Source organism: Streptomyces sp. SJL17-4, from assembly GCF_036826855.1.
Classification (GTDB): Bacteria; Actinomycetota; Actinomycetes; order Streptomycetales; family Streptomycetaceae; genus Streptomyces.
The window spans coordinates 8,340,914-8,396,865 of record NZ_CP104578.1 but is presented as its reverse complement, the minus strand read 5'-3'; the positions used below and the strand labels follow the sequence as shown (position 1 = coordinate 8,396,865).

The 55,952-nt window shown below is 69.6% G+C and carries 54 protein-coding genes and 8 pseudogenes (1 of these 62 cut by a window edge); 28 read left to right on the top strand and 34 right to left on the bottom strand.

The window, feature by feature from the left end; genetic code table 11:
- Nucleotides 1–198 precede the first annotated feature (198 nt).
- From N5875_RS37805 to N5875_RS37790, 4 genes and pseudogenes are all read left to right on the top strand, one after another.
- A pseudogene (locus N5875_RS37805) lies at nt 199–1,460 on the top strand (IS110 family transposase).
- Nucleotides 1,461–1,822: 362 nt separating this feature from the next.
- On the top strand, nt 1,823–2,392 hold the full coding sequence (locus N5875_RS37800; RefSeq protein ID WP_338498939.1) for a class I SAM-dependent methyltransferase: 570 nt from the start codon (nt 1,823–1,825) through the stop codon (nt 2,390–2,392).
- Between the two features lie 79 nt (nt 2,393–2,471).
- On the top strand, nt 2,472–2,975 hold the full coding sequence (locus N5875_RS37795) for a DUF6624 domain-containing protein (protein ID WP_338498936.1): 504 nt from the start codon (nt 2,472–2,474) through the stop codon (nt 2,973–2,975).
- A gap of 440 nt (nt 2,976–3,415) precedes the next feature.
- Nucleotides 3,416–4,159: a hypothetical protein gene (locus N5875_RS37790; protein WP_338498933.1), complete on the top strand. Its 744-nt coding sequence runs from the start codon at nt 3,416–3,418 to the stop codon at nt 4,157–4,159.
- A 201-nt stretch (nt 4,160–4,360) separates the two neighbouring features.
- Here N5875_RS37790 and N5875_RS37785 read toward each other — a convergent pair whose 3' ends face one another.
- From N5875_RS37785 to N5875_RS37775, 3 genes are read right to left on the bottom strand one after another with little or no spacing between them, the layout of a single operon-like run.
- Entirely contained in the window at nt 4,361–5,035 is a 675-nt protein-coding gene (locus N5875_RS37785) for a helix-turn-helix domain-containing protein (RefSeq protein WP_338498931.1), read from the bottom strand.
- A gap of 9 nt (nt 5,036–5,044) precedes the next feature.
- A complete protein-coding gene (locus tag N5875_RS37780; protein WP_338498929.1) occupies nt 5,045–5,755 on the bottom strand; it encodes an alpha/beta fold hydrolase in 711 nt (236 codons plus the stop codon).
- Nucleotides 5,752–6,720, bottom strand: coding sequence for an LLM class flavin-dependent oxidoreductase (locus N5875_RS37775; protein ID WP_338498927.1), 969 nt, complete (start codon nt 6,718–6,720; stop codon nt 5,752–5,754). Before N5875_RS37775 ends, N5875_RS37780 begins: the two co-directional genes overlap by 4 nt.
- Nucleotides 6,721–7,293: 573 nt before the next feature.
- Here N5875_RS37775 and N5875_RS37770 point away from each other — a divergent pair.
- A complete protein-coding gene (locus tag N5875_RS37770; protein WP_338498924.1) occupies nt 7,294–8,772 on the top strand; it encodes a TerD family protein in 1,479 nt (492 codons plus the stop codon).
- Here N5875_RS37770 and N5875_RS37765 read toward each other — a convergent pair.
- Nucleotides 8,769–8,893 (bottom strand): annotated as a pseudogene (locus N5875_RS37765) (IS5/IS1182 family transposase); the annotation flags it as partial. The gene N5875_RS37770 and the pseudogene N5875_RS37765 overlap by 4 nt on opposite strands.
- A 523-nt stretch (nt 8,894–9,416) precedes the next feature.
- Here N5875_RS37765 and N5875_RS37760 point away from each other — a divergent pair.
- Nucleotides 9,417–9,933 (top strand): annotated as a pseudogene (locus N5875_RS37760) (transposase family protein).
- A 120-nt stretch (nt 9,934–10,053) separates the two neighbouring features.
- A complete protein-coding gene (locus tag N5875_RS37755) occupies nt 10,054–10,752 on the top strand; it encodes an alpha/beta hydrolase (RefSeq protein ID WP_318212256.1) in 699 nt (232 codons plus the stop codon).
- A gap of 52 nt (nt 10,753–10,804) precedes the next feature.
- Here N5875_RS37755 and N5875_RS37750 read toward each other — a convergent pair.
- From N5875_RS37750 to N5875_RS37740, 3 genes and pseudogenes are all read right to left on the bottom strand, one after another.
- A pseudogene (locus N5875_RS37750) lies at nt 10,805–11,397 on the bottom strand (transposase).
- Nucleotides 11,394–11,897, bottom strand: coding sequence for a hypothetical protein (locus N5875_RS37745; RefSeq protein WP_338498921.1), 504 nt, complete (start codon nt 11,895–11,897; stop codon nt 11,394–11,396). Before N5875_RS37745 ends, N5875_RS37750 begins: the two are co-directional and overlap by 4 nt.
- Nucleotides 11,898–12,141: 244 nt before the next feature.
- The gene (locus N5875_RS37740; protein ID WP_338499388.1) at nt 12,142–12,336 is read right to left on the bottom strand and encodes a DUF3253 domain-containing protein; all 195 of its coding nucleotides are present in this window, start codon (nt 12,334–12,336) and stop codon (nt 12,142–12,144) included.
- Nucleotides 12,337–12,690: 354 nt separating this feature from the next.
- On the opposite strand from N5875_RS37740, the gene N5875_RS37735 reads away from it, so the two are divergent.
- Nucleotides 12,691–13,251 carry a hypothetical protein gene (locus N5875_RS37735; protein ID WP_318212254.1) on the top strand — a complete coding sequence of 187 codons (561 nt, stop codon included), beginning with the start codon at nt 12,691–12,693 and terminating at the stop codon, nt 13,249–13,251.
- 15 nt (nt 13,252–13,266) lie between these two features.
- Nucleotides 13,267–13,872 (top strand): hypothetical protein, encoded by a 606-nt coding sequence (locus tag N5875_RS37730; RefSeq protein ID WP_338498918.1) that lies wholly within the window; start codon nt 13,267–13,269, stop codon nt 13,870–13,872.
- A gap of 211 nt (nt 13,873–14,083) precedes the next feature.
- Here the strand turns inward: N5875_RS37730 and N5875_RS37725 are convergent, their stop codons facing one another.
- Complete coding sequence (locus N5875_RS37725; protein WP_338498915.1) at nt 14,084–14,374, bottom strand: hypothetical protein; 291 nt, start codon at nt 14,372–14,374, stop codon at nt 14,084–14,086.
- A gap of 56 nt (nt 14,375–14,430) precedes the next feature.
- Nucleotides 14,431–15,036, bottom strand: coding sequence for a dihydrofolate reductase family protein (locus N5875_RS37720; protein WP_338498912.1), 606 nt, complete (start codon nt 15,034–15,036; stop codon nt 14,431–14,433).
- A gap of 401 nt (nt 15,037–15,437) precedes the next feature.
- Here N5875_RS37720 and N5875_RS37715 point away from each other — a divergent pair, with 401 nt between their 5' ends.
- Nucleotides 15,438–15,971 (top strand): hypothetical protein, encoded by a 534-nt coding sequence (locus tag N5875_RS37715; protein ID WP_338498911.1) that lies wholly within the window; start codon nt 15,438–15,440, stop codon nt 15,969–15,971.
- A gap of 53 nt (nt 15,972–16,024) precedes the next feature.
- Here the strand turns inward: N5875_RS37715 and N5875_RS37710 are convergent.
- From N5875_RS37710 to N5875_RS37690, 5 genes and pseudogenes are all read right to left on the bottom strand, one after another.
- Nucleotides 16,025–16,459 (bottom strand): annotated as a pseudogene (locus N5875_RS37710) (transposase); the annotation flags it as partial.
- A 6-nt stretch (nt 16,460–16,465) separates the two neighbouring features.
- Complete coding sequence (locus N5875_RS37705; RefSeq protein WP_338498910.1) at nt 16,466–16,717, bottom strand: transposase; 252 nt, start codon at nt 16,715–16,717, stop codon at nt 16,466–16,468.
- Between the two features lie 157 nt (nt 16,718–16,874).
- On the bottom strand, nt 16,875–17,330 hold the full coding sequence (locus tag N5875_RS37700) for a DUF2867 domain-containing protein (RefSeq protein ID WP_338498909.1): 456 nt from the start codon (nt 17,328–17,330) through the stop codon (nt 16,875–16,877).
- A 511-nt stretch (nt 17,331–17,841) separates the two neighbouring features.
- On the bottom strand, nt 17,842–17,967 hold the full coding sequence (locus N5875_RS37695) for a hypothetical protein (RefSeq protein WP_338498907.1): 126 nt from the start codon (nt 17,965–17,967) through the stop codon (nt 17,842–17,844).
- Between the two features lie 1,015 nt (nt 17,968–18,982).
- A pseudogene (locus N5875_RS37690) lies at nt 18,983–19,572 on the bottom strand (IS5 family transposase); the annotation flags it as partial.
- Nucleotides 19,573–19,850: 278 nt separating this feature from the next.
- Between N5875_RS37690 and N5875_RS37685 the strand changes: the two are divergent.
- From N5875_RS37685 to N5875_RS37670, 4 genes are all read left to right on the top strand, one after another.
- Nucleotides 19,851–21,167: an aminotransferase class I/II-fold pyridoxal phosphate-dependent enzyme gene (locus N5875_RS37685; protein WP_338498905.1), complete on the top strand. Its 1,317-nt coding sequence runs from the start codon at nt 19,851–19,853 to the stop codon at nt 21,165–21,167.
- 37 nt (nt 21,168–21,204) lie between these two features.
- Nucleotides 21,205–22,098: a dihydrodipicolinate synthase family protein gene (locus N5875_RS37680; RefSeq protein WP_338498902.1), complete on the top strand. Its 894-nt coding sequence runs from the start codon at nt 21,205–21,207 to the stop codon at nt 22,096–22,098.
- Between the two features lie 336 nt (nt 22,099–22,434).
- On the top strand, nt 22,435–22,677 hold the full coding sequence (locus N5875_RS37675; RefSeq protein ID WP_338498900.1) for a DoxX family protein: 243 nt from the start codon (nt 22,435–22,437) through the stop codon (nt 22,675–22,677).
- Between the two features lie 492 nt (nt 22,678–23,169).
- Nucleotides 23,170–23,955 carry a class I SAM-dependent methyltransferase gene (locus N5875_RS37670; protein WP_318212246.1) on the top strand — a complete coding sequence of 262 codons (786 nt, stop codon included), beginning with the start codon at nt 23,170–23,172 and terminating at the stop codon, nt 23,953–23,955.
- Between the two features lie 265 nt (nt 23,956–24,220).
- On the opposite strand, the pseudogene N5875_RS37665 reads toward N5875_RS37670, so the two are convergent.
- Nucleotides 24,221–24,601, bottom strand: a pseudogene (locus N5875_RS37665) (IS5/IS1182 family transposase); the annotation flags it as partial.
- 107 nt (nt 24,602–24,708) lie between these two features.
- Here N5875_RS37665 and N5875_RS37660 point away from each other — a divergent pair.
- From N5875_RS37660 to N5875_RS37640, 5 genes are all read left to right on the top strand, one after another.
- Nucleotides 24,709–25,110 (top strand): hypothetical protein, encoded by a 402-nt coding sequence (locus tag N5875_RS37660; protein WP_318212245.1) that lies wholly within the window; start codon nt 24,709–24,711, stop codon nt 25,108–25,110.
- The gene (locus tag N5875_RS37655) at nt 25,107–25,991 is read left to right on the top strand and encodes a hypothetical protein (protein WP_338498898.1); all 885 of its coding nucleotides are present in this window, start codon (nt 25,107–25,109) and stop codon (nt 25,989–25,991) included. The genes N5875_RS37660 and N5875_RS37655 overlap by 4 nt, the downstream gene beginning before the upstream one ends.
- A 57-nt stretch (nt 25,992–26,048) precedes the next feature.
- Nucleotides 26,049–26,264, top strand: a complete 216-nt coding sequence (locus tag N5875_RS37650; protein WP_338498896.1) for a hypothetical protein — start codon at nt 26,049–26,051, stop codon at nt 26,262–26,264.
- Nucleotides 26,265–26,521: 257 nt separating this feature from the next.
- Complete coding sequence (locus N5875_RS37645; RefSeq protein ID WP_338498895.1) at nt 26,522–27,400, top strand: hypothetical protein; 879 nt, start codon at nt 26,522–26,524, stop codon at nt 27,398–27,400.
- A 256-nt stretch (nt 27,401–27,656) separates the two neighbouring features.
- On the top strand, nt 27,657–30,602 hold the full coding sequence (locus tag N5875_RS37640) for a hypothetical protein (RefSeq protein WP_338498893.1): 2,946 nt from the start codon (nt 27,657–27,659) through the stop codon (nt 30,600–30,602).
- Nucleotides 30,603–30,964: 362 nt separating this feature from the next.
- Here N5875_RS37640 and N5875_RS37635 read toward each other — a convergent pair whose 3' ends face one another.
- Together N5875_RS37635 and N5875_RS37630 are read right to left on the bottom strand one after the other, a co-directional pair.
- Nucleotides 30,965–31,642 carry a hypothetical protein gene (locus N5875_RS37635; RefSeq protein WP_338498891.1) on the bottom strand — a complete coding sequence of 226 codons (678 nt, stop codon included), beginning with the start codon at nt 31,640–31,642 and terminating at the stop codon, nt 30,965–30,967.
- Between the two features lie 169 nt (nt 31,643–31,811).
- Complete coding sequence (locus N5875_RS37630) at nt 31,812–32,084, bottom strand: DUF6296 family protein (protein WP_318212239.1); 273 nt, start codon at nt 32,082–32,084, stop codon at nt 31,812–31,814.
- Between the two features lie 209 nt (nt 32,085–32,293).
- Between N5875_RS37630 and N5875_RS37625 the strand changes: the two genes are divergently transcribed.
- Nucleotides 32,294–32,872, top strand: coding sequence for an HPP family protein (locus tag N5875_RS37625; protein ID WP_318212238.1), 579 nt, complete (start codon nt 32,294–32,296; stop codon nt 32,870–32,872).
- Between the two features lie 177 nt (nt 32,873–33,049).
- Here the strand turns inward: N5875_RS37625 and N5875_RS37620 are convergent, their stop codons facing one another.
- Nucleotides 33,050–33,244: a hypothetical protein gene (locus N5875_RS37620; RefSeq protein ID WP_318212237.1), complete on the bottom strand. Its 195-nt coding sequence runs from the start codon at nt 33,242–33,244 to the stop codon at nt 33,050–33,052.
- 139 nt (nt 33,245–33,383) lie between these two features.
- Complete coding sequence (locus N5875_RS37615) at nt 33,384–34,055, bottom strand: excalibur calcium-binding domain-containing protein (protein WP_338498887.1); 672 nt, start codon at nt 34,053–34,055, stop codon at nt 33,384–33,386.
- 108 nt (nt 34,056–34,163) lie between these two features.
- Here N5875_RS37615 and N5875_RS37610 point away from each other — a divergent pair, with 108 nt between their 5' ends.
- Nucleotides 34,164–35,183 carry a hypothetical protein gene (locus N5875_RS37610; RefSeq protein WP_338498885.1) on the top strand — a complete coding sequence of 340 codons (1,020 nt, stop codon included), beginning with the start codon at nt 34,164–34,166 and terminating at the stop codon, nt 35,181–35,183.
- 92 nt (nt 35,184–35,275) lie between these two features.
- On the opposite strand, the gene N5875_RS37605 is transcribed toward N5875_RS37610, so the two are convergent.
- On the bottom strand, nt 35,276–36,157 hold the full coding sequence (locus N5875_RS37605) for an arginase family protein (protein WP_338498884.1): 882 nt from the start codon (nt 36,155–36,157) through the stop codon (nt 35,276–35,278).
- An 88-nt stretch (nt 36,158–36,245) separates the two neighbouring features.
- On the opposite strand from N5875_RS37605, the gene N5875_RS37600 reads away from it, so the two are divergent.
- Nucleotides 36,246–37,454, top strand: a complete 1,209-nt coding sequence (locus tag N5875_RS37600; protein WP_338498882.1) for a hypothetical protein — start codon at nt 36,246–36,248, stop codon at nt 37,452–37,454.
- Here the strand turns inward: N5875_RS37600 and N5875_RS37595 are convergent.
- The 7 genes from N5875_RS37595 to N5875_RS37565 all read right to left on the bottom strand — a co-directional run bounded on the left by N5875_RS37595 (nt 37,451) and on the right by N5875_RS37565 (nt 43,179).
- A complete protein-coding gene (locus N5875_RS37595) occupies nt 37,451–37,762 on the bottom strand; it encodes a hypothetical protein (RefSeq protein WP_338498880.1) in 312 nt (103 codons plus the stop codon). The two genes, N5875_RS37600 and N5875_RS37595, sit on opposite strands and share 4 nt — an antisense overlap.
- A 39-nt stretch (nt 37,763–37,801) precedes the next feature.
- Nucleotides 37,802–38,314: a GNAT family protein gene (locus tag N5875_RS37590; RefSeq protein WP_318212231.1), complete on the bottom strand. Its 513-nt coding sequence runs from the start codon at nt 38,312–38,314 to the stop codon at nt 37,802–37,804.
- Between the two features lie 100 nt (nt 38,315–38,414).
- On the bottom strand, nt 38,415–38,963 hold the full coding sequence (locus N5875_RS37585; protein ID WP_338498877.1) for a DUF1062 domain-containing protein: 549 nt from the start codon (nt 38,961–38,963) through the stop codon (nt 38,415–38,417).
- Between the two features lie 709 nt (nt 38,964–39,672).
- Nucleotides 39,673–39,912 carry a hypothetical protein gene (locus N5875_RS37580; protein ID WP_338498876.1) on the bottom strand — a complete coding sequence of 80 codons (240 nt, stop codon included), beginning with the start codon at nt 39,910–39,912 and terminating at the stop codon, nt 39,673–39,675.
- 252 nt (nt 39,913–40,164) lie between these two features.
- Nucleotides 40,165–41,670 carry a hypothetical protein gene (locus N5875_RS37575; protein ID WP_338498875.1) on the bottom strand — a complete coding sequence of 502 codons (1,506 nt, stop codon included), beginning with the start codon at nt 41,668–41,670 and terminating at the stop codon, nt 40,165–40,167.
- 796 nt (nt 41,671–42,466) lie between these two features.
- Nucleotides 42,467–42,844 (bottom strand): nuclear transport factor 2 family protein, encoded by a 378-nt coding sequence (locus N5875_RS37570; protein WP_338498873.1) that lies wholly within the window; start codon nt 42,842–42,844, stop codon nt 42,467–42,469.
- Nucleotides 42,841–43,179, bottom strand: coding sequence for a hypothetical protein (locus N5875_RS37565; protein ID WP_318212226.1), 339 nt, complete (start codon nt 43,177–43,179; stop codon nt 42,841–42,843). The genes N5875_RS37570 and N5875_RS37565 overlap by 4 nt, the downstream gene beginning before the upstream one ends.
- A gap of 475 nt (nt 43,180–43,654) precedes the next feature.
- Here N5875_RS37565 and N5875_RS37560 point away from each other — a divergent pair, with 475 nt between their 5' ends.
- Nucleotides 43,655–44,884 carry an aromatic acid exporter family protein gene (locus N5875_RS37560; protein ID WP_338498870.1) on the top strand — a complete coding sequence of 410 codons (1,230 nt, stop codon included), beginning with the start codon at nt 43,655–43,657 and terminating at the stop codon, nt 44,882–44,884.
- 82 nt (nt 44,885–44,966) lie between these two features.
- Here the strand turns inward: N5875_RS37560 and N5875_RS37555 are convergent, their stop codons facing one another.
- On the bottom strand, nt 44,967–45,830 hold the full coding sequence (locus N5875_RS37555) for an RNA polymerase sigma-70 factor (RefSeq protein ID WP_338499386.1): 864 nt from the start codon (nt 45,828–45,830) through the stop codon (nt 44,967–44,969).
- Between the two features lie 293 nt (nt 45,831–46,123).
- Between N5875_RS37555 and N5875_RS37550 the strand changes: the two genes are divergently transcribed.
- The 3 genes and pseudogenes from N5875_RS37550 to N5875_RS37540 all read left to right on the top strand — a co-directional run.
- Nucleotides 46,124–46,603, top strand: a complete 480-nt coding sequence (locus N5875_RS37550; RefSeq protein WP_338498869.1) for a carboxymuconolactone decarboxylase family protein — start codon at nt 46,124–46,126, stop codon at nt 46,601–46,603.
- Between the two features lie 273 nt (nt 46,604–46,876).
- Complete coding sequence (locus N5875_RS37545) at nt 46,877–47,110, top strand: zf-HC2 domain-containing protein (protein ID WP_338498868.1); 234 nt, start codon at nt 46,877–46,879, stop codon at nt 47,108–47,110.
- Nucleotides 47,111–47,454: 344 nt separating this feature from the next.
- A pseudogene (locus tag N5875_RS37540) lies at nt 47,455–47,774 on the top strand (transposase); the annotation flags it as partial.
- Nucleotides 47,775–48,993: 1,219 nt separating this feature from the next.
- Here the strand turns inward: N5875_RS37540 and N5875_RS37535 are convergent.
- Nucleotides 48,994–49,527, bottom strand: coding sequence for a hypothetical protein (locus N5875_RS37535; RefSeq protein ID WP_338498866.1), 534 nt, complete (start codon nt 49,525–49,527; stop codon nt 48,994–48,996).
- Nucleotides 49,528–49,751: 224 nt separating this feature from the next.
- Between N5875_RS37535 and N5875_RS37530 the strand changes: the two genes are divergently transcribed.
- Nucleotides 49,752–50,414 carry a hypothetical protein gene (locus N5875_RS37530; RefSeq protein ID WP_338499384.1) on the top strand — a complete coding sequence of 221 codons (663 nt, stop codon included), beginning with the start codon at nt 49,752–49,754 and terminating at the stop codon, nt 50,412–50,414.
- 277 nt (nt 50,415–50,691) lie between these two features.
- Here N5875_RS37530 and N5875_RS37525 read toward each other — a convergent pair whose 3' ends face one another.
- A complete protein-coding gene (locus N5875_RS37525; protein WP_318212220.1) occupies nt 50,692–51,597 on the bottom strand; it encodes an endonuclease/exonuclease/phosphatase family protein in 906 nt (301 codons plus the stop codon).
- 384 nt (nt 51,598–51,981) lie between these two features.
- On the opposite strand from N5875_RS37525, the gene N5875_RS37520 reads away from it, so the two are divergent.
- Nucleotides 51,982–53,577, top strand: a complete 1,596-nt coding sequence (locus tag N5875_RS37520; RefSeq protein ID WP_338498865.1) for an ISL3 family transposase — start codon at nt 51,982–51,984, stop codon at nt 53,575–53,577.
- A gap of 9 nt (nt 53,578–53,586) precedes the next feature.
- Here N5875_RS37520 and N5875_RS37515 read toward each other — a convergent pair whose 3' ends face one another.
- The 4 genes from N5875_RS37515 to N5875_RS37500 form a co-directional block, all read right to left on the bottom strand.
- A complete protein-coding gene (locus tag N5875_RS37515) occupies nt 53,587–53,937 on the bottom strand; it encodes a hypothetical protein (protein WP_338498864.1) in 351 nt (116 codons plus the stop codon).
- A 194-nt stretch (nt 53,938–54,131) separates the two neighbouring features.
- Nucleotides 54,132–54,257 carry a hypothetical protein gene (locus N5875_RS37510; RefSeq protein WP_338498863.1) on the bottom strand — a complete coding sequence of 42 codons (126 nt, stop codon included), beginning with the start codon at nt 54,255–54,257 and terminating at the stop codon, nt 54,132–54,134.
- 434 nt (nt 54,258–54,691) lie between these two features.
- Entirely contained in the window at nt 54,692–55,537 is an 846-nt protein-coding gene (locus N5875_RS37505; RefSeq protein WP_318212219.1) for an SDR family oxidoreductase, read from the bottom strand.
- A 64-nt stretch (nt 55,538–55,601) separates the two neighbouring features.
- Nucleotides 55,602–55,952, bottom strand: partial view of an SDR family NAD(P)-dependent oxidoreductase gene (locus N5875_RS37500; RefSeq protein WP_338498859.1) — the 3' end only. The gene runs 414 nt beyond the window's last position; only the last 351 of its 765 coding nucleotides appear in the window; its start codon lies off the right edge, out of view — the gene reads right to left on this strand; it ends in the stop codon at nt 55,602–55,604.

The following is a 55,952-nucleotide window of genomic DNA, read 5'->3' as shown; positions in this document are numbered from 1 at the left end:
GTCCGGCATGGCTTCCCCCTCTTGTTGTTCATGATCCGGGGGGGGTGGTGTCACCGGGCCCGGAGGCATCGACGGACCGCTGATGAGGGGCTTGAGCACTGGCTTCACCCGAGCCGGAAGAGCTCTCCGTAACGTGGATGTGGCAGCTCGGTGCCCTGGCAAGGCCGGACGGAAGCGTGATGGAGGGGCCTGCACGTGATCGACACCGGCGACATCGACGTCTTCCTCGGCCTGGACGTCGGCAAGGGCGAACACCATGCCACCGCCGTCACACCGGCCGGCGAGAAGGCGTGCGACGAGCGCCTACCCAACACCGAACCCAAGCTCCGCGATCTCTTCGCGAAACTCCAGGCCAAGCACGGAACGGTGCTGGTCGTGGTCGACCAGCCGGCCTAGACCGGTGCCCTGCCGCTGGCCGTGGCCCGGGACAGGGCTGCCCGGTCGCCTACCTGCCCGGGCTGACGATGCGGCGGATCGCCGACCTCTATCCGGGGGAAGCGAAGACGGACGCGAAGGACACGTTCATCATCGCCGATGCCGCCGCGCGATGCCCACACGCTTCGGACGATCGACGGCGAGGACCAGACGATCGCCGAACTGGAGATGATCGTCGGCTTCGATGACAACCTGGCCGGCGAGGCCACCCGGGTCGCGAACCGCCTGCACGGCCACACCCAGATCCACGCCTCGCTGGAACGGGTCCTGGGGCCGCGGTTGCAGCACCCAGCCGTCCTCACGCTGCTGGAACGGTTCGGATCCCCGGCCCAGATACGCAAGGCGGGCGTCGGCGCCTGGTCACGCTGCTGACGCGGCCGGAGGCGCCGAGGATGGCCGAGCGGCTGGTCGAAGAGATCTGCGACGCCCTGGACGAGCAGGCCGTTCCCGTTCCGGGGACCGATGCGGCCGCGCTGATCGTCCCGAGCCTGGCTGCCTCGCTGACGGCTGTGCTCGATCAACGCAAGCTGTTGGCCGGGCGGATCGAGGAACTGCTGGAGGCTCACCCTCTTTCGAAGGTCCTGACGTCGATGCCGGGAGTCGGCGTCAGGACAGGAGCCCGCATCCTGATCGAGGTCGGCGACGGCAGCCCCTTCCCAACCGTCGGCCACCTCGCCGCCTACGCCGGTTTCGCCCCGGCTACCCGGAGCTCAGGCTCATCGATCTGGGGTGAACAGCCGTCTCGGAGAGGGAACAAGCAGCTCAAACGGGCTTTCCTCCTCTCCGCGTTCGCCGCCCTGGGCGACCCGGCGTCGCGGACCTACTACGACAAGAAGATCGCCCAGGGTAAGCACCACACCCAGGCCCTGCTCTGCCTCGCCAGACAACGAGCCGACGTCCTCTTCGCCATGCTCCGCGACGGAACCTTCTATGAATCCCGGGTCGCCACCTCAGGCTGCCCCTCATCAGTCACGCCGCACACGGGGCAGTCCCATTCGTCGAGCGAGTCGATCACGACAGGGTGATTGCAAAAGACGCACGGCCGCATGCCCTCGTCGAACTGGTGTCCCCCATACACTTCATCGCTCATGGCAGACAGAGTGCCACCTGACCACCTTGACCAAAGACATAGGGGCCCCCGCGTTCGGGCCGAGTTCGACGACGTCTTCGACACTGACGCGGGCCGCACCGGCGAACTCATCGCCCTCGGGCAACTCCTCCAAGTCGCCTCCCGAGGCCCCCCGAACTCGCTGACGCCTGGACCACACACGCCGAGCACCTGACGGGTATCACCCCACCAAGGAGGGAAACGTAGGCCCATCGGGCAGACATCCCCGTCGACCGAAGCCGCTGACGCAACCTCCGCACACGCACGGAAGGGACCGATGTGAGCGCCAGGAACACCGCCGAGTACTGGAACCCCGTCTACGACGACGGCCGCGACTGGCGGCAGGTCTGCGACGCCGAGATATCCATGTTCACCCGCCATGCCGCCCCTCAGCCTGGACAGAAAGCCCTGGACATCGGATGCGGCACCGGCCAGTTGGCCCGCTGCCTGCACTCCCTGGGTTACGACGTGACCGGCGTAGAGATCTCCGCCGCAGCTCTCCTCAAGGCCCGCGCCCGCTCCTCCACCCTCGGCCCCCGCTGGATCCAGCACGACATCGAGACCGGGCCGCCTCCAGGCGTCACGCCGGCGAGCATGGACGTCGTCTCGTTCCGGCTCTCCTTCCAGTTCCTCGACCGCAAACCAGAGCTGCTCGGCATGGCCCGCAGCCTGCTGCGGCCCGGCGGCCTGGTCTACCTCGTCCTCCCCGTCCTGGAACGCGAGACCCTCGCCGCCGGTCGCCGCTCCAGCGCCCTCCCGGCCGCCGAGATCACCGGCCTCTGCCAGGGCTGGGACGTCGACCGGTGGGAACTCGGCTGGCTCGACCACCTCATCCTCCGGTCCCCGTGACCAGCCACCGCCCTACACCGCCCACCGCGCCCCCCATCCACCAGCAGACAAGGACACCCCATCCCACGAAGGGACCCCCATGCACCCCAACCACCCAGACCTCGCCGCCGAGTTACTACGCCGCCGCGAACTCGACCAGGCCCCACGCCTCCGACAGCCCATGGACGCGCGCGAGATGATGGCGGTGGACACCGGCAACACGGCCTTCCTGAAGAGCGTCATCGAGGCACACGGATGGCCCGGGTACCGCCTCGTCGGCGAGGAGGCCTCCTCCGCCGCCTGGCTCATCGCCCAGCATGCCGACCTGGATCCCGCCTTCCAGCACCAGGTGCTCATACTCCTTGCCGCGGCCGTGGAAGCGGGGGATGCCGCCCCGGATCATCTCGCCCTCCTGACCGACCGATGCCGCCTGGCAGACGGCCGCCCACAGGTCTACGGCAGCCAGTTCGCGCGGACACCCGACGGACTCCAGCCCCGGCCGATCGAAGACCCCGACGGAGTCGACGACCGCCGCCGGTCCGTGGGGCTTCAGCCGATCGCCGAGTACGCGGCCCTCCTGGAAGCAACGTGGGCCGAGACCTGACCGACCTGCGCAGGACGCCCCCGCCGGATTGCCGGGACGAGAAGGAAAAGAGCCCGCCCGGGAAGCCGTCGCACGTTGCACCGGGCGGACCATCCGCGGGCAATCACCTGGAGGGACGCCCCGTCAGCTTCGGATTCCCTTGCCCAGGAACGGCTCGTTGACCGGGCGTGGGAAGGTCTCACGTACGCGTACAAGCTCGCTGGCCGAAGGACCGCTCTGGACGTTCCCTGCCCCCTGCGCCGCTGCTCGACCGCGTTGGGACTTCCCCCGCCCGCGCCACGCAGAGTCAAGGAGGCCAGGGGCCAACAGGTGTACCCAAGGGTCGACATTCGCGCTCAGGCCACAGAGACAAATCTAGCGACCCCATCCCGTGGACCGGCGGGGGGCGCTTCACGCCACAGCAACATCGCCGGCGACTGATCGAGTCGCAGATATCTCACATGTACTCGAAGTACCGGTCGTGCCAGTACGCCCTTGTACGAAGGAGGCGAGCACGGTCGGGGCTCGGTGATCGCTCGGAGCACGTCGGCCGGCTCGGGCAACAGTCCTCGGGCCTCTACGCCCACGAGTACGCCCGCCGCGGGTACGCCGCCCTCGCGTTCGCCCCCTCCTTCGCAGGCCAGAGCGACGGCGAGGTCCCCGACGTCGCCTCACCCGACATCTGTACCGAGGACTTCAGCGCTGCTGTTGACTTCCTCGGCCTGCAGGACATCGTCTACCGCGAGCGAATCGGCCTGCACGCCATCTGCGGCCTGAGCGGCATGGCGCTCACCGCCGCGGCCGCCGACAGTCGCATCAGGGCCGTCGCCACCTCCTCGATGAACGACATGTCGCGCAACTACCACGACAGCTACACCCCGAGCGGCGCCAAGGAGTCGTCGGCTACCTCAGCCGGCGGCGATGAACCGACGCCGAGAACGGCACCCACGCGCGCGGCTCCCACGAACTGCCCATCGACACGGACGGCATCCCGGCCCCGGCCGACCGGGTGCGGCCCGGTAGAGCGGGCGAGAGTCGCAGCACGCCCACGCCCGCGTCGTCGGCGGCGAGGCTGGGCCAGCCTCGTACTGGGTCGCCCCCAGAGGACTGGAAGCCGTATCCGCGCAGTACTTGTCCCGTCGCCACCGTCCGTCGCTGTCTTCGACCTCCAGCCAAAACGGAGCGTCACTCAGTACGGAAGTTGAGCCAGAAGCCCACTTCGGGAGGCACTCTGGTCAGTGGCTGTTCGATGTGATTGTGAAGTGTGAGCGGATGGCGGTGTTCCCGTGCGGATGCTTGACAAGAGGCGCTGGGAACCGAAAGAGGCCTTCCACACGATGCGGCCAGGTACGGACGCGGCTGAGCCTCGCCGCCGGTCTCCGGCAGCACCAGCTCTCCGGATCGGTTCAGTCCGTCTCGCGGGAACGCGGGGCGGGCAGCCGGAAGAGGCCCGGCAGTCTGCGCAGGGCCTCTTCGTCGCCCTTCGCTGCCGCGGCGCCCGCCTCGATCGCGCCGGACAAGGTCAGCCTGCGGGCGGTGACGGCGGCGAACGCCTCCTCCGTGATGGTGATCGTCGCGTCCGGGTACTGCGCCGGTCCGTGGATCGTCTCGACGGTACCGTCGTCGACGCGGGCGTGGAGGACCTCGTCGCCGACGTGGAACTCGTACACCGCGCGCAGCCCCACGGCGGCCTCCGGTGCGAAGCAGGCCCTCAGACCCAGCACGGTCCAGCCGGCGTGGAAGGTCTCGCCCGCGCGGCGCTCACCCATGGCCCACGTCAGGCCCCACCGGGCCAACGCCAGGACGGCGGGGCCGAGTTCCTCGCCCGCCTCGGTGAGCGCGTAGGCGGGGGTGCGGGCGGGCGGCGGCAGCGTGACCTTGCGGGCGAGCCCCTCGCGTTCCAGGTGCTTCAGCCGGGATGCGAGCAGTCCGGTGCCGAGTCCCCGCAGACTGGCCTGGAGATCGCCGAACCGCTTGGGGCCGGTGAGCAGTTCGCGGATGAGCAGCAGGGTCCAGCGCTCGCCGACCAGGTCGAGGGTCCGCGCGGTCGCGCAGTATTGGTTGTACGTTCGCTGCTCCACTCCCTCACTCTAGACTTCGCCCTTCCGGTTCTCGAAGCGCACCGGACGTCCTGGCATGTCAAGGAGCAGCCTGGCGAGCGGCTCGGGATCGGTCAGCATCACGTCGTGCGGGCCGTCGAGCGCGAGCGTCCGATAACCGAGGGCGGAGGCGAAGCGGTCGAACGGGTAGGTCGCGGGCCGGCAGTGGATGGCCGTGCCGGGGACCCGGTCGACGGCGCCGTTCAGCCGCGTCGCCTCGGTGAACGTGCGCAGCGCCTGCGGGACGAGGCGGCCGGCGAGCCAGGCCGTGTCGTCGGCGTCGACGACGCCGAAGGCGGCCGGCGGCGGGGCCGGGATCCGTTGCCCGTCCCCGGATGTCGCCGCTGCCGCGCGGATCGCGGTGACGAAGGCATCGGGCGCCAGTCCGAACATGCTCGCCCCGTCGGGTCCGGCCCAGCCGTCCACGAGGACGAGGTGGTCGACGGCGCCGGGCCGCAGGTCCGCCGCCTCCCGGACGACGAGGCCGGCATAACTGTGGCCGACAAGGATGAGCTCCTCCCCTTCCGGGACGGTGTCCAGGGCGGTGGCGACCGTACAGGCGTCGTCGTGGAGTCCGTGGTCGCCGGGCGCGCCGAGGTCGGGGGTGAGCGTACGGGCCCCGGAGGCGTGCAGCAGGGGCACGACCCGGTCCCAGGCCCAGGGTCCGTGCCAGGCGCCGTGGACGAGTACGTACGTGGTCATGGGTGCTCCTCGCGCAGAACGGGCAGGACGTGGTCGGCGAACAGCTCCAGGTCCGCCTCGTGGTCGTCGGTGGCCAGGCGGACCACCAGGTGACGGGCTCCGGCCGCGATGTACCCGGCGAGCCGGTCGAGGGCCTGGCGGGGGGTCCCGGCGAACAGGGCCTGGACCGACGCGACCTTCTCCAGCGGCGCGTCATAGTAGGTCTCGACGCTCGCCCTCAGCCGCACGGCCGCCTTCTCCGGGTCTCGGTCCAGACAGAGCGTCGCGTACAGGGCGGGGGTGACGGGGCCTCGGGGCGGCGAGTCCTCCTCGATGCGGCGGCGTTCGGCCGCGACCGTGCGGAGTTCCTCCGCGTACGTCGCCGTCGTCGGCGGGTACGGCAGCCAGCCGTCCGCTAGGCGGGCCACGCGCCGCAACGCCGGGCCGCCGCTTCCGGCGAGCCAGACGGCCGGGCCGCCGGGCCTGGACGGCGGGGGCGCGATCCGTACGTCCGAGAAGGCGAAGTGCTCTCCTCGGTACGACACCGTCTCTCCCGACCAGAGCAGTCGCATGGCGTCGACGGACTCCTCGAGGCGGCTGATCCGGCTGCCGAACGGGACGCCCACCGCCGTGAACTGGGCCCGGGTGTTCGGGTTCGGGAAGCCTCCGCCCATTCCGGCGATCAGTCGTCCGTCGGACAGCCGGTCGAGTGTGGAGAGTTGGTGCGCGAGCAGGATCGGGTGGCGCAGCGCGGGCAGCAGCACCGCCGTGCCGAGCGCGACCCGTTCGGTGGCCTCGGCCACGGCTGCCAGCAACAGCAGCGGATCCGCCCGCGGCCTGGTCACGGGGCTGTCCCCCGCCCACACCGAGTCGAACCCGAGCCGCTCCGCCCGTCGCGCCTGCGCGACGAGCCGCCCCGGCTCGTGTTCTCCCCGGACCGCCTGGTCGCGCGTCGGCAGTAAGTAGCCGACCTGCAGCCCTGACATCTCCCCTCCCCGAGGTCGTGGGTCGTCGACGTGGGCCGACCCGTCGACTTTAACGTGAACTTCCTGTTTTTGAAGTACCTACTTCCAAATCAAGAAGTTGCGAAGCCGGATGGGCCGTCCTCCGCACGGCAACTCGCCGAGCGACCGCCGGCGGCGAATCTGTCGGACCGGGTGGCGACAGCGCGGTGCCTCTTGAGGCGGCTGATCCCGCACGCGACCTCATAACGCTCGCGGTAGTCGACCGGGTCGAAACGCGGCGGCCGGCCGCCGCGCGAGCCGAGCTTCTGGCGGCTACGCGTCTGGTCGGCCTTGTCCGGGATGGGGCAGCGGCCCCCCGGCGGCGCGGGTAGGCGCGATTCCTGCGGGAGGCGTACGCCTTGTCGGCACGCACTCGATCGGGGGCGACGTGCCGCCGGCCCGGCCCATGCGGGGCACGCGAGCCTCGTCCAGCACCGGTTCGAACTGCGGCGAGTGGCAGGAGCGTTGCGATCCGGCCGGCGTTGACGAAGATCCTTGCTGGAATGGCATGTTCCGCGCCAGAGATCTTCTCCGGGTGCCTGCTCCGCTGTCACCATGTGCCGTATGACGCACATGATCAAGGGGGCGAACGCGCCCGTCCCCGCTGCCCCTCTGCGTGTTGCCGTGGGCCGACAGTCGGTGCCAGGCGCGCCGACCGTGTCAGCCGCGGCCCTTCTGCTCGACGCGGCCGGAGCGGTGCGCGGCGCGACCGACATCGTCTTCCACGACCGGCCCGCCCACCCCTCGGGCGCCGTTCGGCACGTCGGGACGGGACAGGGCGCCGGACAGCTCGCCGAATGGCTTGAGGTGGACCTGCTCCGCGTCGAACCCGACATCCAGCGGGTACTGATAGTCGGATCCTGCGCGGCCGGGACCTTCGGACAGGTCCAGGGCCTCTACACCCAGTTGAGCACGTTCGACGGAACCATCGTCGCGCAGTACGCGGTCACGGACGCCACCGCCGAGACCGCGTTCGTGCTGGGCGAGCTGTACCGGCGCGATGGGAGATGGCGGTTCCGCGCGGTGGGGCAGGGCTACGAGCACGGGCTCGCGGGCCTGGCGCAGGACGTAGGGGGCGCGGGGGCGGTGACGGCGGTGACGGCGGTATCACCAACGGCGCCGGCGGTCCCCTCGGCGTCGCCGGCTGTGCCCTCCGTGTCCGGCCCAGTGCCGCTCGCCGGGGTGGGCAAAACCGGCTCCGGCGTGGTGGCTCCCGGGGCGCCGTCGGGGCCAGGGCCGGATGTGCACAGGGCGGACCGGGTGTCGGCCGGGCCCAGCCCAGTGAGTGATTCCGCGACGTACCCGACCTCACCCCTTTCGCCTGATTCTGCGCCCGCCGGGTTCGTGTCCGCGCACGGCGCCGGGACGCCCGCGGTCGGCACACCCTTCGAGCCCCCGTCCTGGGCATCCGACTTCTTCGCGTTCGAGCCGTGCGTCTACCGCGGCAAGGGCGCGAAGACGGTCACTGTGGACCTGCCGTTTCCGCCCAACGGGGAGCCGGTGATCCTGGAGGCACGGACGGAGGAGTACAACTTCATCTCCGTCAAGATTCCCGGCCGCGAGGACGACGTCTTCCTGTCCGACCTGCCCGATCACTACGGCCGAACCCTGATGGTGCCCAACCGCAAGGGCGGACCGCTCACGCTGAAGGTGCGCAACTCTGGGGCGTGGCAGCTCACCGTCCTGCCCCTGTCGGCGGCCCGGCCGCTGGACTTCGGAACCATCACGGGCAGCGGCCGGGAAGTCTTCGTCCGCACCGGCCCCGCGGCCGAGTTGAAGGTGCGGGCGGAGGACCCGCACAAGGGCTGGTTCCAGATGCACTACCACTGGGGTGACTCCCCCAGTGACCTGAGGCGCCCCGCCAAGCGGCTCGTGTACGAGTGGAACGGCCGCCGGGTCCGGGAGAAGGTCGCCCTGCCCAGCGGGCCCATCCTGGTCACCATCGACAAGAGCAGGCACCAGTGGGAACTCACCCTCGATCCGGCTGACCCGAGCGAGCCGGACCGAGGGGCGCGAAGGGTGTGGCGTCGCTAGGTCTTGTCCGACAAAGGATCTTGGACGGGTTCGCGGAGCAAGAGGGTGAGTACGGCAAGGTGGACTCCGGCCCTGCAACGGGCGGCAAGTTCGTCCAGCGGGTGGCGATCGCGCGGAACTGACCAGGACGCCGCGACCTACCTCGTCGCGGTGACCGCCGGGCCGAAGAGGTCGAAGGCCGATCAGAACCCGCAGGAGTGGATACCACCACTCCCCGACGTGCGCGCCGTATGTGCTCACACCCCCTTCGAGGCACGGACCCGTGGGAGATGTTCCGTGATTCTTCGAAACGACTCAGAGCAGCGGAGACGTACACGAAGACCACAAGTTTGCGGCACCTCAATCTTCCTGACGAAACGTCAGCAGCACGTTTGCACTCCGCCAGGATGCGTCCGCGCACCCCGTTGTGCCTCGTGTCAGTTGCCGTCCACACTGCGGCAAAAACCGGCGACGCCCACGAGGGCGTTCAAGCGTCGCCGGTGTTCCCCACGCCCAAGGCCGTGGCGACAGCCTCCGCACCCAAAGCGGCCCACCACCACTCGCCAGTGACTACGCTCGCCAGCGCCTGCCGCAGGCAGCCCGTTCGCGGGCTGTGGGATACCTAAAGGGTGCTGCAGAAGGCTCAGTCCGGGCATTTCTCCTGCATGGGTGGGGTATTGCGGGCTGAGCCGGTGTGGGTCGTGACGTTCACGGGCTTGCGAATCGACCGGTTCGCGAAGCTGGTGAAAGTGGTGAAGGAGCGGGGCGGGAACGGTCCCGGTGGTGGCCGGCCGTGGTGCCTGCCGCTGACCGACCGGGCCCCGGTGGTGGCTCGCGGCGGCCCGGCCGGTGCCGGGCAACACCGCGGACGCGAAGGCCTGGCGGGACTCCGGCCTGGCCACCGCCTGCGAAGGCGTGACCGTGCCGGCCGACGGCGCCTACATCAACACCGGCCTCGTCGTCCCGCACCGCAAACGCCCCGGACGGGCCCTGCTGCCGGGCGAGGAGGAGGAGGAGGAGGAGGACAACGCCGAGCACCGACGGGTGCGGGCCCGTGTCGAGCACGCCTTCGTCCGCATGAGGCACCACAAGATCCTCCGCGACTGCCGACAGCGCGGCGACGGCCTCCACCACGCGGTCCAGGCCGTCGCCCACATGCACAACCTCGCCCTCGCCGCATGACGAGACCGGCACCGAAACCGGCCCCGACCTGCCCGGACGCAACCTTCTGCAACACGCTTCAGGGCGCGTATCGAGAGTATTTCCGGAGCGGTCGTCGGGCCGCTCCGCTACGGTGCAGCCATGGCGAACTTTGTGCTGATTGCCGGTGCGCGACTCGGATCGTGGGCGTGGGACGATGTGGTGCCGCACCTGCGTGCGGCCGGCCATGGCGTGTACCCGCTGACGCTGTCCGGCCTCGCTGAGAAGCAGGGCGCGCCGGCCGGGCAGCAGACCCACGTCCAAGACATTGTTGATGAGGTCGAACGCCAGGATCTGCACGACGTCGTCCTGGTAGGTCACAGCTACTCGGGTATTCCAAGCGGTCAGGCCGCCGGGCGGATCGGCGACCGGCTGGTGCAAGTGGTCTTCCTTGACTCCAGTGTTCCAGCCGATGGTGAACCGTTCGTCTCCGCTTGGCCGGACGGCGGGGCGATGATGAGGGCATCGATCGCCGCGAACGGCGGATTCTGGCCGGTCGCGCCCGCGGCTCACTTCGAGGGCCACGGTCTCACCGATGACCAGATCGCACGGATCGTGGGCGGTTCGACGCCACACCCGGGCGCCACGCTGACCGAAGCCGCTGTGCTGGAAAGGCCGCTCGGCGACCTCCCGGCGATTTACATCAAGTGCACGCTCGGTGACCCCGAGCCGAGCGACGATGTGGCCAAGCTGCTGACCGACGGGCGCTGGCGGCTGATCGAGATGGACACCGGCCACTGGCCGATGTTCTCCCAGCCACGCGAACTGGCGCGGATCCTCATCGGCATAGCCGAGGCGTGACCGCAGTTCCATGCTTGCGGACTCCTTGCCAGCGTCGTATCAACTGCGCTGCTCACAGCCACTCGTTGATGGCCGCGACCAGGACGGTCGCCTCGTAGCGGACCGCGAGTTTGTCGTACCGCGTTGCCACGGACCGATGCCTCTTGAGGCGGTTGATCCCTCATTCGACCGCGTGACGCTCGCGGTAGTCGGCCAGGTCGAAATGCGGCGGCCGTCCGCCGGGGAGCCAAGCTTTCTGCGGTTGCGCGCCTGATCGGCCTTGTCCGTGATGGTGCAGCGGATCCCGCGCCGGCGCAGGTAGGCGCGGTTCCTGCGGGAGGCGTACGCCTTGTCCGCTCGGCCGATCAGGACGGACGCGTGGGCGGCCCGCCCCGATGCGGGGCACGCGGACCTGAGCCGGGTGAGGAGGCGGTGCCAGGTGCCGTCCCGCTGCCACCGGCGGAACAGGTCGTAGACCCGGCCCCATGGCCCGTACTTGACGGGCACGTCCCGCCACGGCACACCGGTCCGCACCCGGAACCGTATGCCGTCGATCAACTGCCGCCTCGACCAGACGGGCGGCCGACCCGCTCTCGTGCCCGTCGGCAGCAACGACTCCAGCATCGCCCACTCTTCATTAAGGGTTGTCCCGCAATAGCTGCTCATAGCTCCGGGAACGGCGGGATGCAGTCCATCTCCTGCAACAACTTCCGAGCAGGCGTCGCTTCCTCTGGCCGTACGGAGGAGGCGACGCCCTCGATGACTGACCGGCCTGCGTACACAGCTGTCCTTGCTGCCGCCTCCCAGCCGGGTTGCTGCTGGTAGTTCGCGTCGTGCTTGCGGTCCTGCGCTGCCGCAGCGGCAGAATGCCACTGGTCGGCCCGGCAGATGCTTCCCAGCAGGTCTAGCAACTCGGCCTTGCAAGCCACGTGCGGGGACCCGAGCAGTTCTAGAAGGAACGGCACCGTGGGAGCTGTCGCCTCGCCAACGACGAACCCCAGAGCACAGATGGCATCGCCCAGGTCATCGATGGCGATGCGGGCCGTGTCCTCATCCCCGTATGCGATCCGGGACAGCAGAGGGGGGACACCGCCGGCCGCGGCGCCCGTCGCGTCGCGTAGTTCTCCCCAGCGGACCCCGGAAACGCCCTTCAACAGACTTCCCACGCCCTGCTCCTCATCAGATCGTCGTGCCAGCCCTGGCGGTGCTTTGATCATGGTGCAGCTAACGGGGTGGCGTGAGTCCTCTCCCAGGGCAGACGGCGCCAGCGCCGCCGCGAGTTGGCAGGCGTAGGCCGGGCTGGAAGTACGGCGGTGCCGCTGTGACGGGCGCGGGGGGCGCGCCGGGTGGTTCAGGTGGCCGGGGGCGGCTTACGGGCGCTCGGGAGCAGGTCGGTCTGGTGGGGCTGGGTCATCGGGCCCGTCGGATGCGGATCGGGCCCCGAGCCTTGCCCGGTGCGACGGGGTGGCCGCGCTGAGTGATCTCCACCTCGCCCTCGTCGACCAGGTGGCGGGCCGCGACTCGGGCAGGCTCCATCAGAGCGCGCGCCTCGTACCGCTGGACCCCCTGGCCCTTCACGGTATCGAGTGCCGACCGGTGGTTCACCCGGTACCGGGAGACCGTCCAGGCCTGCTCCGGTCGGCTCAGCCGCGTGACGGTGAAGACCAGCGGCGTCACCCAGCGCGCAGGCGACGCGGACGTCGCGCAGGCATCGCACGGCGCGCAGGCATCGCACGGCGTCCGCGTCGCCTTGCTCCCGAAGGGGCGCAACCTCACGAAGCGGCGGAACCCATCAGCTACCCGGCGTCATGTCTGCTGTCGCGTGTGCCCGGCCGGGTGCCCCCGCCTCCCGTCACCTCCCGGATGTCCGGTGCTGGCACGGATGCCCGTCGTGTTTCAGCACCGTCAGCTCGGGAAGCCGCCGTGACAACGGACGACTTCCCGAGGGGAGCGAAGCCGATGTCAACAGGAACGATCCTGGCCATCGTCATACCCGTTGTAGTGGTCATCGCGCTGGTCGCCGTGGCGGTGACGCTCAGCATGCGTCGTCGACGTCGTCTTCGGGAGCAGTTCGGGCCGGAGTACGACCGCACGGTCGAGGACGCCGGGAGCAGACGAGCCGCCGAGCAGGAGCTGGGCGCCCGCGAGGAGCGCCATGAAGCCTTGGACATCAAACCGCTGTCGAGTCGGCAGAGGGAGAGGTACGCCCAGGAGTGGCGCGGAGTCCAGGAGGAGTTCGTGGACCGGCCCGAGGGCGCGGTGCACGACGCGGACCGGCTCGTCACCTCCCTCATGCACGAGCGGGGCTATCCCACCGAGGGCTTCGAGCAGCAGGCGCGGGATCTCTCCGTCGAACACGGGCGCACGCTGGAGCACTACTGGGCGGCCCACGAGATCAACACACTCAGTACTGCTCAGCGGGCCACCACCGAGCAGCTGCGGGGAGCCATGGTGCACTACCGGGCTCTCTTCGACGAACTCCTCACCAACGGAAGCTCGGCCGATCCCGGCCGGAGCTGAGAGGGAAGGTGCGTCATGCGCGAGCGTGAGACACCGTCGCAGGCCGGGAACGGCCTGTCGACCGAGGACATCGCCCAGCAGACCGGTCGCGGCACGGCAGAGGAGACCGGCCGCGGCAGGGAAGACGATCGCCAGAACCAGGACCGGGGGCAGGACCGCGAGCGCGACGGTAACGCGCGCAATGCGCCCGTGTACCCCGGAGAGAGCACTGCGATCGGTGACACCGCCGACGCCGGTGAGAAGCAGGAAAGCAGCGCTCCCGAGGCGGAGACGCGGGCACAGGCGGCTGCGGAGCCGGCCGCAGACAAGGCTGCTGCGGAAGAGACTGCCGCGGAAGAGCAGGCCGACGACTCGGCGCGACTGCTGGACAGTGACGACGAAGCATCGTTCCGTACGCGCTGGAGCGACATCCAGAGCATGTTCGTCGACGACCCCCGCCAGGCCGTCCAGGCGGCCGACGCCTTGGTCGCCGATGTGATGCGACAGCTCGCCACGACCTTCGCCGACCACAAGAGGAACCTCGAAGGACAGTGGGGCGAGGACGACCACGTCAACACAGAGAGCCTGCGGATGGCCCTTCGCCAGTACCGGTCCTTCTTCAACCGGCTCCTCTCCCAATGATGCGGGTTCACCCCTCCGGCGGCGTCCAGGTCGGCATCGTGGCGGTAGACGACGGACAGGCCGCGGACGCTGGTCGCATCAGGCACTCTCGACGACGCGGGTGTCGGTGCCGGGCAGCGCCCGACCGCTCTGCCTGGGGGCCGCCCCGAGGACTCGGCGAACCGTGTTGACAGCGGCCTGCTCCCAGGTGGTGGGTTCGGCGAGGATCTTCTCAGCGGCCGGCGCCGGGGTAGAACGCGTGGGTCACCGGGCGCCGGCCTCGGACAGCTTTCGGCGGAGTTCGGCGGAGTTCGGCGGCGACATCCTCGTTGCTGCGTCCGATGGCGGCTGTGGCGTGAGGGTCGCGAGCAAGCAGGACGCGGTGCCGATAGGACTGGACGATCTCACGGACTTTGGTGAGGTCGTCCAGGCCTACGGCGCCAAGCTCGAGGTCTAACTCCTGCCGGTCGCCCGCGAAACCGTACGCGGTGAGGGCTTCGCGGAGCTCGGCAAGCGTGCGCATGGGCGGCACGGGCCCGGCCGGGCCGTTGTGCTCGGGTTCCGGCGGACGGGGCGACGTCACGCGGGGGCGCCGAGTGGCGGGTGCTCGAGCACGCGGGGCTTGTACTCGACCAGCTGAATGCGGCCGTCGAAGGTGCGGTGCTCGATCATCTCGAGGGCGACGTCCGGGTAGCCGTCGTAGATGCGTTCTTCGCCCGTGGCCCCGGTGATCACCGGGAACATCACGACCCGGAAGCGGTCGACGAGTCCGGCTCGTAGCAGGGACCGACACAGGCTGAGACTGCCGATCGTGCTGAGGAGCCCCGAGCCACTCGCCTTCATGGCGCGGACGGCCTCGACGGCGTCGTCGCGGACGAGCGTGGAGTTGGCCCACGTCAGTGGCTCCTCGAGTGAGGAGGAGAACACCACCTTGGACGCCTGCGTGAGCTCGTCGACGGACGCCTCTTCTTCGGGCCTGAATTCGTCTTGGCCGTTCTGGACCTCGCCGGCGGCGAAGCCCGACATCAGGCGGTAGGTGTTCGCTCCCATCAGGTAGGTGACCTCGGGCTGACCGCCGAGCCATGCAAGGTACTCCGGGCCCTCGAGACCCCAGAATCCGGGCCATCCCTCTCCCGATGCGTAGCCGTCGAGGGAGGTGATGAAGTCGACGAGAAGCTCCGACATTGGCGGTGTCCTTTCCTGGGGTGTCACGAGCTATGACCGGCCGGGAGCCACAAACTCATCGGCCGCGCGCTGTGGGGTAACGAGGAAACCCATCGCCTCGCCAGTACACCCCACGAGACTGCGTTACGGAGCGCTCGACGTGCGCCCAGCATGACTTCGCGCCCGCGCCTTGCAAGTCATCCCACGGATGCCACGCTCGCCAACGCCGATCCCTACCCGCGCGATCCCTGAGCCGTTCCCTTCAGATCATCGGACCGTTCCCCTCGCCGCTCACCAGTTGCAGAGCCGGGAACGGGCCGACGCCCACTCCACTCGGCCCGCTGCTCTACCGCGCGTTCTGACCGCGCGCCAGGAGTCCGACAGCGTCGGCGTTGTCGGTCCCCGGTGTTAGCGTCGCCACCATGGCGAACCGTTCATATCTCTACTCCGCGGACTCGATGCCGAACGAGGCGGAGATCCCCAAGCAGGTCCGATGCATATCCGAGCACAACTGGGACATCCCGCTTGCGCACAAGCTCATGGTGGGGCGCGGAACGACGATCGTCCCGTCCATGATCTGGAACCCTCCGATCGGCATCGCCGCGGACTACGCCGACGGGGCTGCCCTGCTCCGCGACCTCCTGCACGCGGTCGGCAAGGGCCTGGAAGACGACGCCGAGTTCGCCGAATGCCTTGCCAGGACCACCGCCCACCTCGAGAAACAGCAGGCGAAGTACTTCATCCTCGAGACCGGGGAGATCGTCTCGATGTCGGGTGACGATCCTGCAGCGAGCGTGCAGCGTCTGGCGTGCGAGGACATCCCCGACGCCGTCGCCAAGGCCCAAGCGGCAATCGCCGGCCAGAACGACGACTGGCTGGCCTCGGTCCGAGCCGACTGGCAGAGGCACTTCGCGTCGTTCTACAGCGAGGCGCTCTACTTCTCCTTCCCCAGCTGACACCCGCAGCACGGTGCCAGGCGATACCTGCCTGATCTGAAGCACAGGACCTGGTGACCTGAGTCGGAGATCCGCTGGCAGTAGGCGGCGACTTTGTCGAGGGCTCTCGTCGGCGGTTTTCGTCCAGACGAACGGTCGTGGGTGCTTGTTCCAGCCGGCGAGCCAGACTCGGACCTCGTGTTCGAGGCTTGGACGGAGCGGTGGACGCCGCGCTCGAGCTTCTTCTGGGTCAGCTCGGCGAACCACCGCTCGACCAGGTTCAACCAGGACGCGCTGGTCGGTGTGAAGTGCAGATGGAAGGGATGCGGCCAGCAGCCAACGCTTGATGTCGGTTGTCTTGAGGGTCGCGTAGTTGTCCAGGATCAGATGGACCTGCAGGTCATCCGGGACCTCTTTGTCGAGCTTCGCGTGAAACTTCTTGACTCCGCCGCCCGGTGGCGGCGGAGCAGGGAGCCGATCACCTTACCGAAGGCGACCTTGAGGGCGGCGACGCCTTAAACGGTGTCGCTCATGCGTTCGTGGCGGCCGAGGTGCCGGGCCAGGGCCCGCCAGTTCTTCGGGTGAGCGATGCCCGGCTCGACCCGGATACGGCGTGAGGAGTGTGCCTTGCGCTGTCGCTCGTGGATCTCCTCGTGCCAGTCCGGGGCGTTCTTCTTGAACTTGTGGTGTGGTGGTGTCACCACGCGTCCGCCGGACTGGGCGCCGGATTGGGCGCCGAGGCCCTGGTAGCCGGCGTCAGCCCTCACGATCAGCACCTTCCGCCAGAACGGCAAGACCAACTTCGCCGCCGTCCTCCGCCTCACCAGCCGCGACTACCCCGACCGCTGTCCACCCTCGGCCTCACATGATCAACCCGGACAGAACCCGATCGCGCAACGCCCCCTGCCCCACACCCATCCCCCGTCACTTACGGATGCCACCGGCGACAAGGCGGGGGATGATCAGATTGTGGAAGGGCTGGATCGCCTTGAAGTACAGGCGTCCGGCCAGATTGTGGAACCGGATGACCGTGGTGAACACGCCTTCCAGCCCGCCGGATGCAGACGGGCGCACCGCGAAAGAGGCACGGAAGTCGAGGTGCTTGTCGTCCTCTCCGCCCAGAACCTCTTCCTCGCTGACCGACCGCACCAGGATGGGCCCCAGCTTCCGGCCGGACTCGATCCGGATGTCCGGTACGGCGACGCGCTCCTGGGAGTGGAGCCCTAAGGGCGCCGTGATCTTGTCGCGCAGGTCCAGGAGCCGGTGTACCCACTCCGGGGTTGCGGCGAGGACGCTGCGGGCGAACTCGGCGGCGCTGGTGCCCGCGGGGATGTCCACGGCCACCGCGTCCACGTGGTCGTAGCCGCCGAGACTCGCCACAGCCCTCTCCATAACGGGCCTCGCGTTCCTGCGGACTCGCGTATCAGCCACGGCTCTTCAGCCCTTCGGCGAACGCGCCGGCCGACGTACACACGATCACAGACGTCACAACGAACTCCCCCTCATGATCCGTACCGCGCCAGTCATGATCCTAGCCACCCGACGAATATGCCTTCTCGCGGGCAAGCTCGTGGTCCTGGGCGCACGTCCCGCCTGCCGCGTGCCCAATATCCCCGCCGCCTGCCGCAGCACCGCCCCCGACTACCGGTGCTCCGTCGCGGCTGCGGCCGGCGGGGCCGTCATGCACGCCCAGGACTGCGAGGAAGCCCTTGCCAGGGAGCCGGTTGCGGATCTGGAGAGGGCCCTGAGCATGGCGGAGGGGCCGTCGACGCGGCAGCGCACCCCATGCGGCTGCGCCCAGGAACCTTCTCCGCAGCTGGGCTCCAGTCCGGAGCCGAGGTCTGAGCGGGTTCAGGCGGTGTTCATGGGTGCGGCCGCCGCGCCACTCGACTCAGGCGGGGTCGTCGACCACCGTCTCCGGGTCGAGAACGCCCGTGGCCTCAAGGAAAACGATCAGGGCATGGTCGGAGTGGGCCAGGCCGAGGATCTCGTCGTGCCCGGCCGGGTCCACGGTCACCCGCGAGCCCCCGTAGGTAGAGGGACGGTGCATGGTGATCGGCGCGGCGCCCACCTATCCAGGGCCCCCTGGGAAGGTGGACGCAACGTACGGACCACCCCGGAGCGCCTGGCCTGGTCAGGCAGTTGCCTTCCCCCTCCCACCGGCGGGGGTCGCCAGGGCAGGGGCGTACAGAAAGGCGGCCGCCCGGGCCAAGCGGCTGGTCCAGGAGATGAGGACGGCGGCAAGGATGTTCTGCGGGGGCCCGGTCGGTGATGTCGAGGAGGAGACCGTCGAGCGGGCCGCCTGTCGGCTCGGCGTCGATGGAGCCCGGTTCCGGACCGGGCTGGGGTCGTCTGGGTCGTTTCCTTACACGCGGCGTGCCGGCTGTTCGGCATCGCCGCGTCGGGGCCGGGGAGCCCTTCACCACCAGGGACTCGTCGAGGGTCCTCCGGGTGGAAGGCAGTGGCAAGGTCAGGTGAGGAATAGAGGATGTCGCCGTTTCGGTGCAGGTCCCACTGGTAACTCACGGCAGAGGGAGCAGCCAAGCCCGAAAGAGCAACCGCGTGTTACAACAATCCTGCCCGGGATCGGATCGTCCCCATGCGTGAGCCGTTCGGTCCAGTCGAGGCAGGTGCGCACATGCGGTCGCGGAGACGATCCGGGAGGTTCGTCGACGATGCCCAGTCTCTGAGCCAGTGGGCTCCCGAAGTGGTGAGCGTCGGGCCGTAGTCCCAGGACAGGAGCCCTTCGGTCGTCATCGCGTCGGTGATCGCGACAGCCAGGGAGCCGGCCGGGTGGTCGTGGCAGATGCGGGCGAAGGCCGGATCTCGGTGGCCGCGGGCTGCGTTGAGGGAGCGTACCGGCACCGGGCACTCTGGGGCCCGGGCGGCGAGTGCTTCGATCATCTCGGCCACATCCGGGGCCGCGAGCCGGACGTAGCGGTTGCGGCCCTTTCGTTCCTCGGCCAGCAGGCCGTCGGCCTGATTGTGCAAGCGAGCTTGAGCAGGCCATCGTGAAGGTCGGCGCGTCGCTAGCGGGTGCGGAGCCGTTTGAACCGGTGGAGCCAGGCGAAGGTGCGCTCGACCACCCACCGCACCTTGCCCAGTCCGGAACCGTGAGCGACGCCGCGTCGGGCGATCACGGGTTTGATGCCGCGTTTCCACAGCACGCGGCGGTACTTGTCGAAGTCGTAACCACGATCGGCATACGGGCGCCGCGGCTTGCGGCGGGGGCGTCCGCGAAGTCCACTGATCGGCGGTATGGCGTCCAGTAGTGGCAGGAGCTGGGTGACAACGTGCCGGTTGCCACCGGTGAGCATGACGGCGAGCGGAGTTCCGTGGCGGTCGACGATCAGGTGGTGCTGCGAGCCTGGACGGGCCCGGTCCACGGGCGAGGGGCCGACATGATCCCCCCTTCGAGGGCCCGGACGTGCGACCCGTCCACGGAGCAGTCGTCAAGGTCCAGCAGGCCGGCTTGGCGAAGCTCGGTCAACAGGGTGGCGTGCAGGCGAGGCCAGACGCCTGCCTCGGTCCAGTCCCGCAGCCGGCGCCAGGCCGTCACCCCAGAGCAGCCCACTGTCTTGGCCGGAACATCACGCCAGGCCACACCAGTCCGCATTCTGAAACGCCCAGTTGGCGCATTCCGCATGACGACCGACACGCGTCGAGTGATACGTCCGAGCATCCTCTACTTCGGTACCCCGGTGGTCTGCTCATGACCCCGGGCGGAGCAGGCCGATTCTTCGCCGTCGAGTGCCAGGTGCTCCGGGTCCACGCCCACGAACGCATCGTCGTCCCCGGCACGTGAGTCCGGCACGGGGAGGAGCCGGACTCACCTTTGCAATGATGTCACCGATGTTTGGCATAGGACAAAGTGTTAGAGTCGGTCGGGGAGGTGATCACGTGGCGATCGCGGGTACGACCGCGGCGGAGATCGCCGGCAGTGTGCGGGACCAGGTCGCGTCGGGCGCGCTCGCGCCGCGGGCGATGCTGCCGCCGGTGCGGGCGCTCGCCGCCGAGCTGGGAGTGAACCGGAACACCGTCGCCCTGGCATACCGGCGATTGGTGGAGGCCGGGGTGGCCGAGACGCGGGGACGCGGCGGCACGGTGATCTCCGCGGTGCCGCAGCTCGCCCGTGAGGGCGTCGGCGTCGGCGGCGGGTCCGTCGACCTGGCCAGCGGCAACCCTGACCCGGAACTGCTGCCGGACATCCTGGCCGCAGCCCGCAGCGGACACTACCGCCAGCCCCTGTACGGCATGCCCGCCGTCGACGAGGAGCTGGCCGCATGGGCTTCGGCCGACTTCGCCGAGGACATCGAGCAGCCGTTCCGGACGCTGGTCGCGCACGGAGCGGTCGACGCCACCGAACGGCTCCTGAACGCCCACCTCACCCGCGGCGACATGGTGGCGGTCGAGGACCCCTGCTTCCTGGCGAGCATCGGCACGCTACGGCTGAACGGCTACAAGTCCGCACCGGTCCAGGTCGACGGCGCCGGCATGCGTCCTGACGCCCTGCGGGCCGCCCTCGAAGGCGGCGCCCGCGCCGTCGTCTGCACGCCGCGCGCCCATAACCCGACGGGTGCGAGCCTGACCGAGGAACGGGCCGCCGAGCTGCGCACGGTCCTCGCCGACCACCCCCAGGTCCTGGTGATCGAGGACGACCATTTCTCGGCCGTCTCCGCGCGGCCGTACCACCGGATCACCCCTGCGACCACGGCGCGCTGGGCGCTCGTGCGGTCCGTGTCCAAGTTCCTCGGCCCGGACCTGCGTCTTGCCCTGATCGCCGCCGACGCGGAAAGTGCCACACGCCTGGAGGCGCGCTTGAGTGTCGGCACCACCTGGGTCAGCCGCCTCCTGCAACACGCGGCCCACGAACTGCTCGTCGATCCCGGCGTGCAGGAACTCCACGAAAGAGCCCGCGCGGCCTACGCGCACCGCAGCAGCCTGCTCATCCAGCGTCTGCACACCCATGGCATCGAGGTGCCCGACCGGCCCGACGGGCTGAACATCTGGGTCGAACTCGACGTCGACAGCCGATCAGTGGTCCAAGCCCTGGCCGAGCGGGGCTGGGCCGTACGACCCGGCCACCTCTTCGTCCGTGATCCCTCCGCCCATCAAGGCGCGATCCGGATCACCAGCTCCACCATCACCGAGCCGAAGGCCGAGGCATTCGCCTCCGAACTCGCCGCTGTCATCGCCGACTTGCGCCCAGTTCCCTAAGAGACCGACGCGCGCTCTCCCCCTTCAAGGAGTCACCATGTTCCACGGCCTCAGCGCCTTCCCGCTCACGCCCACCGACGAGGACGGCATCGACACCACGGCGTACGCCGCGCTCGTCGCCCGCCTCGCCACCGCCGGCGTGGACTCCGTCGGTGCGCTGGGCTCCACCGGCGGCTACGCCTACCTCACCCGCGAGGAGCGCGCCCACGCCCTGAAGATCGCGGTCGACGCCGCCGACGGGACCCCTGTCATGGCGGGCATCGGCGCGCTGCGCACCTCGCACGTCCTCACCCTGGCCGAGGACGCCCAGAAGGCCGGAGCCTCCGCCGTGCTGCTCGCCCCGATGACGTATCAGCCGCTCACCGAGGACGAGGTGTTCGGCCTGTACGAGGACGTCACCCGCGAGCTGTCGGTGCCGTTGTGCGTGTACGACAACCCGGGCACGACACGTGTGCAGTTCAGCGACGAACTGCACGGCCGGATCGCTCAGTTGCCGAACGTCGGCTCGATCAAGATCCCGGGTGTCCCTGACGATCCGGCGCAGGCCAAGGACCGGATCGACGCGTTGCGGGCGCTGATCCCCGACACGGTCACCATCGGTGTCAGCGGCGACTGGATGGCCGCCCATGGCCTCAACGCCGGGTGCGATGTCTGGTACTCGGTGCTCGGCGGTACCTTCCCGCTGACCACGCTCGCCCTGACCCGCGCTGCTCAGGCCGGTGACGCCGCTTCCGCCACGGAGCTGTCCGACTCCCTCGAGCCGCTGTGGGCCCTGTTCCGCCGCCACGGCAGCCTGCGGGTCATGTCCGCCGCCGCCTCTCACCTCGGGCTGACGGGCGAGCCGAACCTGCCGCGCCCGCTGCGCGGGCTGGACGAGGCCGCACGTCAGGACGTGGCCGAAGCGCTGGACGCACTCGGACTCGCCGGCTGAGCCCTGTCGCCATGAATCACCAGCCCATCGCGACCGTGACGAATGCCGTGAGCAAGCCCTCAGGGTCCTCCGGCTCCAAGGGGCGCCTGGCGCGCTACGACATAGCCGCGGCCCTTGCCCGTACAACTGACGGGGGAGCGATCGTCGCAGTCGTCCTCCTCGTCAGCTCATCGGGCGGGTCGGGAACGCTCGCGGGTGCGCTCGGCGCGTCCATCACCGCACCACTGGCAGCCCGCTTACGCGGCCCTCCACCGGTGGAACACGCCGGTATCGGCCTGACGCCTCGCACACCGCTCGTACACCCCTCGCACCCACCGACAGCTCTGGAGTACCCGCATGTCCGCCGTCGTCGTCGTCACCGTCCTGACCGCCGGCTGGGTCGGCTTCTCCGGCCATTCCCTGCTGCGCAGGGCCCAGTTCGTCGTGGAACCCCTCGCCCAGTACGGGGTGCCCAGACCCTGGTGGACCCCGCTCGGGGTGGCCAAGGTCGCTGGCGCGGCCGGCCTGCTGATCGGGCCGGCGGTACATGTGATCGGGCTGCTGTCCGCAGCCACTGCCGCCGCACCGCGACCCTCCTGATTGCCGCCAAGCCCCCGCGGCGCACACGGCCACCGCCCCCTCTTGAGCGCACCGCTGGACCGTCGGCTGGACCACGGCCGTACAACTCCATCCCAGAGCTGGTACGCGACCTGGGCGGAGGCGAACTTCGACGACCAGACCGTACGGCACACCGAACGCTCGGCGCGGACGGCTCCGACCTGCGCGTACACCTGTCCCACGCCTTCGGCACGACCCCGCTCCAGCTGACCGGCGCCACCGTGGGCCTGTCAGCCGGGGGCGCCGCCGTCCAGCCCGGAACCGTCCGCGCGCTGACCTTCGGCGGATCTGCCTCCCCTCGGTCCGCACCAGCGGCGCGTACGCCGGCAGGGACGGGCTCCACCTCAACGACGCCGGGTCCCGGGCTATGGCGGATGCCGTGGACCTGGACTCCCTGTAGACCCCCTCACCCAGTCGCGGCACTCGCCGCCCGCCACCGGGCCACCGGCCCATCGACCAAAGGACACGGCACCCGTGACCACACCCCCTGAGCACTACGACCGGCTACTCGCCGCGCACTACACCTGGATGCTCGGCAGCGACATCCACGCCAACGCCCGGGACCAGGCCGAACTCCTCCAAGGACTGGGGGTACGGCCCGAGGCCGACGGGGACGCGGCCATCGACCTCGGATCCGGACCGGGCCCACAGACCCTGGCCCTGGCGCAGCTCGGTTTCTCCTCCGTCACCGCCGTGGACACCAACCGGGCCCTGCTCGACGAACTCGCCGGGCACGCCGAGACCGCGGGCGTCGCGGACGCCGTACGCACCATGCACGCGGACCTCCTCGATGCCCTCCCCCGCGTGGCCGGACCCGCCACCGCGGCCGCCATCGTGTGCATGGGCGACACCCTGACCCACCTGCCCGGCCCCGCGGACGTCCGCGCCCTGCTGAAAGGCATAACCCACGCCCTACGCCCCGGCGGACACGTCGTCGTGACCTACCGCGACCTCACCGGGGAGCTCCGCGGCGAAGACAGGTTCCTCCCCGTACGCTCCACCGAGGACCGGCTGCTCACCTGCTTCCTGGAGTACGTGGACGACGACACCGTCATGGTCCACGACCTGCTCCACACCCGCGTGGAGGGGGAATGGCACCTCCAGGTCGGCAGCTACCCCAAACTGCGACTGGCCTCGGACTGGCTGACCGCCGAAGCCCTGCGCGCCGGCCTCGAGGTCCGGCAGGCCGCCGCGGGCCCCCGGGGCATGCGGGTGCTCCACGCGGTGAAGCCGGCCGAGGGGCCGACACCTCGCGCGTAGTCGCTCAGGGCAGACTCGAGACCGCAACGATCACCACCAGCCGCGGAGGGTCGCCACCGCCGCGGGGTCGATCCCGGTCAGGGCCCCGCGGGCCAGCGACAAGCGGGCCGAGGCGGCCACCGGGGAGCGGGTAGCGGTTCTCCTCGGCGGTCCTGTCGCCGTGGTGCCGCAGTCCCCGAGGATCGCCGGGGTGTTGCCGCTGCTCTACCTGCACGGCCTGTTCACCGGCGACTTCGCCAGCCTCGCCAGGAGTTCCTGGCGAGGCTGCGCGTCGTTCGTAGCGGGTCTGGCGCCGCTTGAACTGGTGCAGCCAGGCGATGGCGCGCTCGTCCACCCAGCGCACCTTGCCCAGTCCGGAGCCGTGGGTGACGCCGCGTCGCGCGATCAGCAGCTTGATGCCGCGCTTCCACAGCGGACGGCGGTCCTGTGCTTGGATCCGGAACGAGCGCGGTCGACGGGCGAGGGGCCGACATGATCCCCCTCTTTGAGGGCCTCGACATGCGACCCGTCCACGGAGCAGTCGTCCAGGTCCAGCAGGTCGGCACGGCACAGCTCGGACAGCAGGTCGGCGTGCAGCCGTGGCCAGACGCCGGCTTCGGTCCAGTACCGACAGACGGCGCAAGGCCGTCACACCCGAGCAGCCCACAGTCTCCGCCGGGGCGTCCGATCGGGCGGAGGGCTGGGACACGCAGGTGTGCGTCGCAGCCCTCCGCCCCATGGGCCCATACGCTCGCTGACGATCAAGGAGGTCGGATGCGATACCGGATCGTCCGTGGCGCGCGCGCCGCGGTGCTTGCTTTGCTGATGCTGGTGGGTATGACAGGGCTTGCCGCCTGTGATCCCGATGAACCGGAACCGGCCCCCACGACCGCGCCGACCGCGCCGACCGAGGACACCGACGCTCCTCCGACCGAGGACACGGATGCCCCTCCGACGGAGGACACGGACGGTCCTTCGACGGACGAGACACGGGATCCGACAAACACGCCGACCGGGGGCTACGTCCCTCCCCCGCCTCCCCCGCCGACGGCGACCGAGGACGAAACGACTGACCCGCCCTTCGACCCGCCCACTCCGACCGCCACGCTGGCGCCCGAGGAGAACGCGCCGGGGAACTCCCGGGTTCCCTCACAGCCGGCTCCCGAGACCCCGTGAGCGAGCCTTTCGCACACGGGACTGAGCAGCAGCACCCGCCCGACGCCGGGAAACCCCGGCGTCAGGCCGGGGGCGATCCCGAAGGGCCGTCCGCCCTCGTCAAGATCGTCGTCGCCCAGGGGACGTTCATCGCCGCGCTGATGTTCTACATCGGCGCCATCTACACCAGCACGTACTACGACTACTTCAATCTCCACTGGGGATCGATGAACCTGGGGTTCAGCCAGGTCGCTCTGGAAAGCCTGAATCTGCTGAACCTGGACATCATGGTGGCGGCCGGGTGCGTGTTCCTGCTTGTCTGTGTCCCGTGGAGCCGTCGGCCCCGTCGTGTGACGCGGATCGAGGCCGCCGCGGCGCGCTGGTACCCGCTCTTCGTGGCCACTGGGATCGTGCTGCTCGCGCTGTGGCATGAGATCCAGCCGTACGGCTGGGCTGGACCGCTGACCATCGCCGTCGGGCTTCTTCTGAGCCAGTGCCGGGATGCCGAGGGACAGCGTCCTCAAGGGTTCCGCCGCCAGGCTGTGCCGGTCTTCGCCGTCGGCGTCTTCCTCTTCTGGACGGTGACCAACGTAGCCTGGCAGCAGGGCAGGCAGGACGCTCAGGCACGAGCTGCGGCCGTCACCAGCTGGACGGGAGTGCTCGTGCTCAGCACCAAACCACTGAGCCTGCCGACGGATTCGGTGACAGAGCAGAAGCTCTCGACCGACCGCCTGCACCCTTACCGGTACTCAGATCTGCGGCTGCTCGCCGAACATGACGGCCGCTACTTCGTGGTGACACGTGACTGGGACGCGCAGGTGGACGAGATCTACGTGATTCGGGAGAGCGAGGCCATCTGGATCGCGCTGACCCCCGGCACGCAGCCCCGGTCGGTGGACTGAGGGGGCTGGGGTGGTCGCTCATCAGCCAGTGGCGGGTACGTCACCGTCGACACGGCCATGCCCGGGCCGCGCCTGACCATCGCCCGGGCCGAGGTGCCTGGCCACGCGCCGCTCGTCGCGGCCGAGGCCTCCGTCGACGTCAGCTACGTCGTCACCCGCGACTTGGCGGCTGGAAGGACGTCGCCGCGAGGCCGCCGCAAGCTGACCTGCCCCTGGCGCATCGTTACTGTCAACGCCTTCTACTTCCCGACCCCCTTCCGGGGCCCCGCATAACCGCCCTCGATACCGCCGCTGCTCGGTTTCACCCGCTGCACCCGCTGCACCCGCTGCACCCGCTGCACCCGCTGTGAGAACGTCTGGAGGTGAACCCCTTGTTACGGGCGGCAGGACGTTGCGCCGGTTACCTGCCGGGGGCCACCCCATGACCACGACCCCCACCTTGTCGGCGCGCCTTCACTCTCTGGACACCAGAGTCTCGAAGCCGCCGAAAACGGATGGCCGCCGGCCTCCCGCCCGGTCATCCTGACCCAATGGGAGACAGAGCCAACGTCATCGTGGTCCGCGAGAACGGCACACATGAGCTGTACCGAACCGGCTGGGCGGTCGGAATCGACCTCGACCTGCTGGAAGGGCCGACGCCGGTTCTCGCCATGCTTCCCGAACTCCGCCAAGACGGGTGGTGGTTGGACGACACCAGGGCCCAGGGCGGGATACTGCTCGACCTCGGCCGGAAGGTGCTCCTGTTCTTCGCCTGGGAAGGACCCAGCACTGAGCTCCGACACCGCGCGGCCGTGTTCGAGCTCATCCGAGCCGCGTGGCCTGGCTGGGAGGTCCGCTGGCTGTACGACGGCTCGGCCGAACTGCGTGAGTACGTCGGGCTGGACCCGGAGTACGTCCGCTGCCGCGATTCGGACCCCTATTTGGCCCCGCTCCTCTCCCCCGACGACGAGGACTTGGCCGGGCCCGACCCAGGCGGTGTGGTGATCACGGTCAACACCAGCCACTGCCACGTCGCCTCTGACGCCTTCGACCACCCTGTCCGCGAGGGCGCCGCCCTGCTCAACCGCCTGGCAGACGCCCCCGGGCACGGAGGCTGCCGGCTTCATGTCAACTCCGGCATCCACCTCGATTCGGAACGCCGCCACCTGGGCTGGTGGTCCCTCTACTCCTCACCACAGGCTTACCAAGTACCGGAGTTGTGGCCGGGCTGGACGGTTGAGTTCTGGCAGGACGACTGGGAACGGCACGTCAGAGCCAGCGACCGCTTCTCTCCGGCGGCGTTCGACGCCGGAGGGGAAGCCAGAGCCGCGGTGCTCGCCGAGGCCGGGGAGCGCCGGGCCATCCGTGCCCGCAACCGCGCCCAGGTCACCCGTCCACGGGCCGCACCGGCTCGATCCCAGGCAGGATGACGGCACCTGGTCCGACCGCGGACAACTGCCCGACATCACGCATTCAAGCTCAGTAGTACCGCAACGCTCTTCGGGCTGATGGGGAGCACCATGCAGCTGACGATCAGACCATCCCCAGATGCCGCCGGTCCAGCGATCCCCTGTCGAAGACCCGGACGGTTACAGAGCGTGTTGCCCCGTCAAGGCGCTCCCCTGGTGCGAGCATCCCTGCGAGCGATCCGCTCCACTGCTGCTCGCCCTTGAGGGAGACCGCCGGATGCCAAGGGTCAGTTCGTACGTCCGCCTACTTGCCGTGCTCCTGCTGGTGCTGGCGGGGGTGGCAGCCACCGGCACCACGCCGGCTCAGGCCGCAACGCAGGACATCACCGTCAGCCTCTACCGAGTCGTCGAGCTCCATTGCGACGAAGGCGCCGGAGAGGCCTGCGGCAATGACTACTATCCGAAATTCGAGATCGACCACCAAGGCCTGTTCGACGGCAGGGACACCTACTGCTGCGGCCACGGGTCCGACTTCCGAACCAACTGGGTCTACACAGCCACGGTGGACACCAGCCACAACCCCGTCGACATCCAAATGCAGCTGTGGGACCAGGACGACCTGACCCAGGACGGGCCCATCAACTGGACTCAGTCCGGGAGTGCCGACCTGAACCTCCGGTTCGACCTGAACACCTGCACGTTCACCGGCGGTGGACTCACTCCCCAACAGGGGGCGGACCTGCCGACCCTGTCGGGGGAGAGCGAAGGCAGCGGCGCGGATTCGGCCCGCGGGTACTTCACGATCACCACCTCGTCCTGCGTCGCCCTGGCGAACGGCGCCGACAGCGATGGCGACGGCCTCATGAACACCTGGGAAGTCGCGGGCAGGGGGCTGGACTTCGACGGCGACGGGACCGTCGACCTGCCCCTCGGGGACGCGCAGTACGGCGCTGTCCCCTACCGCAAGGACCTGTTCGTCGAAGCGGACTACATGGCCGCGGACAAGCCGCAGCCGGGTGCTCTTACCGACGTCGTGAACGCGTTCGCCAAAGCGCCGGTCGACGAGTACCCCGACCCGTCCGATCCGGCGAAGAAGAAGTACCGGGGCATCAACCTCCACGCCGCCGAAGGCGAATCCCTGCCGGATGTGGCGTCGATCAGATTCCGGACCCCCGGCCCCGGAGCGCTGGACGACTTCAATGACCTCAAGAGCGGGAACCCGGTCGGCCCCTGCACCGGGTTCTTCGGTACCCCGGCCGACCGGTCCAGCCCGAACTGCGCGAACATCCTGCAGGCGAAGCGCCAGGTGTACCGCTACATGATCTTCGGCAACAGCTTCGTCGAGAACCCCAGCTCGTCAGGCAGCTCGGAGTGGGACCCCGCCGGTCCTCCCCGGGGTGGCAACGACTTCATCGTGACGCTCGGCTCTTGGGCGCCCACGTCGTTCAGCAACCTGGGCGGACGGAAGAACGCCGAGACTGCCACGTTCATGCACGAGCTCGGACACACGCTCAGCCTGGGCCACGGCGGCGACGATGCGACCAACTGCAAGCCCAACTACCTCAGCGTGATGAACTACCCGCTCCAATTCGCGGGCAGGGACCCCTCGAGACCCCTCGACTACAGCAGCACGGCCAAGGGCACCGCCCTCGGGACGACACCGGCCACAGCGCTCAACGAGGCCGGCCTCGACGAGAACAACGGCGTGTACGGGACTCCCTCCGACCCCGCTCGCAACATCATCTACGGGATCGGCGGCAAACTCACGGTCGCGCCCGCCACGAACGGCCCCACCGACTGGAACGGGACGAACGGCAACACGGAGGCCGGCGTCACCGCCGACATCAACCGGATCACGTCCATCACCGCATGCACCGCCACCAGCCCCGGCGAGTCCCTGCGCGGTTACGACGACTGGGCCAACATCCAGTACAACCCCCGGCTCAACGCCACGTTCTTCGCCGATGGCGCACGACCGGACCTGCCGCCGGAGCTCACCGAGGAAACAGTGCTCGCCATGTTCCAGAAGGCCGATCTGGCGATCACCAAATCGGCCGACCGCCCCGACGCGGTCGGCGGGGACACCGTGCGCTACACCACCGACGTGACCGACCTCGGACCCGGCACCGCCACCAACATCCGCGTCACCGACACCCTGCCCGACGGCACGACGCAGCAGCGCTCCCTGCCGGACCTGAACAACGGAGCCGTCACCACCGTCACGCCGGGCTTCACGTACCCGGTGCCGTGCGACACGACCGACGGCACAGTGCTCACCAACCGTGTCACCGTCACCGGAACCGACACGGACGGCGTGCCCGACCCGTACACGGACGACAACACGGCGCAGGCCACCACCACGGTGCACGCGCCGGTGCTGACGGTGGACAAGTCGGCCACGGCCACCGTCAATGCGGGCCAGGCCATCACGTACACGATCACCTACGCGAACACGGGCAGTGGTGACGCCTCGGGTGTCACCGTCACCGATACCCTGCCGGCCGGCGTCTACTACAGCCAGGAGCTCGACCTCGGCACAGGCCCCAGGCCCAGTTCGGTGACGCTGAACGGTGATGGGACCCGCACGCTCGTCTGGAACGTGGGTACGGTACTGGCCACGTCCGGCGAACAGAGGATCGTCTTCACGGCGCGGCCGACGCTTCTGGCGCTGGCCGGTACGACGTACACCGACACCGTGTCCGTCACCTACGGGAACGCCGGAGGAGCATGCTCGTTCGCGCCGGTCACGGACTCGGCCAGCACCACCATCACCGTCGTACCGCCCACCCGCGACCCGCTGTCCCAAGGGTTCTGGAAGAACCATCAGGAACTGTGGACCGCCGAGTTCCTGGCGCGCATCCAGGCAACCGACCAGCGATACGACACCGACCGGAACGGGGCCTTGTCGATCAGTGAGGCCGCGGCAGGGTTCAGCAACAGCAACGCGCCGAAGAGCGTTCTGGGCAGGCAGCTTCTGGCCGTCTACTTCAACTTGGCCTCCAGGCGTATCAACGCCGGCACGGTGATCAGGTCGAGGACGTCCCAGTCGCTGGGGCTGGGCAGCGTGCGCGACGCCGTGATCTTCGCCCAGGACACACTCGTACTCCCCGTGAACTCCAGCACCTCGCCGCGGTACAGCAGCATCATCGACGTACTGACGGACATCAACGCGAACAGGATCGAGGTATACGGCGAGAACCCGGCGAGCCGCTCTCACGACTGATCGACCGGCTGATCGACCACGGCCGACCCAGTCGGGTGACCGTGGACGATCACGGCCCGGATACCGGCCGTAGTCGGTCGCTCGGCCCTTCGAGGCGAAGCCGAGGGCCCGTACACGCGCTGCGGCGCGTGTACGGGCCCTTTCCGCGACGGCCGCCAGGGACCCTTCCGCACGTCGTGCTCAGCGAGGGCCTGCTGGTGTGGCTCCACTCCGTCTCCAAGCGGAAGGCGGCACCCCCGCTCGGACGGATGGAGGCTGAGGAGCCCGTCGGGCTCTCGCTCCGTGACAGTGGCCCATCCGCCTCCGGGCAGCCGGTGGCCGGCGCCGAAGCACCCCACCCGGAGCATCCTCCCCCGCACTCGTCACCGCCGGCACCGAACCGAGAGGTCGCATCCGGTGCTTCGGTCGGCGAGCCAGGAGAGTCGCGGCGTCACCAGGTGGTACAGCAGGAGCATGCCGGCTGTGGTCAGGCAGGCCAGTGCGGTGAGGGTGAACAGGCTGCGGGCCGCGCGGTTCCACCAGCCTCGTTGCCGGGCCGTCACCGCTCCCGCCGCCAGGCCGAGGCTCGCCGCCACCGGGGCCGTACCCAGGCCGGTGACCGCGGACAGCAAGGGGAACCCAGCGGCACCATCTCCATCATGGCGTCGGCGTCCGAGACGACCGCCGCGAGCGAGGCCGTGAAAGCCACCGCGAGCCAGCGACCCATGTCGCCGGCGGTGCTGACCGCGCCGGGGCCGGCGGGGCTCCACGCCCCGTACCGGCCCTTCGGCGACGAGCTGCCCGGCGAGGGCGTAGCCGTAGTTGTCGTACGCGGCGATCTGCCCCGGGGCGCGCACTCTCGGCGGCCTGCGTGTGGTCAGGCTCTCCGCGAGCGACTCCACGTCCGTGGCGGCGGCCTTGTCGCGGCCCACGAGGTCGCTGTAGCCGACGATGCTCGTGACGGTGGGACGCGCCGCAGCTGAGGCGGCGTACGAAGTGCCCGGCGGCACCGCACAGCAGCAGCGCAGGCGGCGGGGCGGCGGGGTGCTGGCCTTGTTCATGAGGCCGGCTCCTTCTTTGGGCATGGCGAAGGAGCAGCCCTTGAGAGGTGAGCGCTGTGGCCCAGGCAGCCCCGCCCGCCTCCGGCCTCGTCGCCGAGGAGGGGTCGTGAGGCGCCCCTGTCCGAACGCGGAGGGCGTTCGCCGACAGATCGGCCGGGCCTGATACCGGTCAGGCCGCTGAGGTGGAGGGGCCGGCGGGATCTTTCGGGTCGGTGTCGGTGAGACGGCGGGCCAGGACGTGCTGTGGCGGAGCCTGGTGCCCGCCCGAGGCCAGGATGCGTACCTCGTCCCGGTCGCTGATCTCCGCCCGGATGATGTTGGTGGGGTCGGCGTAGACCGGATGGCCGCCGGGCCCCTTGGAAGAGGTGCGCTCGACGATCACGACGTCGCGGGCCGAATCCGTGTCGTCGGAGAACACCAGCTCGTATCGGAGTGGGCTCATTCGGCTCATTCTACGCCGCAGACCCGGCTCCGCCCCGGCCGAGCAGCCGAGAACCCGCTGGTTAGAGTGGTGCGAGGCCGCGCCGCCGCACCAGGGTCGGGCGCGAGGCCGGGCCGACTGTCGACCACAGAGGTCCGTGCGACCCGCCGCCCCCACTCCCGTCTCGTCCGGCCCACGGCCGCCTGCCCCGGAAACCCCGCCTCCATCACATGAACACCGACACCGCTCCGCGTCCCGAACCCGCCCCGGCCGTGACCGTCTCCGCCGCCGCCCCCCGCAGTCGGCGCCCGCGCCTGGCCCGGATGGCCGGCCGTGCCCCGGCGCGACCGACGCCCGCGGCCGCCGCCCACAATGTCAGCGCCGCCACGGCGGCCCTCCTCGCGCTCGTCGCGATCGGCGCCGCCCTCCACGAGCCGGTGCTGATACCCCCGCTCGCCGCCAGCGCCGCTCTGGTCCACTGCGCTCCCGCGCTGCCACTGGCCCAGCCTCGGAGCGTGGTCGTCGGCCACCTCCTGGGTGCCGCCGCCGGGTACGCGGTGGCCGTCGTGGCGCACGGCAGCGCCTGGGCCGCCGCCCTCGCCGCCGGTGTCACCCTCGCCTTGACGACACTGGCCCGGACCCCGCACTCGCCCGCCTGCGCGACCGCCGTCGTCATCGTCCTCCAGGGGCCCGCGCCGGGCAGGTTCGTTCCCCTGTTGTTCGGGTCCACGGTCCTGCTCGTACTGACCGCGTACGCCGCTTCCCGCGTCCGGCGCGCGGCACCGAGGTACCCCGCCTACTGGTGGTGAACCGCTTCGGCCCGGCGCGTCCGCCGAAGGGCGCCGCGCGAGGACGGACAGCGGCGGACCGGGTCCGGCGCCGGATCGTCCAAGTCGCGATCCGCGAGGCCGCACTGCGCCCCCAAGGCCCGGCTCGTCAATGTCGTCACCCGCGCCGACCTCCCTCAACGGGCTGCTCTATCGGGGTCAGTAGCGGAGGCGAGCCTCGGAGCCGTTGATACGCACCATGCAGTTCTTGAAGAGCTGCAACGGAGGCTGCCGGCCGTCAACCGGAGCCAGTGTGAGCTCCAAGTCCTGCAGCGGCTCGACCAGCGCGACGAACCTGGCACCATCCGGATCCGGGCCTCGGAAGGCCGCCCCGGCCTCGAACAACGCCCTCATGGTCCCCGAGCCTGGCACCGGAGTGAAACGCGCCAGGAAGAACGGCTGATCACAGCCGTACTCACTGAGCTCACCGACCAGGGCATCTCCCCGCAAGAGCCGCCACTGTGTCATCTGGTGCCCGTCTTGCGCTTGCCTGTCAGCCCCACTCGCAGCCGATTCCGTCGCTGTCGCCGTCGAGGTGCGGGCCATAGCCCGGATCGCCCTCGTGCACCGGCGTAGCTCCACCGGCGCGAGCTGCGGCGCAGTTGGCGAACGGCTCGCTGGGCACGACCGCGCTGTGCTCGCGCCCGTACCTGCCGCCAGGGCTCTCCTCGACGGCGATCGTCTGCGTGCCCTCGACTACCCGCGGCCTGCCCCGGAGTTGCACCGAGAACCGGAACTCGTCCTGCCCCTCGAATCCGGCCCGGGGTGTGTACACGACCGTGCCGTCAGCTTTGTTCAGCTTGGCTGTCCCGTGCTTCGGCATCGACAGGAGCTTCAGCTCCACGTCCTTCGCCGTGAGACCTTCGTCGTCGTCGAGGTCGTCCAGCGCTGCGCTGTTCGCGTCCTCGGCCTGGGCGTAGGTCAGGAGCCTGAGCGTCTCCGACTTCTCCGTGTCCCACCACAGGGTGGTCTCGTCGTCGAGTCCGATATCCCTGAGCTGCCACTTCCGCGGCTCGGCCAGCTGCGTCGCCGCTGTCGCCGGGCTGTCCGCGTTCAAGGCGCCCGAGTCGTCATCGCAGGCAACGAAGGCCACTGCGCCGATGACGAGGAGCAGTATGACGCCGACGCACCCATCGGCGCAGCTCTCTCCGCCGTTCTTGCCCATACCGCTGATTCCCGCCCCGCTGTACTGAACCTGTTCAGATAGCCGCAGATCGTACTGGGCGGTGCTGGCCGTGGCATCGGCAGGGTCTGGCCCGTGAGCTGCGGCTTCATGCCGGTGGTGTACTGCTGGCGCTTCCTGAGCTTCATCTCCCCCAACCGGATCCGAGAGTTCCTCACCGACCATGCGCTGCGGGCCGACATCGTCGACGGCGACGGGACACCGCTGAGATTCACGCCGCACGCCTTCCGCCGAATCCTCTCGACGGAGACGGTCAACGGGGGGCTCCCAGGGGACACGCTAGGCTGCCGATCTTCGGCAAATGGGGGGCGCGGCATGTGGCAGCGGGACATACGGATGGTCGCGCTCGGCGCGGTCCTGGCGATCCTCGCCGGCTGCGGTACTCAGACCGTAAAGACCGTCGAGACCGCTGAGGAGGCGACAGACGCGGACACAACCTGGACGCTCGCCGCTCCGATCCGCATCGACGGTGTCCGTACCGCCGACGGCGGCCGGTCTCTGGTGGTCGACGCCGAAGTGCCCGACGGCGCACACGCCTGCGTGCGCGGCCTGCGCGGTGAACTCGAGACTGTCGAGCGCGGCACGGTGTACGTGCGGGTCACGTACGAAACCCCGTCCCTGGACCGGGACTCCGGCTGCACCGGGACGCAGCGGGTCGAAACGACGGTGAAGCTGGACGAGCCCCTCAGCTCCCGCAGGGTCGTGGTGAACAGCCGGGACGTGTACACCCCCGCCGGTGCCACCCCGCCTGACCTGCGGCAGTGTGGTGAGAACGGCTGCGACCCCACGCCCCCGCGTTGCACCTCGTCCTCGTACCAGCAGGCAGTCAACGATACGGACATCCCCAAACACACGCGCTGGGAGGAACGCGGCTGCGACGACACGTGGCTGGTGCTGGACCTGTCGACCCGGATGGGGCCGGTGTGCGGTGAAGCCGGCGACGGCTGCTCCTCCTCAGGTATCTCCCAACGCTGGTTCTACCGGGCCGAGACCACCGGCTGGCGGCCGGTCACCACGAACGGCGCTGCGGGTTGCGTCGGCATCCACAAAGTCCTGCCAGCGCTGCCCGAGCGCCTCTGTGCTTCGCTGCCGCGGCTCGACCGCGGCTGATCCGCCGAACGCGATCAGAGGGCTCCCCGGCCCGGCAGGGCCCCTGCCGCCAGGGCTCCGGCCCGCCGGTCTGGCGCTGCACCGGCAGAGTGCTAGACCGGCGGGCCCTGGACCGCCAGGGCCCGCCGCAGGCAGGCGGTCAGGCGGTCGGCGATCGTCCCGTCGGGGTCGAGCCGCGGGTTGAAGATCGTGACGTCGAACCCGACGGCACGTTCGTGGCCCAGGGCTGTCCTCAGTACGTCCTCCAGTTCGGCCCAGCTCAGCCCGCCGGGCTGCCGGTAGTCGACGGCGGGCATGATCACGTCGTCCAGGACGTCGACGTCGAGGTGGACCCAGTACCCGTCCCGCTCGGCGAGCCGGGCGACGGCGCCACGCGCGGCCGCGCCCGCGCCGGCCGCGCGCACGTCGTCGAGAGCGAGGGCGAACAGCCGCGGCGGGAGCGGCCGGCTCCCCGCCTCGGCGGACTCCTCGGCGTCCCGGAACCCGAGCGCGACGACGTCCTCGTCGCGCACCAGCGGCCGCCGACCCTCCAGGTCGGCGAGCGTCCGGGGGCCGCGCCCGGTGGCCAGGGCGAGTTCCATGGACGCGACCTCGCCGGTGGGTTCGGCGGACGGCTGGTAGAAGTCCGTGTGTCCGTCGAGGAACAGCAGCCCGTACCGCCCTCTGCGCCGCAGGGCGAGCAGGTTCCCCAGCAGGATGCTGCAGTCGCCGCCCAGGACGACGGGAAAGCGCCCGGAGTCGAGCACCTCGCCGACGGCGTCCGCCAGTTGTACGGAGTACCGCGCGATCCCACCCGGGTTGAGCACCCCGGTCACGGCGTCCCGCAGCGGGTCGTACGCGGGCGGTTCGACCCGCGCGACCCGCGCCACTCCGCCGAGCACGGCCTCCGGCAGCTCCTGGACCCCGGACGGCCGCAGCCCGAGCACGGACGGCGCCTCGACGACGGCGAGGCCACGCTCGCCGGGCAGCGTCATACGTCCATGGTGTCCCCATCGGGCAGTCCGTGCGCGCGCCGGTGAAATTGGCCTGCTCAGGGCGTTGCCGGGGCAGTAGCATCCCCGGATGCGAAGCATCGAGACCCTGATACCGCAGGCCGGATTCCACGACACCGCCGGCCTGCGGGAGGTCGGCGCGGAAGAACTCGCCCGGTACGTGGCGAACCCCGGGCACCCGTGGTGGCGCCGCAGATCGTGCGTGATCGCGCTGACCGGCCGGGTCCCCGAGCGGTACGTTCCCGAGCTGATCGCGTGCGTCCAGGATCCCCAGGACACCCCCGAGGTGCGCAGGGCCCTCCTCGACCTGCTCGCCGACCGGACGGAGCTGCTGCCCTGGCTGCGCCACGAGGACCGCGCGTCCGACACCTCGTACGGCATGGGCGAGGCCTTCCTCAAGGCGCGGGGCCTGCTCGGCGACCGTTCGGCCGCGCGCGAGCTGGCGACGCTCGCCGCCTCGCCGTGGCAGCGCGTCCGCGACGCGGGCGATGCCGGTCTGGACGGGCTCGTGGACCGGTACGGAGCGGACGCGATCCTGGCCGAGCTCGGCGAGGAACGCCCCGAGGACCGGGAGTTCCGTGTCTGGATGCGGTACCGCGCCGACGAGGACGTGACCTACGCGCTGGCGGACCCGGACCGGCGGGTCGCGTACGTCGCCCAGTCGCTCTCGACCGACGCGGACCGACTGCGCGCCTACCTCGACGAGGCGCCGACGGCCGAGGCGAAGATCTGGGCGGCGTACGCGCTGTACCGCCTCACCGAGGACAGGGCCGAGGCCCGGGCGGTCTACGAACGTCTGGGGCGCCCCCGGGTCGAGGTCGAGGGCCTGGACGAGGAGCTCCGTCAGGCGATCGTCCACGAGTACGGACCCGGCTGTGAGCGCCTGAGCGACCCGCGGTGGCGGATCGAGGCCGTCTGCGCCGAGCCGCCCGCCCGCCCCGACGTGGACGACCAGCTCCGCCGGGCGGCGGCCGCCCTCACGTCGGCCGGCCTGGAGCCGAAGCCCCCGGTCTCCTGCGGCGAGGACAACCAGCAGGGGGACGGGACGTACCACGTGATCGAGGTCGGCGGGGACCGGCTCCTGATCAGCACCCTCGGCCCGTTCGCCACCGCCGAGGAGAACTTTCCCGACGCCGCCCGGCGTGCGCTCGAATCGGCGGGTTTCCGCTGGATCGACGGGGAGACGAGAGCGATCCGGGTCACGGACCTCTGCGTCTACTACTTCGGCGGACGGAACCCCCTCACGGTCGACGCACTGCTCTTCTACTGGCAGGACTAGAGGAGTGGCTCCGAAGTGATCAGTGATCGTAGGCGATCAGCGATCAGCGATCGGGGGATTGAGGCGCTGGTCTTGTTGTTGTGCCAGATCGCGGCAGCCATGGCCAGGACCCGCTGCTCGATGCCCTGCTCGGCGAGGGCCTTCTCGAACGGCTTGGACGCAAAGCCCTTGTCCGAGATGAGCAGGATGCCCTCGCGGTTGGCGACCGGGCGGGCATCAACCTCCAGCATCGCGGCGAGCACCTCACGTTCGCCGATCTTCGGGTTGGCCAGAGCCCACATGATCGGCATGCCGGTCGGGGTGTACACCGGATACAGGCACAGGCCCCAGAAGGCCGCACGTGAGACCTATTCCAGCTCCTCCGCCAACAGGTCCATCAGCAGCCCGTCGTGCCAGCTGCCGTCCGGTCCGCGCTCGTACTGCCGCATGATGCCCACCGGGCGGAAGCCGACCTTGCGGTAGCACCGGATGGCGGCGGCATTGTCGGCGGCCGGGTCGATCACCAGCCGGCGGTATCCGTGATCATCGATCAGATGGCGTGCCAGGGCGCGGACGGCGTCAGTGCCAAGGCCACTCCCGTGCACCGCAGGGTCGAGGTAGATGTCGATGTTGGCATGCCGGTAGTCCGGCTCGTCCTCGGCGCCCCACTGGATAGCACCGACCACCCTGCCGTCATGCTCGACCACGAAGGTCCGGACCCCGGGATCTTCGAGGTCCTGGGCCACCGCGGCCGTCAGGTCGTCGCCGCCTCGCCAGCGCGCGTACACCTCAGGCGTGGTCCGGATCGCGGCCAGAGCGGGGATATCGCCCACCGTCGACGGGCGAAGCGTCACCAAGGCTCCCCGCAGGACCGTCTGCATGCCACTGATCATCCCCGACTTCGGAGCCACTCGTCCAGGGGTGGCTCGGGCCTGCCCGGCGGTGGATCCTGGCGGGCAGGCCCCTGCTCCCGTGAAGGGGTCAGCGCTTGAACAGGAAGGTGAAGTCGCCGGACAGCCGGCCGCTCAGCCGGTCCGCCGAGACGAGCCTGCCTTCCGCGATCAGTCTCTCCACCTCGGCCCGTGACAGACCGAACCCTTCGGCGATCAGCCGAACCGGCCGTACGGGAATCCGGGCGGCGAATCGGACCGAGACGTCGACGGCCTCGCCGCCCAGGTGATCAGATGCGCCGGTGTCGAGGCGCCAGGCACCGTCCCAGTCGAGGGCGATGTGATTGCGGTGCCGTAGGACCGGATCCTGGAGCAACTCAGCCGCCAGAAGTGGGTCGTTGTCGTGCATGCGGTCGAGGAACTCTGGTCGTACGGAGCGGACGTGCGTCCGCTCCAGGACCGTGAGCTTCGCCGTCTCCCCGCAGGAGGTGCAGAGCACGAGGAGCCACGCGTCGAGGAGCTTGTGGTTCGCGTTGACGCGGAACTTGCCGTTCGCCCGGAAGCGCTCGGAGGCGCAGGTGTGGCAGCGGCGGAGGACGACAGGAAGGCAGGTGGGCATGACCACCCAGCTGTTGAGCACAGGAGTACACCGGTTTTCAGTGAGAAATCCGCAGCAAGAAGGAGCGCGGCGCGCAGGGCGCGACGCGCGACGGTTCAGCGCTCGGGGGGTCTCACACGGTGTACAACGGCCTGCCCTTGGCTCGACGACGTGGCTCGGCAACACGGTACGGGCGCACGGCGACGCCGTTCCACAGGTTTTCGCGGGGACGTACGGGCTGAGCTACCGGCCTGGGCGAGGAGGGAGCCGAGGGGTGGGTCGCGGAGTTCGTCGGAGGCCTGGGGATGGTGCCGGTGGCTGTCTCGGCGAACTCCTGGGGTAGACCATGACCGGCGGCTCGGGGCATGTGGGGCGGCGGAAGACGGCGAAGCAGAGGAACGCGAGGGGGCGCAGGTCCATGGAGAGGCGGACGAGAATCACCAGACCCACGAGAATCGGACGCATCTCGAAGTCGTTGCTGCTCGCCCAGACGGCACCGAACACGCCCCCGACCGTCACCAGCAGAGCCGCGGGAATCACACCGCCCGCCGCGAGAAGGCCGCGCATCTGTGCGGCGAGGCGGCCTCCCGTGGGGGCCGGAGCATCAGGGAGGTCCGGCGTCCCATCGCCCCATGTGGTCCTCGCGGAAGAGTCGTGCTCGTCCCGTGCGATCCGCGTCCATCTGCGGCGTCGCGGAGGCCGGCGGTGGCCCGTCCGCCTGCCGGCCTCTGTGGCGGAGGAGGACCATAGGTCAGAAGGGTTCCTCCTGGCCGTACGTCAGGCCCACCCGGCGGTACGGGCCGAAGGGCGCCCGCCAGTCTCCGGTCCCCCGGTAGAAGACGTCACCGAAACGGTCGTGGGCGATCAGGTCCGCACGCCCGTCGCCGTCGGCGTCACCGATGCCGACCAGGCCGGTGAACACGCTCCAGCCGCCGATCCGGCTCCGGATCGCGAACGTCCCGTCGCCCCTGCCGAGGTACAGCCACAGCACATGGTGAAGAAGCCCGCGGTGCCTCCCCCGAGGGGCTCGACGTACCCCTTCGGGTAGGGCACGGTCGTCTGCTGTTCGTCCTGCGCGGCGCGTGGTGCCGCCGTCGCCGGGAGTGCGGTGAGTGTGCCGCCGGTGGCGACGAGGGCGACGGTGACGGCGGCGGCCACTGCGATTCTGCGGGCGTACGGACGCGCGTGGTTCATGTGTGAGTTCCCCTCCTGGCAAGCAGTGGCCAGCACCGAGAAACCCCGCTCAGTCGGCGGCGGGACGGAGGAAGTCGGCGCCGATGGACCGGGCCGTCTCCTCGACCGCGGCCTGGTCCTTGTCCTCTGCCGTGAACAGGACCATGCCGACGCTGCCCTTGTCGGCCCACACGCACATCGCCCGGGGCGTGCCGGTGGCCACCTCGGTGTACCGCAGGCACCGCATCCAGCTCCCGTACGGACCGGCCTCGGCACGCCAGGTCTCGTGGATGGTGCCGGCCCCCGCCATGTCCGAGGGCACGAGTCCGTTGTCGTCATACACGTGCGACTCACGCAGGTCGTGGAAGTCTCCGGTCGTGATGGCCACCAGATACTCGGCGGCCGCGTCCGGGGCGGCGTCCTCGGCGACGTACAGGCGGGCCGTCGACCCCTCCCGCTCAGTGTCGGGCACAGCAGCGAACGGGTCGAACTCCTCCTGCAGGTCGAAGCCCTTCAGGCCCCTGAAGGTGTCGTGGGCGACGATGTCGTACCGGGGGTAAGCGAGGGAGGAGACGTACGCCGTGACGCCGACGACCAGCAGGAGGGCGAGTCCGGCCCCGGCGAAGGCGTACTCGCGCGGGGTGACACGTGGCACGGGCGGCAGCTCCGGCGGCCCGAACCCCTCGCCGGCGGCAGTCGCCTCCTCGTCCGGAACGGTTTCGGTCGCAGTCGCGGTCGCGGTCGCGGTCGCAGTCGCAGTCGCAGCCACGGTCGCGGCCGCAGCTATCCGCTCGGCAGCCCGCTCACGGGAGGCCCGCAAGTGCTTGCGGAGGCCGAGGAAGGGCAGCCCCATCAGCAGCCCCACCCCCGTCGCCACGCCGTAGGGAACCGTCGGCAGGACGGTGAGGCGCAGTACGACGAGCAGAGCGACGACCGCACCGATACCGAAGCGGTACTCGAGGCCGCGGCGCAGCAGCAGGCGCGACCAGGTCCGGCCGGGGGCGGCGAGAGCGCCGGTCGTCTCGGCAAGGACGGCGAGCCGCAGGTCGTGCGGAGCGGCGGCGGCCCACTGGGCGGCCTGGGCGGCCGCGGCCTGAGGCGTGGGCGCGTCGGCGAAGGCACGAGCCGTGTCGAACGACTGCATTCGGCGCGCCGAGGCGGTGTTCTTGGCGCTCGTGGAGACGGAGCTTCCCGCAGCCTCGGCGCGCTGCAACTCCACGGAATGCGGAGCGAGTTCTCGCAGACGGGCGAGGAGTACCGGACCTCTGGCGTGCCGCCCCGGCCGGTCCATCGCGTCGGTGCGGGCGCAGAGCTCCGCGTACCCGGCAATCAGGGCTATGTCGTCCGGGAAGGCCTCCAGGCCCTCACGGAAGACCCGCTCTGCGGCGTCGTCGTGGTCGTCGTCGTCCTCGGCCATGTGGGCGCGGGCGAGCGCGAGGAGGAGCCCGGCGTCGGGTCCGTCCGCGTCGAGCGTGCTCTGCGCGGTGGCCCGTGCTTCGGCCGAACGGCCGGCGGCGACAAGCATGTCGACCTGTCCTGGCACGTCGTCGCGCATGGTGTTTTTGTTGTCGTTCAAGAGTCCCCACCCCTGGTGCCGCAGGCCGAATCAGCGCGGCCGCGAGCGTCACTATCGCTGGTACCGGAATTCTGGTCAACCAGAAAGTTGCCGCTCTGACCTCATCATTTGGCACACAAGATGGTGCAACCGGATGCGTTCCGGGGCCTGGCCCCGGCGCCCGGCGCCATCTGGGCCGCCACGCCGTGACCGGGTCGCTTCGAGGCCCGCACCGACGGGCGAGCACCGGTTCGGCTTCCCCGCACTGGGGGGACGTCGGAAGGACGGCGCGGGGAACGGCGGGGGGGATGACTGGGCGGACGGCGGGGCCGACCGCTCACGGGGAAGCGGCCCCCAGGGAATTGGGCAGTTGAGTGCAGGGCAACCCACCCCCGCTCCGAGCGCGGGTCAGAGTCCTCGCCATCGAGGGCCGGACGCGCCGGGGTGATCCCGCGGTCATGGATGCGCTCGGGAATGCGGCGGGTGTCTCCGGGCTGTCAGCGGTCGGTGATCCCGGACAGGTACACGTAGCCCTTGGCGGGGCGCTCCCGGCGAGGAGGGGCCGATGAGTGGATGTGCCCGCCCGGTGCAACGTGCGACGGCTTCCCGGGCGGGCTCTGTTCTCATAGTCCGCCAACGGGGCCTGCAGCGCGCGCTGGGCGGGGAGTGCGGGCCGAGATCACCACATCGACTCTGGTGCAGCCGGCCTGATCACGGTGACCGCGTCGGGCCTGCAACGGGGTCCCTGGAGCTTCGTTGCTGCGCGGGACTTTGCCGTTCACGGTCCACGCCGCCGGCTGGCAACAGGCTCGCCGTCTCATGCCTCCGGCACAGGCGTGGCCTGGTGGTAATACATCCGCCACCCGGATTCATCATCCAACTTGCGCCAGATCGAGCTCCTCCGGGCTCGCCTTCCGTCGAGCATGGTTTCGAACGTCAGGTGCACGATCCCCGGCGCCAATACGGTGCCCGTCATCTCGGTAGGCACATACTGCGGGCCGTCGTCGGACGCCCCCTGCATGACCGGCAGCGCCGAGAGCATCGACCGGCGATCCCACCTCCGCCCTGAGGCGCCTACTTCCACGAACTCCGGATCGAGGAGTTGATCCGCCAATGCCCTGGACGACCGCCCGGACGGACTCAGCAACTGCAACTCTCGCTTGATGACCTCGGCCACGCTGCTATCCACGTTCATGGGAGCATCCTGCCCCAGCTGACCTGGGCATTCGCAAGCGAATTGAGTCGTCGACGGGGCAACGGAATGTTTCCCGGGCAGCTTTGGCGTTGTCGAGTTCGGCGGCTTGAACGCGCCGTCGTGGAGCAGGACGAGGACGCGGCGACGCGGCCGGGGTCGAGGCCGGCGTGACCCATGTCGGTCGAGCGGTCGCACAGGACGTTGAACAGCCATGACCGCTGGTCGTGGACGACCGCGCGTACCGGCTCGCCGCGGTCGGGGTACTCGGCGGCGGCGTCGAGGAACTGACGGCCGCGAAAGCCGTCCTCCAGGGTCGAGTCGCCGAGCAACGTCATGGTCGCGTGCGGATCGCCGCACGTGGCGCCCGATGGTGACTGCGAGCTGGCCGCCTGAACAAGCCCGGAGGATTGACGGTCTCCAGTCCGCTGCCCCAGACGCCGCAGCGAGAGCCGGCACCCGCCCGGGGAGGTGGGCGCCCCCGCTACCGGCCCGCTCACTCAAGAACGGCACAACGGGGTCCGCCTGCATTCACACGCCCGGCCCGCCGGGACCCGCTCCTCCAGGCTGAACCATGTCCCGAAGGCGCGCCGGGAGCGCGAGCGCGTCCTCGTCGTCGATGGACCAGGTGGTGATTCTTCCGGGACAGCCACCGCAACCGGTGTGTCAACGCCATCCCTTTCGGAGCTGCCCGTCCCCGAAGCGGGGGTGATCCCTCGTCCGCCCGGGCGTACCCGGGTATGAGCCCGGGGCTGTCCGGGCAGGCGGTCTTCCGGACAGCCCCTGCGGGGCGGCTACGGGACGAGGTGGGGCGTGGCACGCGGCAAGAAACCGCACGACCGGGGCGACGGGCTGCTCGCGCGCCTCCGGCGCGACCCCTTTGCCGTCCAGACCGTACGGTCCGCGGCGGCTGCGACTCTCAGCTACGTCGTCGCCCTCCAGCTCAGCAGGGAACCGGTTCCGCTCACCGCGCCCCTCACCGCCCTCCTCGTCGTCCAGGTCACGCTCTACTCCACCGTGACCACCAGCCTGCGCCGGGTGAACTCGGTCGTCGTCGGCGTCCTCATCGCCATCGCGTTCAGCGCCGTCGTCGGCCTCTCCTGGTGGAGTCTGGCCCTCGTGATCCTCGCCTCGCTGCTCATCGGCCGCCTCGTCAGGGTCGAGGAGTTCATCCCCGAGGTGGCCATCAGCGCCATGCTCGTCCTCGGCGTCACCCAGGTCTCCGACACCGCCTGGGACCGCGTCCTGGAAACCCTCATCGGCGCTGTCGTCGGCATGCTCTTCAACCTGCTCCTCGCCCCGCCCGTCTGGGTCGACACCGCCGGCGACTCCATCGAGGACCTCGCCCGACGGATGCGGCTGCTGCTCCTGGACGTGGCGGACGAGTTCACCGGCGCACCCCCCGTCGAGCAGGCTGCCACCCGGCTCCACGAAGCCCGCCGCCTCGACAACGACGTCGCCGACGTCGACAGGGCCCTGCGTACCGCCGAGGACAGTCTGCGGTTCAACCCCCGCGTCAAAGAGGGCCTCCTGCACCGGGTGGTGCTGCGTACCGGCCTGGACACCCTGGAAATCTGCGCCGTCGTCCTGCGGGTCCTCGCCCGTACCCTCACCGACCTGGCGAAGCATCGCGGCGGGCACCAGCTGCTGCCCGAGCAGGCCGCCCTGGCCATCCGGGAGACCGCCCAGTACACCGCCGACGCCCTCGTCAGCTTCGCCGTCCTGGTCACCACGCAGGGCAGCGAGGGCGCCGAGGCGGCAGAGACCCGCCTCGCGGGCGAACTGCGGGCGGCCAGAGCCTGCAGGGACCACACCGCCGCCCGGCTCCTCGCCCTCGCTCTGGCCGACCCCGGCCGCTGGCAGCTGTACGGGGCGCTCCTCACCGAGGTCGACCGGATCCTCGACGAACTCGACCCCGAGCACCGAGGCCACCGGCTGATGGAAGAGCTGGACCGGCAGGGCCGCGAACGCAGTGATCGCCGACGCCGCCTCGTCCTGCATAACCGGCGGGACACGCGTCGACCCGCCCGCACCGACAGATGACCGCCCGCCGGGCGGGCCCGGCGCACGCCGTCATCGGCCCGCCCGCCGGATGTCGAGGCGAGTCGACACGCCGGCCTCCGGATCAGCGGCGCAAGGCGGTCTCCCGCCCCAGACGCGACAGCTTCTCGGGGTTGCGCACCGCGTAGAGGCCAGTGATGCGGCCGTCATCGACGCGCAGCGCGATGACGGTGTCGATCTCGCCGTGCAGTCGGACGATCAGCGCCGGGTCGCCGTTGACGTGTGTCGGCCGCAGCTCCGCGGCGGCGATCCTGCCCAGTACGTGGGCCACCTCGCCGGCCCCCACGATGGGCGTCAGCGCTGCCCGCACGACACCGCCGCTGTCGGTCAGCAGGACGACGTCCGGCGCGAGGATGTCGAGCAGGCGTTGCAGGTCGCCCGTTTGGACCGCCCACTGGAACGCCTCGACGGTGCGGCGAGTCTCGGCAGCGGAAGCGACCCCGCGCGGTCGGCGCGCCGCGACATGGGCCCGTGCCCGGTGGGCGATCTGGCGGACTGCGGCCGGGCTCTTGTCGACGGCTTCGGCGATCTCGTCGTAACCGAGGTCGAACACCTCTCGCAGTACAAACACCGCCCGCTCGGTCGGGGTGAGGGTCTCCAGTACCAGCAGCATCGCCATCGAGACGCTGTCGGCCAGTTCGACGTCCTCGGCCACGTCGGGCGCGGTCAGCAGCGGCTCGGGCAGCCAGGGCCCTACGTAGGACTCCTTGCGCCGGCCCAGCGTGCGCAGATGGCTCAGCGCCTGGCGCGTCGCGATCCGGACCAGGTACGCACGCTGATCCCGCACGGTGTCGAGATCCACGCCCACCCACCGAAGCCAGGTCTCCTGCAGGATGTCCTCGGCGTCGGCGGCCGAGCCGAGCATCTCGTACGCGACGGTGAACAGCAGGCTGCGGTGGGTGACGAACGCCTGGGTGACGCTTTCCATACGGCCGCCACGAGTCACCGGTACGGACGTGTTCCTTGTCCCCTCGCTCATCGCTCGGTCGGTCATCGACTGATCGGTCATCGATTGGTCACTCATCGCTCGGTCGCTCATCGCCGGCTCCTGCCCGTTCGCTCTCGACTGCGCCGAACACCAGATGGCCGCCCGCATCGCTTTGTGACACCCGCGACCGGTGACGCACGCCACATCACCACGCCGTCACAGGGATCGGACCGTCGGCATCTTGTGTTCGTCCGGCGCAGCGAGCACACCACACCACGAGTGAGGACGACGTCATGGAACCTCGTTTCAACCTGTTCGACAGCCCGACCGCCGCGAAGGTCGCCAAGCGGTTCTACAACACCTCGTTGGCCCTGGAAGGGTCGACGCTGCCGAAGGCCCTACGAGAGCTGGTGGAGCTGCGGGTCGGCCAGATCAACGGCTGCGGTTTCTGCGTCGACGTCCACACCAAGGAGGCCGCGGCCGCCGGTGAGACCGCGCGCCGGCTGAACCTGGTCGCCGCCTGGCGGCACAGCACCGTGTTCACCGAAGCCGAACGGGCCGCGCTGGCGCTCGCCGAGGAAGGCACCCGACTCGGCGACCACGGCGTGTCCGACGCAACCTGGGCCGAGGTTCGCAAGCACTACGACGACGACCAGATCGGTGCGCTGGTCTGCCTGGTCTCCCTGATCAACGCGGCCACCCGGATGAACGTGATCGTGCACAACCCGGGAGGCGCGTACGAGCCCGGCATGTTCGCCGGCACGTCGAGCTGACCGCCAGGCTCAACGCGGGTCCGTCCCAGGATCGTCCGATCCGGGGCGGGCCCGCGCATGCCACACACGACGAGGATCCGTACCGGGTCTTCGCATGAAAGGGACTGTCAGGCGCCTGACCAGCCAGGGGCGATCGTCCCGCGTGCTCGGTGCCACGGCAGGAACGTGATAGGTGTCGTCCTCACCGGACGAGCCGGTGACCAGCCGGTGACCAGCCGGTGCGGACCGGTGAGGAGTCGGCCGTCCGTCCGTCGCACGAGAGCGGAAGGTGCCATGGACTGTGCCGAGTTCGTCGAGCGGGTGACCGAGTTCCTCGACGGGCCCATGGGCGAGCCGACCGAGCTGCGGTGTCTCGTGCACCTGGCGCGGTGTGAGGCCTGCGAGATCTACCTCAACCAGTTCCGGCAGACGATCGCCACCACGGGTGAGCTGCCCCCGAACGGCGTCTCGTCGGACGCCAGGCAGCACCTCCTCTCCGCCTTCCGGGACTGGCAGCCGCAGGTGTAACGCTCGTGCGGCGCGCCCGCTCTGAACGTGCATGACTCCGCCGGACTGCCCGGTGGCACAGTCGGCGCGGCCTCGCAGGCGCCACGGACCCGTCGTGGATCAGTGGGCCGCGCACACCGTGGCGCTGGGGGCCGTGGTCGGCCTCCTCCTCGGCGGGCACCGGCAGAGCAACGGCTCGCGGTCGCCGTGGCGCGCTTCCCCGAGCTCATCGGCGCCGCCCTCTTCGGCGCGGTCATGGGGCACGTCTTCCACGCACTGTCGATCTGGCTCCCACCCCGCCCGGCAACCCAGCGGGCCAGACCCCATGTGGTGATCGTCGGTGGTGGCCTCGGCGGACTCGGGGCGTACTGGACGAGATCCGTGTTCCCCGTCTCGGAAGCGGCCGATCCCGCAAAAGGCCGAACAGTCTCGCGGCCGACAAGGCGTACAGCAACGACCCATGCCGCGAGTACCTGCGACGTCGGGGAATCCGGAACACGATTCCGGAGAGGACCGATAGCCACCCGGTTTCGGCAAGGAGCGGTACAAGTAGCGCAACACGGTCGAGCGGTCCATCAACAAACTGAAACAGTCGCAGGCCGTGGCCAGTCGCTACGACAAGCGCGGATACGTCTTCCTCGGCACATTCACTGCCACAGCCATCATGATCTGGCTCCGGTCATGAACGGAGTTGGCGGTCATGGAAACCGGGACACGCCGACCAGGACGGTTCCAGCGAGGAAGAGCCCAGCGCCCGCTGCCATAAGCAAAAGGAAGGCGTTCTCTGACGGGGCGAAGGCGATCAGACTGAAGAAACAGCAGAGGCCGCTTCCCGTCAGCACCTGACCTATTCCATGAGGCACAGGACGTATGACCTGGGCTCGCTCCCATGGATGGATCCACCCAGTGAGAAGCTCAACCACACCGCTTATCGCTACAGCCAGAGCAACCGCGATGAGCGCCCCCAGCCCCACATACTTCATCACGCCTCCTTGGCGGCCATCGTGGCACACCAGCGAGCCAGGACAGGAGTGACTGCCGCCACGGGAGCGGTGAAGCGGTGATCTGCTGAGGCCCTGAACGCCCCGACCTCTCCTATGACCGCCCGAACAGGTCCTAGCCGGCCGGGGCCTGGAGTGGATGCCGGGCGCGGTGCGAACCGCGGAAGGGCGCCTGGCAGGTGGGCGGGTGATCTCGGTCTGGCACGGTGTCATCGCCGGCCTGGTCGGAGGCGCGATCTTCACCGGGATCATGGGCGCGGTGGGCTTCCACGCGTAGTTCTGGTTGCCCTCGTTGCCCTTGAGGACGCCGAGGTCGATGTGCCTGCCCTCGTCGAGGTTGCCGCCGCCGTTTCTTGTCGACCGGCTGGTCGCTGAGCCAGACGTGCAGGGCCGGGCCGTCGGAGGTTCGCAGGTTCGTCAGGCGCAGGGTCGTCTTTCCGTCTGCGAGCTGCTGGACCTCGACCGAGCTGGTGGTCTCGTGCTCGTGTGTGATGAACTCTTTCGCCACCTGCTTGACCGTGCCAGGCCTGCTGGCCGGCGGCCGCCGGAGGCGCCTCGTCCACGCGTTCCGTGGGGTACAGCTTCCAGGGCTGGAAGAGGTAGAGCCCGACAGCTGCCACGACGACTGCGGCGGCGACGGTGATCCAGAGGGCGTTGCGGCGCTTGCTACGGGACATGAGGGTTTCCGTTTCTTCTCGGGTGTTCGCGGGTTTCACGGGTTGCACGGGTTGCACGGGTTGCACGGGTTGCACGGGTGTCGGGGGCGCCGAGGCGGCATCGGCGACTGCCCCGGCGCGCCCTGGGCGCTGGGGCCGACGGAGCTGGGCCCCCTGGGCTTTCAGAGCCGGAAGGAGCGGCGAACGTTACGCATCGAGTCCGCCGCTTCGGTCCCGTCTGCGGCTTTCAGCAGTTCTCGGCGGGGTGTGCCTGCTCCACAGGGGCGGCCGGGGAACTCGCGGCCGGGGAACTCGTGGCTCCGGGAGGGGCCCCGCGGGCGCGGCGCAGTTCGTCGGCCTCGTCACGGACGGCGTCGAGCCGGAGTTCGAGCATGCCGACGCGCTCGCGGTAGTGCTCCAGCTCGGCCCGGACGAACTCGGCGTCGGCTACCTTGTGCGCGGCCTCCTCGCGGATCGCGGTGGTCTCCTCGGCGAACTGCTGGGTCGCGGCGTCGAGTGCGGAGACAGCCATGTCGGCCGCCTCCTCGGCGAGCGTGGCGCGCTCCTCGGCAGCGAGGATGCGCTGCGTGGAGGCGCGGGTGACCGTCTCGATGCGCGCCTCGGCCGCTGCGGAGTCGGTGATGATCGCCAACTCCTCGATGTAGGCGGGAAGATCGGCGGCGAGCTGCTTGATGAGCGCGACGACGGCATCGCGGGTCTGGGCGCCGTCGCCACGAGCGGCCATCGCCACGGAGGCCACGTCCTCCACGGCCTCCTCCATCGAGCCCGCCTCGCCGTGCGTGGTTGCCGCCCGGGCCGTGGCCGGCACTGAGGCCGGGGGCGAGGCCGCGACGCGCCCGGACACCTCGGCGGCAGAGGCATCACCGTGCGCTTGGGACAGGATCTCTCCCCCGGCTACGGAGGAAGTGGTGCTGGACGGCATCGGAGCGGGTGGGCTTCTGTCCAAGGCGCTACACGGCCTCGCCCGTAGACTCCGGCACCATGATGGCTGCCACTCTCGTTTCGCCCTTCCCGGCTGCGCCAGGCGGTTTGAGCCGCAGGGCGAAGACTTTCATCGAGGTGGAGGGCCTCTGTGTTCCTCAGCAGGGCATCGAGCTTCACCGCGAGGCATGGATCGAGCACGGCGTCCCGGCTGCGGAGATCGATCGTGCAGTGGCGTTCCAGGACCGTTGGGGCGGTCTCGCGCTGCCGCCGGCACCGTTCTACGAGAGCGGCCCGCGCATCCTGGGCGCGGATGTTCCCGAGGGCTCGGCCGCTGAGGGCTGGTGGATCCCGGCCGGGGACTGTCGGGTCTCTATGGCCTACGGATTCATGATCGGCCCTGGTGGCGAGTTCGGAATCTCTGGATCCCGTTGGGCACCACTGCATGCCAGTACCGAGGGCTGGGTGGAATCGTTGGCGCTGGCCAGCCACGCGAGACGTTGGGCCAAGACCATCACGAGGATCACCGGCAAGGCCGTCGACTCCCTAGACCTTGAAGGGTACGAGCCCGTACCTGAAGTGCTGGGCCTGACTGACACCTGGTGGCGGGGCAAGGACTCCCTCATCGCGCTGTACCGTGGCGAGGCCGTCGGCATGGACGCTCCAGGATCCCTCGAGGCCCATGTCTACGGCGGCTTTGACGAGTGGGGTCTTCACGGCGGCTGACCGCTGGCCGGCCTTGCCGGACCTGAGTACCCGATTAACCGGACGAGCCAACGATCACGATGCTGACCGGTTGCGAGCGTCCGCACGAACGAGGCGGCGGAGGCAGATGAGGGCCGCACACATAGCCGCGAAGCGAGCTAGCCCTTGTAGGACACGCTTGGACAGTCGGCACCGCTCAATCGAGACAGCCGAAACCCTCCCCTCCGGGGGACATCCCCCCGAATGCAGGTAGCGCAAGATCGACATCTTGAACGCGGGCGCTGTCGGGGCCATCCCCTCAGTGCAGTGCGATCCCGGCGGCGACCGGCAGATGGTCGCTGCCGGTGGCGGGCAAGGTGCGGATGCGACCGACGGTCGCTGAGCGGGCCATGATCTGGTCGATCCGGGCCAATGGGAAGGCGGCGGGGAAGCTGAAGGCGAAGCCGCGCTGCGCCACGTTCATCCGTGAGGTCAGCGGGGCCAGCCCGCGGTCGTCGACCGTGCCATTGAGGTCGCCCAACAGGATCACTGTTCTCACCTTCTCAGCCGCGATGGCCTTGCCCAGCAGGCCGGCGCTCTCGTCACGCCAAGACGAGGCGAGGCCGGTCGCCCGAACGCGTACTGAGGGCAGGTGCGCGACGTACGCCGCGATCTCTCCACGCGGCGTGTGGACCACGGCCCGCAGTGCGCGGCTCCAGGGCCCAGCAATCCCCTGCGGTTTGACATCCAGCAGCCGGACGCCGGTCAGCGGATGCTTCGACCACAGTCCGACGGTGCCCCGGACCGCGTGGTACGGAAAGGCCGGGGCGAGCGTCCTCTCGTAGACCGGCAGCGCCGGGGGCACCAGCTCCTGCAGCGCGATGAGATCGGGCTCGGCGTCCGCCAGGGAAAGGGCCGTGCCCTCAGGGTCGGGGTTCTCGTCGCTGACGTTGTGCTGCACCACCAGCAGCTCCTGCGCGTCGAGCTTCCCACCAGGCAGGAGCAGTCCACCGAAGAGGTACGTCCAGGCCGCCACCGGCAGCAGCAGGGCCACCAGCGCGGTCGCCGAACGGCGCAGCAGCGCCACGCCGAACAACGCCGCGACAGCCAGGCCGAGCCAAGGCAGGAAGACTTCCAGCAAACTGCCCAGACCGTCTACGGAGTCGGGCACCGCCGAGTGGAACGCCAACAGCCCTGCCGTCAGCACAGCGCAGGCAGCAGACACCCGCCCCCGCGTCCAGACCGATCGGCCCCTCTCATCCCCCGTCTCGCGCGCACCCGGAACCCACCACGCGGCCCAACGCCGCGCCCGCCAAAGCACCACTGCCCTCACCATCGACGTCACACCACGATCCGGCCGCTCCAACCGGCTTCCCGTCCACGCTCCCCCTGTCCCCCAAGACGAGCCACCAGGTGAATCAGGTTCCGTTTCGGCCAACGCGCATCATCTGCGCCGCCCACAGACCATCTGGCTTTGTTCACGACGTTGGGCTCTGGTCCACTTCTTGTGGTCGCGTACGCAGCGTGACTGTTGCTCGTCGTTAGATGCCTGTCGAGGTCGCCCGAAAATCGTCCCGACCGGGTGGAGTGGGGTCGACAGTTCTGCCCCGTGAACGACGTACGGCCGCAGCTGGATGAGCTGCTGTTCTGGTCAGTAGAGAACGTGGCGGTGGAGTCGGTCGAGGTGGCTGACACTGTCGTGCGCGTAGAGGCCCAGACCATGGCCAGTAGGGCGGTCTGTCCGGGCTGCGGGTGTTGGTCGGGGCGAATACACGGTTCCTACCTGCGGTTTCCCCGTGACCTGCCGACCGCTGGGAAGCTTGTCGTGGTCTCGTTACGAGTGCGCCGGTTCGTCTACGCGGAGGAGTCCTGCCCGCGCAAGACATTTGTCGAGCAGGTGCCGCGACTCACGCGCCGGTTCGGTCGGCGGACGGAGCGGCTGCGATCGACGCTGGTCTCGGTCGGTCTCGCGCTCGCGGGACGGGCAGGCGCCCGGATGTCGGATGCCTTCGGGGTGCGAGTCAGCCGGAACACGCTGCTGAGGCTGATTACCTCGCTGCCGGATCCGCCCACCGCCACGCCCCGCGTGCTCGGCGTGGACGAATACGCTCAGCGCAAGGGCCGGATCTACGGAACTGTGCTCGTTGACGTCGAGACACGCCGGCCGGTGGACCTCCTGCCGGACCGCGAGGCGGACACCCTCGCGGCCTGGCTGTCCGAGCGACCGGGAATTGAGATCATCTGCCGGGACCGCGCCGCCTTCTACGCCGAAGGTGCCACCCGCGGTGCCCCGCAAGCTCTCCAGGTCGCCGACAGATGGCACCTCTGGCACAACCTCGGTGAAGCGGCCGAGAAGTGCGTCTACCGGCACCGTGCCTGCCTGCGCCCGTCACCGGTGCAGCTGCAGGAACCACAGCAGGCGTCGGAGTCGCCCGCATCGTCGCCGTGGCCGACAGGGCACCGATTTGCTGAGCGGACCCGCGCCAAGCACGCCACCGTCCACGCGCTCCTGGCCGCCGGCCACAGCAAGCGGTCCATCGCCCGGCAACTCGGCATGGGCCTCAACACCGTCCTTCGCTTCTCCTGCGCCACCGAGCCGGAGCAGCTGTTCACCGGGCAGTGGCAAAGTCGCCCCACCAAGCTCGATGCCTTCAAGCCCTTCCTCGACCAGCGATGGCAGGAGGGCTGCACCAACGCCTGGAAACTGTGGGAGGAGATCAGGGAACAGGGCTATCCGGACGGCTACGGCAACGTCCGCGCCTACGTGAGCCGGAATCTGCGTGGCAAGCCCCAGCCGATCGGCCCCCGGCCGCCATCCGCCCGCGCCGTCACCCGCTGGATCCTTACCCACCCCGACGCCTTGGCCGAGAGCGACCGGCTCCAGCTCAAGGCCGTACTGGCGAACTGCCCTGAACTGGACGCACTCGCCGGGCACGTGCGCTTCTTCGCCCACATGCTTACTCGGCTGCAAGGCCATCAACTGCCGGCATGGATCGAGGCCGCGACCACCGCAGACCTGCCCAGCCTCCAGCGATTCGCCCGGCACCTAGAGCGCGACCTCGACGCCGTCACTGCCGGGCTCTCGCAGCCGTGGAACTCCGGAGTCGTCGAGGGCCATGTCAACCGGATCAAGATGCTGAAACGCCAGATGTTCGGCCGCGCAGGCTTCGAACTCCTCCGCAAGCGGGTCCTGCTCTACTCCTGAGCTTGCCGTTTAACCTTCGGCGTCCGGCGAAGGTGAGTCGTTTTCGGCGGCGAGGGTGACTTGGGCGGTCCATGACCAAGGCTCCTGGGGCGGCTCCCAGCTCACCTCGACGTCGGTGTCGTGGAAGTCGCGCGCGAGTTCCGTCACCATCACCGCCGCCGCAGACCGCGCGTCTTGTGGGTCGGTGTTGATCGGCACGTCCAGCCGTCCGCAGAGCATTCCGCTTTCGGTGAGGACGCTGGTACGCCAGCCCTCCGGCGTCGCCAACAGGACGATCCCCTTCGGAATGCCCCAGGCGGGCCGCTTCTTCTTCTCCTTCTTGCGTCTCACCATGCCGCTATCCAACATCGTCGGGTTCATGGTGCTGAGTCTGGGTGGATGATCAACCCCGCGACGCGGTTTGGTGCCTGTCTTGTACGGCAAGCTGAATCGTTCAGGACGCATCGTCGATGAGCCCGAAGCCCTCCGGGAACTCTTCCAGGAACTTGCGGCGAGCTGGGTTGGTCTCGGCGGCTGCCATCTCCCCGAGTAGGGCGCTCAACTCCTGTTGCTGATCATTTCGACAGCGTGCTGACCACGTGGGCGACGCCCTCCAGGACCTTGACCGCGTCGTCCGGATCCATCTGCTCGTCTTCGCTGCCGTCGATGAACCACAGGACATCGACCAAAGCTTCGGCCAAGGCGTGAGTCAGGGATGGGTACGAGGACGTCACGAAGGGCTCCCAGAAGATCAACGGCGCAGTCCGGCCATCCCACCACACACCACTGACATCACTGTCCGTGAGCCTCCACAAGAAGTGGACCAGAGCCCGACGTTGAGCAGCGATTGTTCACGAGATTGGGAGGCACCTGGAGGCCGTAAAGATTCGAACGAGCCCAGCTGCCCGAGCCGAGCGCGGACGCCGCGTCCATGTTGACGGCGCGATTCTCGGCCGTGCCTTCGGCTCCGGTGATCACCTGGTGTATCTGCACAGGGCTGGCCTGAACCCCGATGGCGTCGACCTGGGCGAGGACCTACTGAACGAACCGCGCCCGGGGACGGGTCAGCTGACTGTGACCGCGTCTTCTTGGCGCACCGGGCGGGTCGGTTGGCCTGCCCGGTGCGGGGGTGGTGTCAGGCATTGGTGTCGTCGTGTGCGAGGTTGCCGCCCAGTTCGCGGGAGGCCTCAGCTTGGGCGAGGAGTTCCCTTGCCTTGGCCGAGACGCCCTCGATGGCGTCGGCGCCGGCGACGAAGCGCAGCGGCGGCTGGTCCTGGCCGGCCAGGGTCAGCAGGGCGTGGGCGAGCTTGGCGGGGTCGCCGGGCTGCTGCCCGTTGATGCTCTTCCATGCTTCGACCGTGGCGGTGGTGCGCTCGGCGTAGTCGTCGATGGTCGGCTCGGGCCAGGTGGTGGAGGCGTCCACGAGCAGCTCGGTGCGGAAGTAGCCGGGCTCCACGATCGTGGTGCGGATGTTGTACGGGGCGATGTCGTGGTGCAGGGCTTCCGTCCAGCCCTCGACGCCGAACTTGGACGCGGCGTAGGCGGAGGTGAACTCCGTGCCGACCTGACCGGCGAGCGAGGAGATGGTGATGACGTGGCCGTCGCGCTGAGCGCGCATGACGGGCAGGACGGCGCGGGTGACGTTCATCGGGCCGAAGAGGTTGGTCTCGATCTGCTGCCGCATGTGCGCCGGGGAGACCTCCTCGAAGTAGCCGGCGAAGAAGTTCCCAGCGTTGTTGATCAGGACGTCGATGCGGCCGAAGCGGTCGACCGCGGCCTGTACGGCCGTGTGCGCGTCGTCCAGGTTGGTGACGTCCAGCTTGGTAACCAGCAGGTTGTCCTGCGGGCCACCCAAGGTCTTCTCGACCTCCTCGGGGCGGCGGCCGGTGGCGACGACCTGATGGCCGGCCGCGAGGGCCTGGCGGACGATGTCCGTGCCCAGACCGCGTCCGGCACCAGTGACGAAAATGACCTTGCTCATGAGAGTGTCCTTCCGGGCGCCGAAGGAGGCGCCCCGTGCGTGGTGTTGCCGAGCGGGGACGGGGTCAGCCCTGTTCGGTAGGCATGATCCACAGCTCGCCGATGGCGGCGTGGCGGGGACGGGTGACCATGTAGGCGACGCCGTCGGCGATGTCCTCGGCGGCTAGAACCTCGGTCCCCTCGAAGTACGGGTCGATCAGTTCACCGCGGACCTCGGGCTTGTTGTGCGTGCCCAGTTCGCTCTCCACGGCGCCCGGCTCCAGGACACCGACGCGCACGTGGCGCTGGGTGACTTCCTGGCGCAGGGACTCGGTGAAGGCGTGCACGCCGAACTTGGTGGCGTTGTAGACGCCGAAGCCCCGGCTGGCCACGCGGCCGGCGTAGGAGCCGATGTTGACGATGTCGGCGACCTGGCG

Bases quoted from the DNA above. Each gene is read 5' to 3' on its own strand.
- N5875_RS37635 (WP_338498891.1), bottom strand. From the start codon at position 31,642: ATGAACAAGGCCAGCACCCCGCCGCCCCGCCGCCTGCGCTGCTGCTGT.
- N5875_RS37725 (WP_338498915.1), bottom strand. From the start codon at position 14,374: ATGCGCACGCTTGCCGAGCTCCGCGAAGCCCTCACCGCGTACGGTTTC.
- N5875_RS37650 (WP_338498896.1), top strand. From the start codon at position 26,049: ATGCCCGGGCCGCGCCTGACCATCGCCCGGGCCGAGGTGCCTGGCCAC.
- N5875_RS37550 (WP_338498869.1), top strand. From the start codon at position 46,124: ATGGAACCTCGTTTCAACCTGTTCGACAGCCCGACCGCCGCGAAGGTC.
- N5875_RS37505 (WP_318212219.1), bottom strand. From the start codon at position 55,537: ATGAGCAAGGTCATTTTCGTCACTGGTGCCGGACGCGGTCTGGGCACG.
- N5875_RS37730 (WP_338498918.1), top strand. From the start codon at position 13,267: ATGCGCGAGCGTGAGACACCGTCGCAGGCCGGGAACGGCCTGTCGACC.
- N5875_RS37795 (WP_338498936.1), top strand. From the start codon at position 2,472: ATGCACCCCAACCACCCAGACCTCGCCGCCGAGTTACTACGCCGCCGC.
- N5875_RS37605 (WP_338498884.1), bottom strand. From the start codon at position 36,157: ATGACGCTGCCCGGCGAGCGTGGCCTCGCCGTCGTCGAGGCGCCGTCC.
- N5875_RS37675 (WP_338498900.1), top strand. From the start codon at position 22,435: ATGTCCGCCGTCGTCGTCGTCACCGTCCTGACCGCCGGCTGGGTCGGC.
- N5875_RS37555 (WP_338499386.1), bottom strand. From the start codon at position 45,830: ATGGAAAGCGTCACCCAGGCGTTCGTCACCCACCGCAGCCTGCTGTTC.
- N5875_RS37630 (WP_318212239.1), bottom strand. From the start codon at position 32,084: ATGAGCCCACTCCGATACGAGCTGGTGTTCTCCGACGACACGGATTCG.
- N5875_RS37660 (WP_318212245.1), top strand. From the start codon at position 24,709: ATGCGATACCGGATCGTCCGTGGCGCGCGCGCCGCGGTGCTTGCTTTG.
- N5875_RS37545 (WP_338498868.1), top strand. From the start codon at position 46,877: ATGGACTGTGCCGAGTTCGTCGAGCGGGTGACCGAGTTCCTCGACGGG.
- N5875_RS37625 (WP_318212238.1), top strand. From the start codon at position 32,294: ATGAACACCGACACCGCTCCGCGTCCCGAACCCGCCCCGGCCGTGACC.
- N5875_RS37715 (WP_338498911.1), top strand. From the start codon at position 15,438: ATGGCGAACCGTTCATATCTCTACTCCGCGGACTCGATGCCGAACGAG.
- N5875_RS37790 (WP_338498933.1), top strand. From the start codon at position 3,416: ATGTACTCGAAGTACCGGTCGTGCCAGTACGCCCTTGTACGAAGGAGG.
- N5875_RS37645 (WP_338498895.1), top strand. From the start codon at position 26,522: ATGGGAGACAGAGCCAACGTCATCGTGGTCCGCGAGAACGGCACACAT.
- N5875_RS37530 (WP_338499384.1), top strand. From the start codon at position 49,752: ATGGCTGCCACTCTCGTTTCGCCCTTCCCGGCTGCGCCAGGCGGTTTG.
- N5875_RS37775 (WP_338498927.1), bottom strand. From the start codon at position 6,720: ATGTCAGGGCTGCAGGTCGGCTACTTACTGCCGACGCGCGACCAGGCG.
- N5875_RS37780 (WP_338498929.1), bottom strand. From the start codon at position 5,755: ATGACCACGTACGTACTCGTCCACGGCGCCTGGCACGGACCCTGGGCC.
- N5875_RS37570 (WP_338498873.1), bottom strand. From the start codon at position 42,844: ATGAACGTGGATAGCAGCGTGGCCGAGGTCATCAAGCGAGAGTTGCAG.
- N5875_RS37720 (WP_338498912.1), bottom strand. From the start codon at position 15,036: ATGTCGGAGCTTCTCGTCGACTTCATCACCTCCCTCGACGGCTACGCA.
- N5875_RS37565 (WP_318212226.1), bottom strand. From the start codon at position 43,179: ATGACGTTGCTCGGCGACTCGACCCTGGAGGACGGCTTTCGCGGCCGT.
- N5875_RS37515 (WP_338498864.1), bottom strand. From the start codon at position 53,937: ATGAACCCGACGATGTTGGATAGCGGCATGGTGAGACGCAAGAAGGAG.
- N5875_RS37600 (WP_338498882.1), top strand. From the start codon at position 36,246: ATGCGAAGCATCGAGACCCTGATACCGCAGGCCGGATTCCACGACACC.
- N5875_RS37755 (WP_318212256.1), top strand. From the start codon at position 10,054: ATGGCGAACTTTGTGCTGATTGCCGGTGCGCGACTCGGATCGTGGGCG.
- N5875_RS37640 (WP_338498893.1), top strand. From the start codon at position 27,657: ATGCCAAGGGTCAGTTCGTACGTCCGCCTACTTGCCGTGCTCCTGCTG.
- N5875_RS37615 (WP_338498887.1), bottom strand. From the start codon at position 34,055: ATGGGCAAGAACGGCGGAGAGAGCTGCGCCGATGGGTGCGTCGGCGTC.
- N5875_RS37735 (WP_318212254.1), top strand. From the start codon at position 12,691: ATGTCAACAGGAACGATCCTGGCCATCGTCATACCCGTTGTAGTGGTC.
- N5875_RS37680 (WP_338498902.1), top strand. From the start codon at position 21,205: ATGTTCCACGGCCTCAGCGCCTTCCCGCTCACGCCCACCGACGAGGAC.
- N5875_RS37770 (WP_338498924.1), top strand. From the start codon at position 7,294: ATGTGCCGTATGACGCACATGATCAAGGGGGCGAACGCGCCCGTCCCC.
- N5875_RS37590 (WP_318212231.1), bottom strand. From the start codon at position 38,314: ATGCAGACGGTCCTGCGGGGAGCCTTGGTGACGCTTCGCCCGTCGACG.
- N5875_RS37620 (WP_318212237.1), bottom strand. From the start codon at position 33,244: ATGAGGGCGTTGTTCGAGGCCGGGGCGGCCTTCCGAGGCCCGGATCCG.
- N5875_RS37535 (WP_338498866.1), bottom strand. From the start codon at position 49,527: ATGGAGGAGGCCGTGGAGGACGTGGCCTCCGTGGCGATGGCCGCTCGT.
- N5875_RS37610 (WP_338498885.1), top strand. From the start codon at position 34,164: ATGCCGGTGGTGTACTGCTGGCGCTTCCTGAGCTTCATCTCCCCCAAC.